This window comes from Neptunomonas qingdaonensis (assembly GCF_900113275.1).
In the GTDB taxonomy this organism is placed as follows: domain Bacteria; phylum Pseudomonadota; class Gammaproteobacteria; order Pseudomonadales; family Balneatricaceae; genus Neptunomonas; species Neptunomonas qingdaonensis.
This window is the reverse complement of sequence record NZ_FOOU01000013.1, coordinates 56,520-114,190: the sequence shown is the minus strand read 5'-3', so window position 1 is coordinate 114,190 and position 57,671 is coordinate 56,520. Positions and strand designations below refer to the sequence as shown.

The following is a 57,671-nucleotide window of genomic DNA, read 5'->3' as shown; positions in this document are numbered from 1 at the left end:
GCTTCCGCTGTGCTGACACCATCGGCAATCATGCCGCATGCCCCTTTGGTGGTGAGTAAATTACCGACCGGCATAAAAAAGCCCAAACAATCCTCATTGCGGGCTTTTCGGCCTGTAATGCTTTGCTGGGCGGTCGACAATCTGATTTCACTGTTAAGGTGCATAGTTATCCCTGTTGCAGAACCTGTATTAAGTGCTATTTCATCAGGTGAACATATAAAGAGAGCCCTGAAGCTCTCTTTTAATACTTTGCTTTACTGAACATCAATAAGCTGGACAGTACCGTCCGGCAGAATTTCGGCCATCTGTCCTGACGGTTCATCCATAAACTGAACAAACAAGAAGGCAATCGCTGCTGATGCTCCAATGACCATAAAGAAAGTGGAGTAGTCTACAAAAGAGAATACTGTCAGGTAGCATACGGCGCCTACGTTACCGTAGGCACCCGCCATACCGGCAATCTGGCCAGTCATCCGGCGCTGGATCAGAGGCACTGCTGCGAATACAGCGCCTTCACCGGCCTGTACAAAGAAAGAACAACCCATGGTCGCTAAGACCGCAACCCAGATGAACCAGTTGCCATCGATCTGGCTCAGCACTAAGTAGCCGACGGCCAAACCGGCAATCAGGAAAGAGAGTGATTTACGACGGCCATATTTATCACTGAAGTGTCCGCCGGTAGGGCGTGATACCAGGTTCATGAAAGCAAAACCAGAAGCCAGCAGTCCTGCCTGAACCGCGCTGAGACCTTCGAACGTATCCAGGAAGAACAGTGGTAGCATAGAAACCACCGCCAACTCTGAACCAAAAGTAACAAAGTAAGCCACATCCAACACAGCCACCTGTTTAAATTTGTAGCGATGAATCTCGGGCACACCGTGTTTCAGGTTCTCTGCATTGACATGGTAGATCGCGCGAACTTGTACCAGGAATAAAATAACCAGAACCGCATAGATGCCATAAGTACCTACATCATCGAGAATGCCTAGGTTTGAGGGCGAAAGCTTCCAGGTAAGAACCGCCAGTGCCAAATACATAGGCACGTTCATTAGCAGATAAAAGTAGAAATCTCCTTTACTGGTAACTTCCAGACCCCCGTGTTTTTTCGGCTTGAAATAGGTGGAACCTTTAGGGGTATCACGTGCGACTTTGCGATAAAAGATACCGTATGCAAAGGCCAGTACACCAGTCGATCCTATCGCATAACGCCAGCCGTCTTCGCCACCAAACATGAGTGCAAGAGTAGGCAGTGTCATTGCCGCCGCTGCAGACCCGAAGTTACCCCAACCACCGTAAATACCTTCAGCAATACCTACCTGCTTAGCCGGGAACCATTCAGATACCATGCGGATACCAATAACAAAGCCTGCACCGATGAAGCCACTCAGAAAACGTAAAATGGCGAGTTGTTCATAGGTTTGAGACGATGCAAAGCCGACACAAATAACCCCACCAATCATCAGTAGCATACTGAAAACAGTACGAGGGCCGTATTTGTCTACTAAAGTGCCGATGACGATACGAGAAGGAATGGTTAGTGCAACGTTGAGAATGAGTAGCGCTTTAACTTCGGGGGTGGTGAGGTCGAACGCTTCTTTAATGATAGCCATTAAGGGCGCATGGCTGAACCAGACCATAAAGGTCAGGAAGAACGCAAACCAAGTGATATGCAGCGTTTTTATTTTGGGATCACTAAAGTTCAGTAATTTGATTTTGTCAGTGGTCATTTACCTACTCCTGAAACGGGTTAAGCCATCGCTGCGTCGGTTGAAAGCATCGAGTCTAAAAATGAGATTAATTCAGCTATCCAAGCCCAAACGAGTCATCAGCAGATAACCAGTTATCCATATGGGGTAAAAATAGAGTAGTTTTGTTGTTGACGTGTTGATATGAGTCAACGCTTACTAACGCAGTTTTGAGTGATTCTTTTGCATATACCACTTAGTGGGTATCTGTTTTCGGTACTTAATTATTTGTTTTATAATGATTTTTATGGATTTTATATTGCCGTTAATCAGTGTGTTGGCGCGAGTGCGATTCATTGGGGGTAGCTGGGTATTAAGGTTAATTAACTTACGGATCTGAGCAATTAAATAGCCAGAGTTGATGATTTTTTTCAGGACGCTGACTTATCTGATGCTGTTTTTATCTGATGGGTATTCAGTCAGGCATAGCCAGGGCGTTTATCGTCGCTCAGGCTATCTAGCTCGGTAAACCCGAGATCCTCGAGAATCGCATAGGAGGCGGGTAGTACCAGCAGCAGTAGCAGCGTAGAAGAGAGCATGCCAAATACGACGCTGGCAACTAAGGGTACTAAGACCTGAGCTTGTAAGCTGGTTTCTGATAATAATGGAATCATTCCCGCCACGGTGGTTATGGATGTCAGGAAAATGGCGCGAAAACGGTCGCGTACCGCTTGCCCTGCCGCATCATGCAGGCTCATTCCCTCCATGCTGCGAGTTTTTACGAACTCAACGAGCAGAATTGAATCGTTTACCACAACGCCAGCCAGTGATACAAAACCGATCATGCTGGGTAAGCTCAAATTCAGGCCCATGGCATAATGGCCCCAAATCACGCCGATTAATGCTAAGGGGATGTTGAGTAAAACAATCATCGGTTCTCTAAAGTTGGAAAACTGCAGACTTAACAGTAAATAGACACCCGCAATCCCGAGGATAAAGCCGGTTAATACTGAGCCGCTGGTTTCCTGGTCATTTTTGACTTCGCCCTCAAGGCTGAAAGTCAGCTCAGGATAACGTGCTTTGAGTTGAGGTAAAAACTGATCGCGAGTGTGCTCTATAATTTCACTGGTATTGGCCAGATGAGTATCGACATCCCCAGTGACGGTTACGGTACGTTGGTGATTTACGCGGACAATACGCGAATACTGTCGGCTCTCTGTGATGTCGGCAATGGCACTTAAGGGGATGTCGGTCCCATTTTTTGAGAACAGGCTCAGGTTTTCGAAATCGCGCAATGCGTTTTTCGGGTCGCTGTCGAGCTTAACGTTGATCTCGTAGGCTTCACTGCCACGGTAGATATCGGCTACTTTAACGCCTTGATAGGCCGCTCTTAGCTGCGATGACAGTCTTTGAACATCCATACCTGAGCTGAGCGCGCCAGCCTGAAGCTGCACGCCTAATTCAGTTTTCCCGGGGCGGATATCGGACATGATATTGCTCGTGCCCGGATAGCCGCGCAGCCAGTTTTGTAACTCCCATGACGCATTATAAAGCGTATCCATATCGCCGCCTTGTAAGCGGATAGAAATAGCCTGGCCAGAGGGGCCGAATTTGGGCTCTTTAAACTGTATCGAAATTGCATCTTTGATCTGCGGTGTGGACTCACGCCAGACCCGTTTCAGTTCTACCAATGAGGTTTGACGTTTTTCTGCATCGAGCAAGTCCAGTCTGATCGTCGCCAGATGTGCTCCCTCTTCGTCAGCATCGTCATTACGGCTGAATAATACGGAGCTATTTTTAATCAGTTTCCCTTCTGTTTCGGCAGGAAGTTTCTCGATCGTTTTTTCCAGGCTGTTTGTCAGAATCGCGACCACTTCTTTGGTACGTTCAAAAGGCGTGCCCTGTGGCATCAATATGCGCACATCAAGCTGATTACCCTCTATATCCGGAAAGCCTTTAAACTTCACATTACCTGAAATGACCATGCTGATGGACAGGATAAATATGACAATGGCGAGACCTACTGTCAGATAGCGATAACGGATAGCCGCATCCGCCATTCTTCCTACCTGCATGCGTAGCCTTTCAAACCGGGCTTCAAAGCCAACGCGCCAAGCGGGTGTTTCGTGCTTGCTCTGATGTGATAAAGAGTGTTGTAAGTGATGCGGCAGAATCAGGAATGCTTCAATCAGACTGATGGATAGCACGGCAAGCAGAACAACCGGAAGAACACCTAATACCTGACCCATATCGCCTTTGAGTAAGAGCAAACTACCAAACAAGATGGTGGATGTGATGAAGGAAGAAAGTACTCCGCGAGCGACTTTTTTAATACCGTCGATGCTGGCTTGAAAGGGGCTTTTACCTTTTCGGTGTTCATGTTCTATGCTTTCGGACAACACAATAGCATCATCCATCAGGATACCGATCGCCATTAACAGAGCAACCATGGAGATCATATTAATACTAACCCCCATCGCAGACATAATCACTAAGCCCCCGAGAAAGGAGATGGGCAGACCCAGTGCCACCCAAAACGTATAGCGCCAGTTAAAAAACATAAATAGCGCAAGGGTTGCCAGTAGCAGACCTTGCCAGCCATTTTTCAGGAGCAGGCTTAGCCTGTCCTGTACGATAGAGGCGGAATCTTGTGTGATGATTAATGCCGTGCCCGTTGGTAAGCGGCTATTTTCATTGTCGATAAAGGTCTTAGCCGCGTTATAGATGGTTAAGGTATCGTCCGTTTTGTTCTTGCTGATCTGTATCAGGGCTGCAGGTTTACCATTGACTTGGGTGTATTGTTCTTCGTTAATAAAATTGTCTTTTATGGTCGCTATATCGCTGAGTCTCAGTTGGCCACCGCGTGCATTATCCAAAATAACCAAATCTTCCAACTCACTGACTGTACGGCGCGCATTTTCAATACGGATCTGATAAGAGTTTTGCTTTCCTTCCAGTATGCCTGCAGGCAGATCAATGGCTTGGGCGGAGATCAGGTTCGCCACATCCTGAATGCTCAGCTGATACTGGCGCATAGCATCAGGTTGGACCTGCACACTTAACTCATGTGTTGAAAAACCGCTGACGGTTACAATGGGGATGTCAGGGAGTGCCAGCAGACGATTACGATAATATTCTGCCAGGGCTTTCAGCTCGGGCATGGTAATATCGGCAGTGACGGCAATACTGAGTACTGTTTCCGTGCGACCGAGCTCTTTAACAACGGGGTCTTCGGCCTTTGCCGGGAAGTCATTGATGGCATCAATGGCGGTTTTTACATCATTAACGAACTGTTTAATATCACCGGCTTCCTGCATATCCAGTGTCAGCGTAGCTAAGCTATCGCGTGCTTCACACATTTGTTCTTCAAGAAAGCTAATGCCGTCAGTAGCGTCTTCCAGACGATTGCACAGCCCCTCTTCAACATCCGCAGGGCTTGCACCAGGGTAGGCAACCGTCACGCTGACTTTATTGAGCTTCACTTCTGGAAATGTTTCTTTGTTTAGCTGAGGCAGGGCAACCAGACCGAGTAGAATTATCACCATCATCAGAATATTGGCCGCTGTCGGATGACCGGCAAAGTAACGGATCATGGTATTGCCCTTTGGATATCAGCCTCTATCTGTACAGAGGTTTCAGCGACTAGCGGTCTTTTGGCCAGTTGTATTAACTGTGCTTCAAAATGGCTGTCTACTTCCGGTAACAGTGGCATGCCTTCAATCACCGGAATAAGATCATTGATGATCAGTTGCTCTTCAGCTTGCAACCCAGATTCAATCACCAGCAGGTTGCCCTGTTGAAAGAGTACTTTAACGGGTCTTATTTCCAGACGTTGCCGGGCATTAACCAGATAGACACGGCCTTCATGTAAGGCACTACGTGGAATGACAATAGCTGGATATTCAGGTGCATAGAGATCAACCGCGGTGTACATGCCTTTAATCAGAGGAGGGCGCTTTCCCGGAATGACTTTTCCATAAGGGTTATCCACTGCGACGACAACGCCGAGTGTCCTGCGAATCGGGTCAATGGATTCGCTGAAACGCAGCAATTCGGCTTCCCAGATAGCGTCAGAACTGCCTCCCACTAAGCTCACTGTTGCGCTTAACTTCAGTCTTTTTAGAATCAGGCTTAAATCGCCACTTTGAGATGCCTGACTGCTGCTTAACAGCCCTGTACTCACCAAAGTACGCATCTGTTGGATTGGAAGCTGGGCGTTGACTTCAATACGATTGATGGCCAGCGATTCAAATAAGTATGTGCCGAGCGTGACATATTCGCCTTCTTCTACCAGGACATCACCGATAAGTGCATCAAAAGGCATATGGATCTCGGTGCGGCTCAAGGTGGTGGTTTGGCCTTTGACCTGCTCAGTGGCGCGTTCAATCTGTGCGTTGATGGAGTCCCTGCGGCTACTGAAGGCATTGAGCTTACCTTGTAAATCAGCAGTACTTTGGCGCAGTAGCAGCACTTTTTGTTCTTCTGCATCTAATGTGGATCGAGAGATGAGCTGCTTTTCCCAAATGCCTCTGATCCTGGCTAACTCTTTTTCACCAACGCGAAGGTTCTCTTTGGCATATTGCAAAGAACGACGTGTGGTTTTTTCCTCTTCATCAAGTTGTGCCAGCGATGACTGGTTAGCGCGCAGATCTGCTTCACTTTGGTTAAGTGATACCTGGGAATCTTCCTGATCGATCCTGATAGCCAAGGTACCGGCTGAAATACTGGAACCGGATTGCAGATTGGGGTGAAGGTAGCTGACTTTGCCGCTAACCTGCGCTTTGATCTTTAATGAAACCGAGGGCTCAACGGTTCCATACGCCGTGACGTGTGGACTCATTGGAATGCTGCGCACAGCAATAACATCGACCGGCTTAGCCGGCATCCCGGAATCTGTATGCTCAATCGCGGGTTTGTTTTTTATCAGAAAAGCAGCGGCCGCAAGGCCCATGAGTAAAACGATGAAGAAGATATAAGGCTTTTGAAAAAAAACTTTCATCAGAGTCCCTGGCGCATAGAGGTTGGTGTATCAAAGGAAGATATCCCGATGTATATTTGCTACACCTAATATATAACAGATCTATGAGCAGAATTGCCAGCTTTGGCTCTCTTTAGTTCTCTTTACTTCTCTTTACCCCAGGCCTTCCTGTACCGCCCATACAGCGACTTCTACACGAGAGCGTAAGCGCAGTTTTTTAAGTAGATGCTTAACGTGAACCTTGACCGTGCCTTCGGTGATGTTGAGTTTACGGGCGATGAGTTTATTCGGCAGCCCGCCGGCAATCAGTTTGATGATCTGCTTTTCACGCGGAGTCAGGCTGCTGATATCTGATTTATTACTGCTACGTCCGGATTGCAGTGCCTGTGCCAGTAACGTGGTCAGTTTGTCGCTGATAACGACCTTGCCCAGCGCTGCCTGACGCAGGCTGGCCAGTAGCTCCTCCGGTTCCATATCTTTTAACAGGTAACCATCTGCTCCGGCCTTTAGTGCGGCAACGACATCTTCTTCATTGTCAGACACGGTAAAGACGATGATGCGCGACGATACGTCTTCATCACGTAACATTTTTAGTGCTTCTATGCCGTTAATATTCGGCATGTTCAGGTCTAGCAGAATCAGATCCGGTTCCGTTTCTTTCGCGGCTTTTATGCCATCAATGGCGTTACTGGCCTCTGCAATTACTCGCAGCTCTTCATCCAGTTCGATCAGCTGTTTAACGCCTTTACGCAGCAGAGGGTGGTCATCAATGAGAAGAATGCTGGCGATGCTGGTTTCACTCATAAAAATTGAGTCCTTGTGGTTATGCTTAGTTATGCTCAATGATGTTTTGTTTTAAATGTTAACAGAACACGGGTGCCGCCGCTCGGTTGGTTTTCAACACTCAACTGGCCATTTATCGTGGCGGCCCGGTCTTGCATAATGACCAACCCGTAATGGTTGGTTTGCTCTTTATTTTCAGGCAGACCGATACCATTATCTTCGATGCAGAGCGATATGTTTTCTTTCTCTGCCCTGATACTCACACTGACTTCAGTCGCCTGTGCATGTTTAACTACATTGGCGAGCGCTTCCCTGAGTAGCTGAAGCAGATGAATCTCTTCATTCGGGGTGAGTGTGATGTGAGGAATACTGTATTGATAGTTTATTTGTAAGCCTAATCGCTCGGAAAATTCATTGATAGTGGTGTCTACAGCGTGCTCTAATCCTGGCTCATCAAGTTTGAGGCGAAAGGTGGTAAGTAGTTCACGAAGTTGCCGATAAGCGTTATTAAGCCCTTCTTTCAGTTCATCAACCACATCGTCAATTTGTCCTGCTGTAGAATCTTTTTTACGTAATATCTGTAATCGAGTGACTTGCATTTTCAGGTATGAAAGAGACTGTGCTAATGAGTCATGCAATTCTCTGGCGATAACTGCCCGCTCTTCATTCAATGATAGCTTTTGTTCCTGCTCTGCTTTTAATTCAAGCGACATCGAAGTTGCCAGATTTTCTACAATGGTTTCTATCAGTTTGATATCAGATGGATTGGGAGGTGAGTGCGGAAGGAATTGTGCTTTGAACTCACCAAAATAAGTTTCGCGTGTTTGGATGGGTAGGGATAGCGTTTTATGCAATCGCGGGTCCAAGTCCTGCACTATGCAGCTATTGCAACTGAGTACCCGACAATCCTCGGGTCTTGAGGTGGCTTGAGTCGAGATCTCTCGATAGCTTTTCTTATTATTGGGCTCGCACAGCGACACGTCTATAGGGCCAAACGGGCTTACTGCTTCTAGCTGCTGCATCACCGGCATAAGGCGACGGCATATATCTTCTTTTCGGTTAAAACAGCGAGTCGTGTCATAAAGTAGCTGCAAAGACTCATTGGATTGTTGCACCAGCGCTGTTTTTCTTTCTACCCGTTGCTCAAGGTCGGTATAGATTTTTGAAAGCTCTTCGGCCATATGGTTGAATGAATCACCCAGCACGCCTAATTCATCCTGGCTTTCATATTCTACCCGCGCGGTCAGGTCTCCACGGCTTGCACGGCGGGCCATCTGTACCAGCGCCTGCAAGGGTCCAACGACATTATTCTTGATATCCAGCATCGCGATAAAGATAATCAGTACCGTCATGAATAAGCTGACGCCCTGAACCAGACTGAGCAGTTTTATTTTTGACTCGGTACTGCGTTCTAGTAGCAATACCATTGCATCGATTCTGTGGACAAACTTTTCTATTAAGTCAATATAATGGGGTGTAGCTGACGTGTTGATCATTACTTTCTGCAGAGAAGGGAGGATCAGTTCATGCCAGTCTTTAATGAGATTATTATGAAGGTTATAGAGTTCATGCGCTCCATCTTGAGGAATGACTGCTACGAGAATGGGGCTATTGATACGCTTTTCGAATTCGGATATGGATAATTGTACTTTACTGAGCTTTTCATCACTTGGGTCTTGGGATAGCTGGCTGGTTTCAGCAATGATTCGGTAAGATTGCATACGCAGAGATCCGGCCACATTGATCCCCGCAGCATCCCCCTGCGTGCTTTCTGCCACGATCACAGAGACGACCATACTGACAACGGCCATAATACTGATCGCCAGCATCGCAGCGCCTAATCGGGCAATGATAGATTGTTTGAAGAAGTGCATGCGTGTATTTCTGCCCCAGATACTGCCGGATACTCACAAAGAGATCGATGTAAACGGCTTTCTATATGTTTTACGTAAACTCGTTGCAAAATACCAGCAAAATCATGCTCTTACAAAGAGCATGAGGAGTACTCATAAAGTGGTATTTTGATAAAAACCGACTTTAATCATAAGGTTAGGCTTTGATTTCGATCAACAAAATATAACGGCTACGGGCTTACCTTTATACCCATTCCTATAACGTTGAACGGGTGTTCGATGATAGCCAACAGTCACCAGCAGCAAATTTCCGCGATTGCGATGGCCACACTGGCCTTTTCTGCATGTTTTGCGGTTTGGACGTTGGTGTCTGTTATTGGCTTACAAATTAAGAACGAATTAGGGCTTTCTGAAACAGAATTCGGAGTGCTGGTAGCGACGCCAATTCTGACGGGCGCTTTGCTGCGATTGCCAATGGGTATTTTGGCTGAACGCTGGGGGAGCCGAAAGCTGATTGTTGCCCTGTTGCTATTCGTCAGTGTTCCGTTATTTCTGTTTTCTTATGCTTCCAGCTTTAATCACTATTTGCTGTTAGGTTTGGGGGTGGGTGCATCCGGAAGTATGTTTAGTGTGGGTATCCACTTCGTCTCTTCGCGTTCCAGTGAGCGTTCTCAAGGTTTGGCAATGGGGATTTTTGGCGCAGGTAATCTGGGTGCTGCTATTACAAACCTGATTGCACCCTTAGTGATTATTGCTTACGGCTGGCGAATGGCTCCGACGGCTTACGGGGTTGTGCTGCTGCTGCTAGCCTTTTTGTTCTGGATGTTAACTGATGAAGATCAGCAAACGGCACGTCAGCCGCGTCGTATTTATAAGTTAGCCGAACAAATGAAGCCTTTGTCAGATGCGCGTGTGTGGCGCTTTGGGCTTTATTATTTCTTTGTATTTGGAGGCTTTATTTCGCTCGCATTGTGGCTGCCGGATTATTATGTCAGCCATTATGGTCTGGATATCCAGACGGCTTCGTTTCTGACATTGATGTTTACCCTCCCGGGTGCGCTGACACGTATTTTGGGAGGCTGGAGTGCAGATCAGTTAGGTGCTCGACATGTTAATTGGAGCGTCTTCTGGGTCTGTCTTGTTTGCCTGTTTTTCCTTTCCTATCCCCCTACCACCATGACGGTTCACGGAATTCGTGAGGACACGACTTTCGTGATTGATATGCCGGTCTGGTTGTTTACTGCTTTAGTGATGGTGATGGGTGTGGCTATGGGCTTTGGGAAGGCCAGCGTGTTTCGACTTGTCTACGACTACTATCCCGAAAGAATGGGTGTGGTGGGTGGCATGGTAGGCATGCTGGGTGCGATTGGCGGTTTTTTACTGCCAATCCTGTTCGGTCTGATGGCCGATACGTTGGGGGTTCGTAGCTCCTGCTTTATGTTGCTCTATGGTGTGTTGGCAGTATGTATGTGCGTAATGTACTACGGCATCTCCATCGAAGAGCGACGTACTCGATTGCAGGAAGCGATCCGCAATAACTTTCTGAAAGAAGATTCTGAGGTTGTAAATGACTGATATCTGCTGCGATAAAGCAGGCAGATATTAGAGTGTTTTTAGTTTATGTAGATCGAATACAAATGGTGTCATTAGGCTACCGCTGTGTTCACTCTGGAGAAAAAATATGTCTGATATAAAAAAATGGGACGTAGAAGATGAACAATTCTGGGAGTCTGAAGGGAAGGCTGTGGCTAGCCGTAACCTCTGGATTTCGATCCCCAGCCTATTGTGTGGCTTCGCCGTCTGGTTGTACTGGGGCATCATTACGGTACAAATGCTTAACCTCGGCTTTCCTTTTGCTAAAGCGGAACTCTTTACCTTAGCGGCGATAGCGGGGTTAACAGGGGCGACCTTGCGAATACCGAGTAGCTTCTTTATCCGAATAGCGGGTGGGCGAAATACCATCTTCTTTACGACAGCGCTCTTGATGATTCCTGCTATCGGTACGGGTTTCGCCTTGCAGGATCAGAATACGCCACTGTGGGTATTCCAGTTGCTGGCGTTCTTGTCGGGTATTGGTGGCGGTAACTTTGCGTCATCCATGTCTAATATCAGCTTCTTTTTTCCTAAGAAGCAGCAGGGTTTAGCGCTGGGTTTGAATGCGGGTCTGGGTAATGCGGGTGTAACCACCATGCAGATACTGGTACCGCTGGTGATGACATTCGGTATTTTCGGTGGTGAGCCGATGATTCTGGAAAATACTTCAGGGACTTTGATCGGTAAAATTCCGGCCGGTACTGAAACATATATCCACAATGCGGGCTTTGTCTGGTTGGTGCTATTAATACCGCTCGCGATAGCGGGCTGGTTTGGCATGAACAACATCCGTACGGATGATGTTTCACCTGATATCGGTTCTCCTGTGGGCGCGATGTCTAAAGTGTTGGGGTTGTTGTTGATCGGCTTCTTTACAGCGGCGGTCGGGCTTTTCATTATTCTGCCTGCGCCTACGGGTTTGGGTGCGCCTGGCTGGGCTAAATGGTTTGTGATTCTGGGAATACTGTTCTTTACTGTTGTCTTGATGAAGATGGTGCCGGGGGATATCAAGCCTAACCTGAAGCGTCAGTTTAAAATCTTTGAGAACAAACATACCTGGGTAATGAGTGTTATCTATACCAGTACTTTCGGTAGTTTTATTGGTTACTCTGCAGGCTTCGCATTGGCAATCAAAGTAGTATTCGGTTATCAGCACATCCTCGTGGATGGCGTAATGACGCACAATGTGATCAATGCTAATGGCCCGTCTGCATTAATGTTTGCCTGGATGGGGCCGTTTATCGGTGCCTTTATTCGTCCTATTGGTGGTTGGATGGCCGATAAAATGGGCGGTGCACGTGTAACACATTATGTATCGATCGTGATGATTGCCAGTGCGCTGGGTGTTGCTTACTTCCTTAAAGACGCTTATCAGTCAGCGACGCCTGAAGATTATTTTGTACCATTCTTAGGTCTTTTCTTAGTGTTGTTTGCTGCCACTGGTATTGGTAACGGCTCTACTTTCCGTACGATTGCGATGGTGTTCCCGAAAGAGCAGGCCGGTCCTGCATTGGGTTGGACTTCTGCGGTGGCTGCTTACGGTGCTTTTGTTATCCCTCAGGTGTTTGGTGAGCAGATCAAGCTGGCTACACCGGAAATGGCGTTATATGGCTTTGCAGTATTTTACTTGCTCTGTTTGGCATTGAACTGGTGGTTTTACCTCGGTCCTAAAGCTGAATTTAAGAACCCATAAGCATGATCAGTTAAGCATGCTGACTTTCCTTCTGAAGAGCCCGTAACGGGCTCTTTTTTTGTTTTGAGTTTCTATAATTTTCTGACTACCCACAAAAACACTGCATTGTGATTTAAGAATAAAAAAGTCAGCTGTTTTACATCTGCTTTCTCTTTTAAAACAATAATTTATTCTCGTAATTCGGTGTATCACCAAAGTGGTATTCAGGGGGTTAGGAGTCGTTATGCTTTTGCCTAGTGTTGATGTAGATCAACAAGTTTTAGCCAATAAAGGGGTTATTGTTGGCCCACAGTAAGCAATAGGACGTGTTTTGCAGGGATGTAAGAACAGTCTTATGACCGGATAAATCGGTATACGCTCAAGACAGCTAACACTGCCGGCGTATTAATAAAACGGCTCGGGGTTCTGCCCCGTCCTGACCTAGCGGTTTCAGGAGAGAATAAAATGAGTCATTTGCTCGATCGACTAAGATTTCTGAAGAAAAAGCAGAGCACCTTTGCTAATGGGCATGGGGAAACTGTTAAAGAAAGCCGTGAATGGGAAGATGGATATCGTCAGCGCTGGCAGCATGACAAAATCGTCCGTTCCACTCACGGAGTTAACTGTACGGGTTCTTGTAGCTGGAAAATCTACGTTAAGAATGGTCTGATTACCTGGGAAACTCAGCAGACAGATTACCCGCGTACACGCCCTGATCTGCCAAACCATGAGCCGCGTGGTTGTCCTCGTGGTGCCAGTTATTCATGGTATATCTATAGTGCCAACCGTCTTAAGTATCCAACCGTACGTAAGCGCCTGATCAAGTTGTGGCGTGAAGCACGTGCCACTAAAGAGCCGGTAGAAGCATGGGCATCTATTGTTGAAGACTCTGCTAAAGCAACATCTTACAAGTCGATGCGTGGCCAGGGTGGTTTTGTACGCTCTAGCTGGGATGAAGTAAACGAAATCATCGCCGCTGCAAATACTTACACCATTAAAGAATACGGTCCAGATCGCGTGATTGGCTTCTCGCCGATTCCTGCGATGTCGATGGTCTCTTATGCCGCGGGTGCGCGTTATCTGTCGTTGATTGGTGGCGTCTGTCTGAGCTTTTATGATTGGTACTGCGATCTGCCGCCTGCGTCTCCTATGACCTGGGGTGAGCAGACAGATGTTCCTGAATCAGCGGACTGGTATAACTCTAACTACATTATTGCCTGGGGATCTAACGTTCCTCAGACACGTACACCGGATGCTCACTTTTTTACCGAAGTACGTTATAAAGGTACGAAAACAGTATCGATTACACCTGATTATGCTGAAGTTTCAAAATTGTGTGATCAGTGGTTGAACCCTAAGCAGGGTACCGATGCTGCACTGGCGATGGCATTCGGCCACGTTATTCTGAAAGAGTTCCACGTTGATAATCCAAGTGCCTACTTTACTGAATACTGCCGTGACTATACGGATATGCCATTCCTGGTACAGTTGGAGCAGCGCGAAGATGGCTCTTACGCTGCGGGTCGCTTTATCCGTGCTTCTGACTTCGATGGCAATATGGGTCAGGACAATAACCCTAAATGGAAAACCGTTGCTTACGATGAAGCAACGGATAGCTATGTAGTGCCTAATGGCTCTATTGGTTTTCGTTGGGGCGAGAAGGGTAAATGGAATATCGAGCAGAAAGAAGGTCTTGAAGGTCGGTCAACGACGCTGAAAATGAGTTTGTTGGATAGCCATGATGAGATTGCGTCTGTCGGCTTCCCTTACTTCGGCGGTGTGGAGCACGAGCATTTCTCGCATAACAGTTTCTCTGACATTATCCACCACAACCTTCCAGCCAAACGTGTCAAATTAGCGGACGGTTCAGAGTCACTACTGGTAACAGTCTATGACTTGATGATGGCTAACTACGGTATCGATCGTGGGCTAGGTGGGGATTTTGTTGCAACCAGCTACGATGATAACGCGCCATATACACCTGCATGGCAGGAGCAGATCACCGGTGTGGATCGTAAAGTTGCGATTCAGATTGCGCGGGAATTTGCCGATACAGCGAATAAAACCAAAGGTCGCTCCATGATCATCGTGGGTGCCGGTATGAACCACTGGTATCACATGGACATGAACTACCGTGGCCTGATGAACATGTTAATCATGTGTGGTTGTGTCGGGCAGTCAGGTGGTGGTTGGGCGCATTACGTCGGTCAGGAAAAACTACGTCCTCAGACAGGTTGGACACCGTTAGCCTTTGGTCTGGATTGGCAGCGTCCACCGCGTCACATGAACGGTACCTCTTTCTTCTATAATCACTCAAGCCAGTGGCGTTATGAGAAGCTGGATGTGACTGAGATTTTATCGCCCTTGGCTGATAAATCGAAGTGGACAGGTAGTTTGATTGATTACAACATTCGTGCAGAACGCATGGGTTGGTTGCCATCAGCTCCGCAGCTGGACCTTAACCCGCTGAGCATTACTAAAGCCGCTGAAGCGGCCGGTAAAACGCCTCAGGACTACACGGTTGATCAACTGAAATCAGGCGCAATCAACTTTGCCTGTGAAGATCCGGATAATCCGAAAAACTTTCCGCGTAACATGTTTATCTGGCGCTCTAACTTACTAGGCTCGTCCGGTAAGGGGCATGAATACCTGCTGAAATACCTGTTAGGTACCACTCATGGTGTGATGAACAAGGACCTGGGCGAAGCGGGCACTAAAAAACCGGAAGATATTGTATGGCATGAAGAAGGAGCTGAAGGCAAAGTTGATCTGCTGGTGACTCTGGACTTCCGTATGTCTACTACGTGTCTGTACTCAGATATCGTGTTACCCACCGCAACCTGGTATGAAAAAGACGACCTGAATACATCGGATATGCATCCGTTCATCCATCCATTGTCTGCAGCAACTGACCCTGCCTGGGAAGCGCGTTCTGACTGGGATATCTACAAAGGCATCGCTGAAAAATTCTCAGAAGTGTGTGTCGGCCATCTGGGTGTAGAGCAGGATCTGGTGACTCTGCCAATGCAGCATGACTCGCCGGGTGAACTGGCTCAGCCTATGGGTGTTATGGATTGGAAAAAAGGTGAATGTGATCCGGTGCCGGGTATCTCCATGCCACATCTGATGGTGGTCGAGCGTGATTATCCGAATACCTATAAGCGTTTTAGTTCGATTGGTCCGTTGCTGGAAAATGTCGGCAATGGCGGTAAAGGCATCGCTTGGGATACCAAAGACGAAGTCAAATTACTCAAAGAACTTAACTGGACGCATACCGAAGAAGGTATTCATAAAGGCAGAGCTAAACTGGATACAGCACTCGATGCCTGCGAGATGATTTTGAGTCTGGCACCGGAAACCAACGGACAGGTAGCAGTCAAAGCCTGGGCCGCGTTGAGTGAAATGACCGGTCTTGACCACACACATTTAGCAAAACCTAAACAGGATGAGAAAATTCGCTTCCGTGATGTGCAGGCGCAGCCACGTAAAATCATCTCCTCACCGACATGGTCGGGCCTGGAAGATGAGCACGTGTCTTACAACGCTTGTTACACCAACGTTCATGAGTTGATTCCTTGGCGCACGGTTACCGGTCGTCAGCAGTTCTATCAGGATCATGAATGGATGCGTGATTTCGGTGAGGGCTTTGTCTCTTATCGTCCGCCGATCAATACTAAATCTGTTGCGCCGTTGTTGAACAAAAAGCCCAACGGTAATCCGGAAATCGCGTTGAACTTTATTACACCTCACCAAAAATGGGGTATCCATTCAACCTACTCCGATAACCTGCTGATGCTGACGTTGTCGCGTGGTGGTCCGATTGTCTGGATGAGTGAAGGTGATGCTGCCAGCGCCGGTATCGAAGATAACGATTGGATAGAAGTGTTTAACGCGAACGGCGCGATTGCCTGCCGTGCGGTGGTGTCGCAGCGTGTGCCACTTGGTATGACAATGATGTATCACGCACAGGAACGTATCGTCAACATACCGGGCTCCGAAACAACCGGAAATCGTGGTGGTATTCATAATTCGGTGACGCGTATATGCCCTAAACCGACACACATGATTGGTGGTTATGCACAGCAAGCGTACGGTTTTAACTACTACGGTACTGTGGGTTCTAACCGTGATGAATTTGTCATCGTGCGTAAGATGAAAAATATCGATTGGTTAGATGGTGAAGACAACGATTACACTCAGGAGGCAGCGAAATGAAGATCCGCTCCCAAGTAGGTATGGTGCTGAACCTTGACAAATGTATTGGTTGTCACACTTGTTCAATTACCTGTAAAAACGTCTGGACCTCACGTGAAGGGACTGAATATGCCTGGTTTAACAACGTAGAAACCAAACCCGGCATCGGTTACCCGAAAGAGTGGGAAAACCAGGAAAAATGGAAAGGCGGCTGGGTTCGTAAAGTTGATGGCAGTATAGAACCGCGTATCGGTGGCAAATGGCGTGTGTTGGCGAACATCTTCGCTAACCCGGATCTGCCAGAGATCGATGATTACTATGAGCCGTTTGACTTTGATTACCAGCACCTGCACAACGCACCGGAAGGTAAACACCAGCCGGTTGCGCGTCCTCGTTCACTGATCACAGGTCAGCGAATGAAGAAAATTGAGTGGGGCCCGAACTGGGAAGAGATTCTGGGTACAGAATTCTCTAAACGCTCCAAAGATAAAAACTTCGACAATGTACAGAAGGAGATCTACGGCCAGTTCGAGAACACCTTCATGATGTACTTGCCACGTTTGTGCGAGCACTGTCTGAACCCTGCGTGTGTAGCCTCTTGCCCAAGTGGCGCGATCTACAAACGTGAAGAAGACGGTATTGTCCTGATCGATCAGGACAAGTGTCGCGGCTGGCGTATGTGCGTTAGCGGCTGCCCGTACAAAAAGATCTACTACAACTGGAAAAGTGGTAAATCAGAGAAGTGTATTTTCTGTTATCCACGAATTGAATCCGGTATGCCGACTGTCTGCTCAGAAACCTGTGTAGGTCGTATCCGTTACCTGGGCGTGCTCTTGTATGACGCTGATCGTATTGAAGAAGTCGCAGCCAGTGGAAGTGAACAGGACTTGTACGAGAAACAGCTCGAGATCTTCCTGGATCCGTTTGACCCTAAAGTGATTGCTCAGGCAAAACTGGATGGTGTTACTGATAACGTGATTACAGCGGCACAAAGATCACCGGTTTACAAAATGGCGGTGGACTGGAAGCTGGCTCTGCCTTTGCATCCTGAATACCGCACATTGCCGATGGTTTGGTACGTACCACCACTAAGCCCGATTCAATCCGCGGCTGATGCCGGCTCTATTGGCATGAATGGTGCGATTCCGGATGTGGATTCACTGCGTATTCCGGTTAAATACCTGGCTAACTTGTTGACTGCCGGCGATGAAAAACCCGTGCGTCTGGCTCTGAAGCGTCTGTTAGCGATGCGTGCTTACAAACGTGATGAGCAGGTGGAAGGTAAAGTTAATCTGCAAGTGCTGGAAGATGTGGATTTGACAGAAGCGCAGGTACAGGAGATGTACCGCTATCTGGCGATTGCCAACTACGAAGACCGTTTTGTCATACCTACCAGTCATCGTGAACTTGCTACGGATGCATTCCCTGAAAGAGGTGGCTGTGGTTTCACCTTCGGTAACGGTTGTGGTGGTGGTGAAGATACCAATATGTTTGGTGCTAAGAAGCAGACCGTCACGATGGTTAAAAAGATCAGTGGTGTACAGCAGGTAGATCCTGCGCTGCTGAACGACGAGGACCGATAAGATGCGTACTCTTAAAGTGATCTCCTTGTTGCTGGATTATCCCAGTGAGGAGCTATTAGGTATAAGGCAGGAGCTGATCGAAGAGATCAGCGCCGACCCAGCGCTGCCCGACGGGCAGCGTGAACCGCTGATTAAATTTGTCGATCAGTTGTGCAGCATGGATCTGCTTGATGCTCAGGACAATTATGTTGGCCTGTTTGATCGTGGTCGCTCACTGTCATTGCTATTGTTTGAACACGTCCACGGTGAATCCCGTGACCGTGGTCAGGCGATGGTGGATCTGATGGCTGTTTATGAAGATAACGGCTTCCAGCTTGATGCCAAAGAACTGCCGGATTATATCCCGTTGTTTTTGGAGTACCTGTCTAAGCGTCCGATGGAGGAAGTGCAACAGTGGTTGACGGATGTTAGTCATATTCTGGCACTACTGGAAACCCGATTAGCGCAGCGAAATAGTATTTATGCGCTGCTCTGTACTGCCTTGATAGAAATTTCTGGTGCCGTTGTTGAGCGCAAGGAGCTAGAAGCAAAAGTTGCTAGTGAAGCCGCCGACGATACACCCGAAGCCCTTGATAAAGTGTGGGAAGAGGAGATGGTTCGCTTTACTGAACCCGCAACTCAGGATTGCGGCAATGATGCAGTGACGCAGCGTCGCCGCGAGTTGGAACAGGTGCAGCCGTTGTATATCAGCGATGCTGTTAAACAGTTCACCCCCACTGGACCATCCGGCTCTTGAGGGGCCGAGGAGAAGAAAAATGTCTTATCTAAATGACTTGCTCTTTGGTATCTACCCATACCTTGCCGGCTCAGTATTTCTGGTCGGCAGTTGGGTGCGCTATGACCGTGAGCAATATACCTGGAAAAGTGGTTCAAGCCAGATGCTGAGTAATGCAGGTATGCGTCGCGCCAGTAACTTGTTCCATGTGGGAATACTCACCATCTTCTTTGGACACTTGGTTGGCTTGTTAATGCCGCATGCATTTTATGCGCCTTTCATGTCTGCAGGTACTAAGCAGGTGATCGCTATCGTGATTGGCGGTATAGCCGGTGTGGCATGCTTGATTGGTGCCGCGTTATTACTTCAGCGTCGTCTGTATAATCCACGTATTCGTGCATCCAGTACTGCAGCCGATATATTGATTTTGGTTATATTAATGGTTCAGGTTGTGCTGGGATTATTCACTATCTTTGCATCGCTAGGGCATCTGGATGGCAGTGTTATGTTGCTGTTGGCTGGCTGGGCGCAGGGTATTGTGACCTTTAACGGTGGAGCAGCAGATTATCTGGTGGGTGTCAGCTTTATCTATAAGCTGCATATCTTCCTGGGTATGACGGTGTTCCTACTGTTCCCGTTCACACGTTTGGTACACGTCTGGAGTGCTCCTGTGAAGTACCTGGCACGTAGTTACCAGATTGTGCGCCAACGTTAATCAGGACAAAAGCTATCGAAAGGGGGCGGCTTGCTGCCCCTGTTTTCAGGAGACTCTTATGGAACTTATCGATTCAATTACGGTGTCAGATATTGTTGATGACTTCGTACCTGTCAGTGTCAATGGCCAAGCGATTGAAGAAGCCGAGATTTTGCAAGAGATGCAATATCACGCTGCTGATTCAATAGAGGCCGCTCATCAAAAAGCCGCCTCGGCTTTAGTAGTAAAAGAGTTACTGTTGCAACGCGCCAAAGAGTTAGAGTTGAGTGCCGAAATACTCACTGGTGAAACTCAGGAAGAAGCGCTAATCAGAACTCTGATCGCTCAGGAAGTGCAGCAGCCCACCCCTGATGATGAAGCGTGCGAACGGTATTTTCTTGCCAACCAGAATAAATTTACAACGCCTGTATTAGTCGCCGCCAGCCATATTTTGTTAGGTGCAGACCCACAAGACCAGCACGCGCGTGAATTCGCTGCTCAGCAGGCTGAGACTCTGATTGCTGAATTAGTGAAAAACCCAGAGCGTTTTGCTGATCTGGCAAAACAGTATTCAGATTGCCCATCTAAAGAGGTCAACGGTGAGTTAGGCCAGTTGGATAAAGGGCAAACTGTCGCGGAATTTGAGCGACAGGTATTTAAGATGGAAGAGGGCTTGGCCCTGCACCCGGTTGAAAGCCGCTACGGATATCATATCGTACGTCTTGATAAACGTGTCGAAGGCAAACCGTTATTATACCATATGGTGGCAGATCGTATCGCAACTTACCTGAAAGATCAGGTGTATCGTCGCGGTATCAATCAGTATATCTCATTGCTGGCTGGGCAGGCTTCTATTGAGGGCGTGGACATCCAGAGCGCAGATTCACCCTTAATGCAATAATGAGTACAACAGATGCTGAGTGATTTGCTGGAAAACAATAAGCAATGGGCACGCTTTATGGAAATACAGTGCCCGGGCTTTTTTAAAGAACTGTCGGAACAACAAAAGCCGGAATATTTGTGGATCGGTTGTTCTGATAGTCGTGTTCCGGCGAATGAGATCGTTGGTATGTTGCCGGGCGAGCTGTTCGTACATCGCAATATTGCTAACTTGGTTCTTCACACCGACCTGAACTGCATGGCGGTACTGCATTACGCCGTTGAAGTCTTAAAAGTGAAGCACATTATTGTTTGTGGGCACTATGGTTGTGGTGGTGTGAAAGCGGCGCTGGGTAATCAGGATTTGGGATTGATCGATAACTGGTTGCGTCACTTGAAAGATATTGGTTTTGAATACCGGGACATATTGAATGCTGAGGCTGATGAAGATCAGCGGGTAGACCGCTTATGTGAATTGAGCGTACAAAAACAAGTCACTAATATTTGTCATAGCAAAGTCGTTCAAAGAGCCTGGAAACATGGTCATGAACTGACAGTTCATGGCTGGATATACAGCATCGAAGACGGCATTATCAAGGAACTCAATGTTGATATCAGTGGGTTGGAGGATATTCCTGAAATTTACTGTATGAATACTTGACGAGTTATATGAGTCGTGAAAATGCCACCTCCATGAGAAGTGGCATTTTGCTGTTAGAGACAGACCTTACAGATGCGAGATTTCAACAACTTAGGCAATCCTAGCCTGGAGAGTAGGCTTTGATGGTAAAGGAGCCAATATGACCGACCACATGCCAGAAGATCTATCCGCCGTAGGCCGTGACTTGCGTGCTTACACCGATGAATTGCGTCCTCAACATCCGGTAGTAAAGAACGAATCGGGCGAATGGGTGTTGCTCAGGCATGCCGATGTGGTTGCTGCCGCTCTGGACCATGAACGGTTTTCCAGTAATGTTTCTCACTATCTCCAGGTGCCTAACGGATTGGATGGTGACGAGCACACACATTACCGAGAAATTATCGAACGGCATTTGAGCCCTGACGCATTGGAACCGTTCATTCCCGTCTTTACGCGCATTGCGACTGATCTGGTAGCACAATTGCCCAGAGGCAAGGTGCTGGATGCTGTGAGTGACATCGGCGCTGTATTCGCCGTGCGAGCTCAGTGTGAATGGTTGGGGTGGCCTGCTGAGTTAGAGCCTCGGCTCCTGGCGTGGATGGCCCGGAACCATTCAGCTACGCGCTCCGGAGACCGTGCCCGGATGGCCAATGTTGCAGAACAGTTTGACGAAATTATTCGCTCGGTTGTTCAGCCTCGACGAGCGCTAGCAGGCAACGCACCAGATGACGTGACTACGCGGTTATGCAAAGAAGAGATATACGGCCGGCTGCTAACCGATGCTGAATTGGTGTCCATCCTGCGTAATTGGACAGGCGGGGACTTGAATTCTATCGCTCTGTGTATCGGCGTTATATTAGCACATATTGCCGAAAATCCGCGGTTGATAGAGCAACTTCGAGAGTCCGGAGACTGCGAAGTAGACGCTTTCATCGATGAAGTGTTACGCCTCGATGATCCTTTCGTTTCTAATCGGCGCATCACTACCTGTCCCGTGCGAATCGGCGATCAGGATATTCCGAGCGGCGCAATGGTTAAACTTAACTGGACTTCAGCTAATCGTGATGAGGCCGTTTTCGAAAAAAATAAATTCGACGCTAAAGAAAATGCGGCAAAAAACCTTGTCTACGGGATAGGAAAACACGTCTGCCCGGGTCGACTGCTGGCCACTTTAGAGTTGCGTATCGCGTTGCAGGCACTGATAGTTGGGGTGCAGGCTGTTGAATTAGCACCTGATCAACAAGCAGAGCGGGAAGTGGCTCCGGTGGGTGGGTTTCATAAGCTGCCGATCGTATTAACCTAGACAGGCTGTTCGAACAGGAAGATATGGCTAACGTTTACGCTATGAATAAATAGTTAATAATGAGTTAGCGCAAAGATTTGTAAAAAATGCCACCTTCGTACGAAGGTGGCATTTTGCATTTTACTGACTAGTCGTTGAATTTTTTGATTTCACCTGATTTCAAGCGTGACATGTATGAATTCAATTCTTTCTTAACGATTGGCATTAAGAAGTAAAGTCCGATGATATTGGCAACTGCCATGGCAAAAATGGCAGCATCAGAGAAGTCGATGACAGGGCCAAGATTGGCTGCTGCACCAATCACCACGAAAACACAGAACATTAGTTTAAATACTAATTCTGTCGTTTTACCCTCACCAAACAGGTAAGTCCAGGCTTTTAAACCATAGTAAGACCAGCTAATCATGGTTGAGAAGGCGAACATTACAACAGCGACAGCAAGCACATAAGGGAACCAGCTGATGGCTGATGAGAATGCTGCCGATGTCAACGCAACGCCGGATGAACCATCTGCTGTGATAATGCGACCACTCTCTCCAACGAGATACAATCCGGTAGCTGGATCTGAGGTTAACTGGCCTGTAATAATGATGACCAGAGCCGTCATAGTACAGATCACAACCGTATCAATAAATGGCTCAAGCAGAGAAACTAATCCCTCTGTAATCGGCTCTTTGGTACGTACGGCCGAATGGGCAATAGCGGCGGAACCCACGCCAGCCTCATTGGAAAATGCGGCGCGTTTAAAGCCTTGAATCAGTGCCCCAACAAACCCTCCGGCAACACCTAATCCAGTGAAAGCACCGAGGAAAATTTGCTCAAAAGCCCAGCCAACTTTATCAGCATTCATCAGAATAATGATTAATGCTGCTGATACATACAAAACACCCATTATTGGCACTATTTTTTCAGTGACACTCGCGATGGATTTAATACCACCGACAATCACTGCAAACACGACAAGCGCAAAAATAATACCGGTGATCCAGCCCGGATAATCACCCACAATACTACTGATCTGAGCATGCGCCTGATTCGCCTGGAACATATTGCCGCCGCCGAGCGCACCAAGGATACAAAATACTGCAAATAAGCCTGCAAGGAATCTTCCGCCAGGGACACCGCGCTCCTTGAAGCCTTTCGAGATGTAATACATAGGGCCGCCGGATACTGTTCCATCAGCATATTCATTGCGGTACTTCACACCCAGTGTACATTCGGTAAATTTAGACGCCATGCCCATTAAGCCGGCCAGAACCATCCAGAAAGTAGCCCCCGGGCCACCAATGCTGACAGCTACGGCAACACCTGCAATGTTACCTAAACCGACGGTACCGGATAGCGCAGTAGCCAGTGCCTGGAAGTGGGATACTTCACCCGCATCGTCAGGGTCAGAATAATCACCCTTAACCAGGTCAATAGAATGTCGGATCGCACGGAATTGAATAAATCCGAAGTAGATTGTAAAAACGGTGGCGCCTGTCACCAACCATAGAACGATCCATGGAAAGCTGGTGCCGGGTAGTGGTGCAAAAATCAGATTGACGAACCAACCTGTTGCTGATGCAAATATTTCATTTACCGTTTCATCTATACTTCCTTCGGCAAACGCGGCGGAACTATGAAAAAACGAAATAATAGATATTATCGCGCAACTTACCATTTGTTTATTTTGCATAATAAACCTCAGTTTACGACGGTAACGGGAACACCGGCACTCATTACAAGTTTTGCAGTGACACTACCAAACAGTTTTGCTGCAAAGCCACTTTCCTTCGATCGAGCTACAATAATTTGCTGAGCTTTCTCTTTGGTGGCTACTTTGTTTAGTAGCTCTGCAGCATCGCCATGTAATACACGTCCGTTTGCTTTGAAGCCTTCAGCTTTTAATGTAGCCAATGCGGGGGATATCACACGTTCTGTTGCAGTTTTTGTTTCTTGCTCGTTGCGCTTATGGCGCATAGCGTTTTCTTCGGGGGTTTGGAAACTGTATGGAGACCACTCAATGATATACACGAGTTCGATTGTGCAATCACCAATGAGTTTTGATAAGTGTTTAGCATGATCGAGAGCCCGTTCTCCTGGCTCCGCACCATCTAAACCGACAATTAATTTTGTTGTCATGTTTTTACTCCTTTTTTATTGTGTAGTTATTTGGTATGTATTTGGATGTTAAGTCAATAGCCGGTTGGATAAAAATGGTGTACGAGTCCCCCAATTACAACTTTTGGTAGCTTTGTTGAAATAATGGATGATCTTCGGTTGTGTATTGAATTGAAAAGTATTCGTTATTACGCGAAGCTTTTTTTTCTTCAGGAGGAAAAAAGCAGCGGGAAGTTGAGTTCGCAGTTTATAGTGTTGCCCGGTAACCGTGGTTGAGGCCGGAACCGGATATTGTCGTTTCCATTCTTCTTGTATCTCTTTTAATCCGCTGAGTTACCACCTGTTAGGTATATTTCAGGGTTGCACGCCGCTGCATAATAAAACAAATCGAAAAGTGCTTGTGTCATCAAAGCAAGTGCAGTCATTCGCGCTATCACTGGCAGGACAAATATGAGCAGTACGACTACCACAGAATTAATGGATGGCTTCGGACGGCGTATTGAGTATCTGCGGATGTCTGTTACCGACCGTTGTGATTTTCGCTGTGTTTATTGCATGTCAGAAGATGTGAAATTTCTTCCCCGCGATCAAGTCTTATCGTTGGAAGAACTGGCGTCAATCGGCCAGGCGTTTAGTGAGTTAGGTGTGAAAAAAATCCGCCTTACGGGTGGTGAGCCACTGGTACGTCATGACATTGTTTCTCTGGTGGAAAAGCTTGCGGCTTTACCCGGGTTAGATGAAGTAACTATGACAACTAACGGCTCTCAGTTGGTGCGTTATGCAGATGCTTTACAAAAAGCGGGTATTAAACGACTCAATATCAGTCTGGATTCTTTAAAGCCATTACGTTTTGCCGCGTTAACCCGTCGTGAAAAGCTAGATCAGGTTCTGGGCGGTATTCGTGCGGCTGCAGCGGCTGGGTTTGAGCGAATCAAGCTGAACGCCGTTGTCCTGAAAGGTCGTAATGATGATGAGGTGGTCGATCTGGTCGAGTTCGCCCGTGATCTGAACATCGATATCAGCTTTATTGAAGAGATGCCTTTGGGTGTGGTCAGCTCTCATGATCGTCAGGAAGCTTTTTGCTCCAGCGATGAAGTGCTTGAGCGCATACAGAAACAGCATGTTTTACAAGCCTCTGCCGAGAAAACCGGCGGTCCTTCGCGGTATTATCGTATGCAGGATAGTGATACCCGCGTAGGATTTATCTCGCCACACAGTCATAATTTTTGTGATAGCTGTAATCGCATTCGTTTAACCGTAGAGGGGCAGTTATTGCTTTGCCTGGGACGCGAGAATGCCGTCGATCTGCGTGCGGTAGTACGTCGCTATCCGGGGGATACCGAGCGTTTGAAGCAAACCATTATTGATGCGATGCAATACAAACCCAAAGAACATACTTTTTATCAGGATGACCAACCGCAGGTTGTGCGGTTTATGAATATGACGGGAGGCTAGCATTAACAATGAATCCGATAATACGAGTCAACGTGCTGGACCGGGTGCGAGTGCATCCATTGTTCTCATCATTAAATGATGATGCATTAGCGCAGTTGTTTGAGCGTGCGCGCCCCATTGATCTAGGGGCGCATGAGAAGCTTTTTTCACAAGGCGAAAAAGCAGATCGTTTTTATATCGTGGTATCTGGCAGCGTTAAATTATTCAGGTTCTCGAAGGATGGTCAGGAGAAGGTTATAGAAGTGGTCGAGGAAGGACACTCTATGGCTGAAGCGATCATGTTTATGGAGGAGCTCAGTTGTTATCCGGTGAACGCTGAGTCTCTGGAAAAATCGACGGTTGTTAGCTTTAACAGCAGTTTATACCTGCAAATTTTAGAATCATCGCCGCAAAGCTGTTTTAAAATTCTCGGCACTTTGTCACGGCGTTTGCACACCCGCCTGAATGAAATAGAAACGCTGACATTAAAAAATGCACGCCACAGAGCATGTCGTTATCTCATTGGTCTTGCAGGAGAAAACCCTGTTAATAATCAGGTTGTTCATCTCCCTGTCGCCAAACAGCTGATAGCCGCTAGGTTAGCGATGCAGCCAGAAACCCTGTCGCGCATTTTACGAGAACTAATTAAAGAAGAAGTCGTGACAGTGGGCGGCAGAGATGTAACCATTAAAAGTTTCGAACGGCTAAAAGCACTCGATTAAAGCCACTATGCGTTATAGGTAGAGCATAGTGAGCGAGTGGCTGGCAGCCGTCATACAGTGGAGAAAACAGATGGGACATGCTAAAGAAGGGGTGGTTTTCCGGCCTCTCAATATTGCAGTATTAACTGTATCTGATACCAGAACCCCTGAAACAGATACCTCAGGCGATACCTTAGAATCTTTGTTAACGGCAACTGGCCATTGCTGTATCGAACGTAAAATTGTTAAAGATGATATTTATCAGCTGCGCGCCGCCGTATCCAACTGGATTGCCTGTGACACCACGCAAATTATCTTAGTGACCGGCGGCACCGGTTTTACCACCCGCGATAGTACCCCCGAAGCGCTCACACCATTATTTGATAAACACGTTGAAGGATACGGTGAGCTGTTTCGCACTTTGTCTTATGAAGAGATCGGTACTTCAACGATTCAGTCGCGTGCGGTGGCTGGTATTGCCAACCGTAAAGTGATTTTTTGTATGCCGGGATCTCCCAAAGCGTGTAAAACAGCCTGGACGCGGATTATTGAAGAACAGTTGGATGCTCGTCATCGCCCGTGTAACTTCGTTGAGATGGTGTTGCCGCATGCACAAACAGCCTGCGGGGAGCGCTCATGAGTTGCTCTTGTGATTCAGGAAAATTACAGCCTTTCGAAAGCGGTTTAGCGCAATTGGTAAATGCGGCCAGCAGCGTACAGGAAACTGAAGTGGTTGAGTTGCAGGATGCGCTTGGCAGAGTGCTTGCCAGAAATGTGCTGTCGACACTGGCTGTACCTCCGGCGGATAACAGCGCAATGGATGGCTATGCGGTTAGTTATAAGGACCTGGCCGAAGGGAAAGTTTTTCAGATATCACAACGGGTGGCCGCGGGTCATCAAGCGACTGCTTTTACGCAGGGCACAGCGGTACGTTTATTTACAGGATCAGAAATTCCTGAGGGTGCTGATACTGTGATCATGCAGGAAGAAGCCCGACTGGAAGGTGAAGGGGTGCGCTTTGTCGGGAAGCCATGCAAAGGTGATCACATTCGCCGGGCGGGGCAGGACATCAGCATTGGTGATCAGGTGATCATGCAAGGTACGGTACTGGCTCCTCAGCATCTGGGTGTACTGGCTTCAGTGGGCGTCGCAGATGTTTCGGTTTATCGTCGCTTACGTGTGGCGGTGTTAAATACCGGTGATGAGCTGGTGATGCTAGGTATGCCGTGTCCTCAGGGAAAAATTTACAACTCTAATTTTTTTACGCTATCGGGATTACTGTCACGACTGGGTTGTGATGTCTGGACACCCGGCATTGTCAAAGATACCCCTGAAGCGACGCAACAGGCGCTGGCAAAAGCGGCAGGTAAAGCCGATCTTATTCTCAGCAGCGGTGGCGTATCAGTCGGCGAAGAAGACCATGTCAAATCGGCAGTCGAGGCATTGGGCTCATTGAGCTTGTGGCGGTTGGCGATCAAACCGGGCAAACCGCTTGCGTTTGGCGAAGTGAAAGGTACGCCGTTTATTGGCTTGCCAGGTAACCCCTCGGCTGTGTTGGTAACCTTTTTGATGCTGGCGCGTCCGTATCTGTTAAAAATGCAAGGTGCTCGCAATCTGCAGCCGCGTCAATATCAGGTACATGCCGGTTTTGATCGTACTAAAGCCATTTCCAGAAAAGAATTTTTACGCGTCACCGTTACCAACGAAGATGGTAAATTATTTGCAGCACCGGCCCATAGCCAAAGTTCAGGAGTTTTGAGTTCAGCGGTTATGGCTGATGGGTTGTTAGTGGTGCCGGAGCAGACCCCGGTAACAAAAGGTGATCTTTTAGACTTTATTCCGTTCGCAGAGCTAGGAGCGGTGTAGCTGAATTTTTTCATAAATAGGGATAACAATGAGCACTTTAACGATGTTAACGGCGGGTGAAGTGATGTCTCCTTCCGTACTGACCGTGCCACAGTACTGGTCATTAAAACAATTAATTGAATTTTTTGATCAGCATAAAATTAACGGTGCGCCAGTGATGGGCGAGAGCGGTAATTTAGTCGGTGTTGTCAGTCTTAGCGATATCTTAAAATTTGATAGCAGTGCCCACTCGATAAATGAAAACCCATCTACGCAGTATTACTACAATAATATGGACGGCGCTTCACCTGAGCAGTTAGGTTTGGTGGGCGGGGATGTACATACGCAGCATCAGGTCAGCGAAATTATGACGCCGCAGGTTGTTTCTGTTGATGCATCTACGCCATTAACAAAAGTGGCAGCGTTGATGTGTAAAAATAAGATCCATCGTGTTTTTGTTACCTCAGATAATGAACTCAATGGTGTATTATCTACTCTTGATATACTGAATCGGGTATAGCAGGGGATACATTGGCGACTCTTTTGGGACGTTTACCATTAAAAAGCCTTAATATCTTTCGTGTGGTAGCGCGGCTTAAAAGCTTTAAGAAAGCGGCAGATGAGTTGTGCGTTACTTCGCAGGCAGTGAGCTTGCAGATACGTTCTTTGGAAGAGGCACTGAGCATCACTTTGTTTCAGCGTTTTCCTGCAGGTGTTGGGCTTACGCCTGCTGGTGAGCGCTTGTATGAATATACTGAGCGTAGTTTGCAACTCTTAGAACAGGGCATTCGTGAAGCGCAGGCGTGCCAGCAACGGCGTCAATTCCGTATTAATGCATCACCCTGGTTTGCTGTGCATCGTTTACTACCTGTACTGGATCAATTTGAACAGTTACATCCTGAAATCGATATAAAGATCACTACAGCCGTGGGTTTTCCTGATTTTTCAGACCAGCGTCTGGATTGTGCTATCCAGTGGGGCTGGGGACAATGGCCGAGCAGTGCTAAACAGTTGTTGCTCAAAGATGATAAACGCTTAGTGTGTGCACCATCGTTATTGAACGATATAAAAACCTTAAACACGTCCCAAGATCTTAAACATCATCGTCTTTTGTGTACTCAGCTATCAGTTTCATTGTGGCAGCAACTTTCCAATACATTAAACCTGGATCTGCTCTTAGATCAGCAAGCGCTCGTACTGGATAGTCAGGCGAGCCAAGTGGAAGCAACAGAAAAAGGATTGGGTGTTGCGCTGATTTCTGATGCATTAGCACTTCAGGCTTGTCATCAAGGACGATTGATAATGCCATTATGGAAAACGCCCGTGAGTGTGCTTAATCCGGCACTATTGCCAGGTTATTGGCTGGTGGTAGGAGAAGAGCGTCAGCAGGATACGCTGACGTTAGCGTTCAAAAAATGGTTATTCAATACACTCAAAGGCGATGAGCGCTTTGCCGGTTTTTGAGCTTTTGACCCCCAGCTGCGTTTCAGCATGCTGCTTCCTTAATGTTCATTTCAGCATGCTGCTTCCTTAATGTTCATTACAGCATGTTGCCACTCATATTTTCTACAACTCCTTGAAGCAGACATTGCTTTAGTTACTTTTAAAGCCACCTGATGAACGGCCAAGTTTAGCTGGTACAAGGTTTATCTGGTAAAAAGTTCAGCTGTTAATAAGCCCAGCCAGGTCTTCAGATCTTTTCAGCCTTCCTTAAAGAAGCAACGCCTTAAGCCGATATGCTTATCATGACGAGTACAGACTAGTCACCTAATTAACACACCCACTATGCCTGGAGTTTTTGTGAATACAGAAAATTTTCAAAAAAGTACCGCATATCTAGACGGTGCCTTGATGTCACTTGATGGCGATAAAGTCATCATTATTAGTTTTGGAAGCCAACAGGAACGCTTTTATGTTTCTGACAGTGGTGAAGTAAACCGTTGCGGTGAACAAGGACCGGTAAACGGCAATGAGAATGACTTTGAGCGTTATCGAATGGCCTTTTTAGAAGCACTGATGGATGGCGGATCACTCATTGTGCGTCAGATAGGGGTTGGTAAATTGCAATTACCAACTGAGCTTGGCGGTGTCATTATTCCCTTGGATTTTCTGAGTTCAGCAAAAGTCGGCCCAAAAGGTATACGCTCAATGAGAGCCGGGGAACTTAAAAAAATCTATAAGGAAGGTGCCGACGGGGCGGTTGAGTATCACGACTTTCCGAGTCAGGATCAGGTTAAAATCGCAATGTTGAAGTTGATAGAAACGGAGAAAGATGAAAGTACAGTTGTCTGACGAGCTCAAGTAAGCTCCATCTGTTATCACAACGCAATCGGTCTTTGCGTTGCTGATAGCTTGCACTTGTATCCTTGAGATTGCGCTGCAGTGTTCCTGCGGTCATAGAAGTGTCTCTGCTACTTGTTGTTACAGTGGTAATGAAAGCTTAATTCTTTTGCTTAAAAAACTTGTTCTTGGTGGTAAGTTTTATTGTTTGCTCTGCGGCCCTTTCAAGGTCAAACTTACGAAAAAATAATCCTGATTTTGGAGCGCACTATGCAAGCTGAAGCCTTTTTTAATGAATTGTGGACCGACTATGTCAGTATCGCTCCGCAGGCTCAGAAAATTCATGATCTGTTTGTTGTCACTGATGGTGAAGTGATTAATGATCATGTGGCTTTTCGTACGTTTGCCAATACGCCGCTACGGCTCGATCTGCTTGAGCCTCTGATTTTAGCGATGGGATATGAGCGCCAAGATAGCTACGAGTTCAATGCCAAGAAATTACGTGCTCACAGCTATATCCATTCGAATCCGCTGCTGCCTAAAATCTTCTGTTCTGAATTGCTGGTGGATCAGCTTAGTGATTCGGCGCAGAAAATTATCGGAAAATACACGGCCGAAATAACAGAGCAATCGCTGCATCAATCTGTGTTTTGGTCTGGTCGGCACTGGGCTATGCCTAGCTGGGACGATTACAGTACGCTAATGGCTGAAAGTGAATATGGCGCCTGGTTGCTGGCTATAGGTGTACGGGTTAATCACTTTACGGTCAGTATTAACCACCTTACCACTACCGATGCTATTCATGAAGTATTGGATCGGGTCAAGGCTGCCGGATATAAAGTGAATACGGTGGGCGGCGAAATTAAAGGCACACCTGAGTCTCTCTTAGAGCAAGCTTCAACCATGGCGGATCGCCAGATTTTTGAGTTTTCTGCTGGTGATCAGCATGAAATCCCCACCTGCTTCTACGAATTTGCTAAGCGCCATGCGGATGCTCAGGGTGTTGTCTATCAGGGTTTTATTGAAGCAAATGCTGACAAAATTTTTGAGTCAACTAATGGTTAGTATCCTTCTCCCTTTCTTGAGGGTCGGCTTCGTTTTTCTTATGCTATGTTGAGAGCAGAGATATGCGTTTAAGGAGATAGATATAACCGTTTAAGCTAAACCGAGGGGCAGGATAACCCAATGAATTGTTGTCATCATTTTCAACTTATGGCGACCTATAATCAGCGCCTGAATGTGCAGGTCTATCGGGCTTCAACCGGTTTAACTGCAGCAGAACTTGAAGAAGATCTGGGTGCGTTTTTTAAGTCTATTCTAGGGTCGCTGAATCATTTGCTCGTCGCAGATTTACTCTGGCTGTCACGGTTTGCAAAGCATTCGCTACGTTACCAATCTTTAACAGGCCTAAATGTATACCCTAAACCATCGGCCTTAGATGAGCAGTTATATGATACTTTAGATGCGTGCTGGATCGTCCGAAAGGATCTGGATGGAATAATTCAGGAGTGGTTGTCGAATGAGGTTTTGCAAGAAGATCTTGATCGTGACCTTACCTATACCAACAGTAAAGGTGTGGTGAGTAGCCGGAATTTTGCCGAGTTGTTATCACATTTTTTTAATCATCAGACACATCATCGTGGTCAGCTTAGTGCTTTACTTTATCGGAAAGGACTCGATATAGGTGTGACAGATTTTTTGATTGATATACCCGATGCTGTCTCAGGCAAATAATGGTTATCGAAAAATCATAGTGTATAAATCACTGTGACAATGGGCTAATCTCAATAGAAATAAACTCTTTACCTTCGCTCTTCACATTATATATAACTCGCTATTAGGCCAATTAGTCCGCCAAATACTCCTCCCCATACGACCAGCCAGCCAAGATGTTTTTTGATCATGTGTTGAATAATATTCTTCACCATGTCCGGTGTTAATTCGTTAAGGCGGGCGTCGACTATTTTCTCAATATGGACACTAATATCAGCGCTCAATTTTTCTGTACTGAGACTTTTGTGAATAGCGGCCTGAAAGCGTTCGCTTTGGGCTATTTCTTGTAATGCAGCTCGCATTTTCTCTGACACGGGCTGGCGTAATGGTTCAAGAGCTTCTGCACCGCCCACCATTTTAAGCATGGCGCCAAGAGAAGAGGCATTAATGGCATCGATCAGCTTTTGAAAGATATTGTCGTAATCGACAGCATCTAAAACGGGCGTGAGGTCTAAGGTCTTTTTGGCAGACTCTTCTTCCGATTGAATGAAGCGTTTAATGTTATCCGTGGTGAAGAATTGCAACATGATGATGTTTTTAATGCCGCTTTTAAAATCTTCGAATTGATTTGGAATAACACCTGATCCATACAGGAGTGGCACTCTCTCAAAGAGCATATGAATCGCCAGCCAATTTGTGATTGCACCAGAGAGTGCAAATAAACCGATGGATAATAATACGTCTGCATAGACTGGCGAGAGGAAACCGGCGATGACGAGAACAATGGCAATAAGGTTGGTGATGAGACTCTTATTCATAATATGAAGCTGATTTCAGTGTCAGGATGTGGGAAGAGGATTTTAGTTCATTATTAGCTTATTGAAGAGAATATTTAATCAGGTTTTGCTGTTTCAATAGGACATACCTCAGTTATTTACGCCGTGTTTATTTAGGCCCTTTATGGTGATCATATCGGGCCTTTCAAGGCTATGCGTAAATTAATTTAGCGCTTCACTTGGGCCGAAAATCTCATAATGCAGCTGCTCATCGGCTACGCCTAACTGGCGTAGAAGCGTGTGTATTGCTTGCATAAAAGGCAGCGGTCCGCAGAAGTAAAACTCGGCATCCAGTGGGCAATTTTCTTTTATGAGCTGCGCCGTCATATAACCTTCATGGTTATAATCAGTATCTTGTGTAGCACCTGCTACGTCATCATAAAAAACCACTTTTGTCAGGTTAGCTAAGTCGTTATCGAGAGCATTGATATGCTCACGAAAGGCGTGTGTCTGGCGATTACGAGTGCCATGAAACCAGGTGATTTTGCGTGGTGAGTGCTGACGAACTAAGTCATTCAGCATGCTAAGCATTGGTGTGACGCCGACACCGCCACTGATGAGAACAACGGGTTTATCTGAATCGTCTAAATAAAAATTGCCCGCCGGTGCATGCACTAAAATTGTATCGTCTACCTTGACGTTATCATGAAGGAAATTAGAAGCGACTCCTGCAGGTATGTCATGTTGTGGTGCGGGTTCACGTTTAACAGATATCCGATAGCTGTCGCTGTTATGTGAATCCGATAAGCTATATTGGCGCAGTTCTGTATTGGCCAGGCTCGCATCATTGATTTTTAAGCTGAGATATTGGCCCGGCTTATAGCTTGGTAAAGGCTGGCCATCTACAGGCTTTAAGTAGAAAGAAGTGATTTCGCTGCTTTGTTGAACCTTATTAACGACACGGAAAGGTTTAAAGCCTGACCAGCCACCAGCAGTATTTTTCATATTCTCATAGAGTGCTTTTTCTGCACCAATGAGAATGTTTGCCAGTTGACCGTACGCTTCTGCCCATGCATTGATCACATCGTCGCTAGCGACCTCGGCTCCTAGTACTTCGCGAATGGCTTTTAACAGGTTTCTGCCAACAATAGGATATTGTTCTGGTTGAATATCTAAACTGAAATGCTTAGTCGCAATGTTGTTGACCGCATCCCCAAGTGCTGCTAAACGATCGATATTGGCGGCATAACCTAAAATAGCGTTAGCAAGGGAGGCTGGCTGGCGGCCGTTGCTTTGGCTTGCCATATTGAATACATCTTTGAGTTCAGGGTTTTCTTCAAAGAGCAGATGGTAGAAATGTTGTGTGATCTCTTCTCCGCGTTCTTGAATGACAGGTACGGTTTGTTTAATGATCTCGATATTTGATGCCAGCATAGAAAGTCTCACTTATAGATGTATTTTTGATGCATTAAAATAGAAAGATATTAAAATGTCAATATAATACATTTTTTAAGACTGCCTGTGTGTTCGAATATTTCCAGGAAGGTTTGAATTTGAAGGCGTTTATCTGTTATTTGAAATATCTTAGCGGAAGCACTTTAATAGCATAAAAATTTAAAACTATGGGAGACCGGGTCTCCCATTCTTGTGTCGATCGCACTTATAACAGTACTTCAGTTGAATTTGCTGGTGCTTCCAGGCCAAAGCTAGCGACTGTGCTATTGGCAATAGATGTTATGTGAGTCGTGTTTGCAAAGTGTGCTTCAGTTGATGCACCTAAGACAGACAGTGGACTAATAGCTGCTGTGAAACCTTGGGCTGGTGTAGTCACTCCTGACGCTAAGTTATGTTCTACCGATTGTGCAGAAAAATCATTTAATCCACCGGCAAAAGCCTGTGAAGCGAAAAGTGCAGAGGTGATCAGGGCCGCGTTAATTAAAGTTTTCATGGTGTGTTACTCCAGTTGTTTAAGTTGATGGGTGTACTATAAAACCCGTTACTGAAACGAAACTGAAATAAGAAAACCTTTTTATATAATGTTTAAGTATTAAAAATCAGTCGTGCTAAACGCTATTCAATAAATAGAGGGGAATGCACTTGTCGTCTCTATGCTGTCAATAGAAACGACAAGTTGAGTTGAGAAAGCCTGTTGGTGGCCGGGTTACGCCTAAGCCGCTTGTTTTGCTTGTGCTTCCAACTCCGCCTTTAATGAAGGATCAAATTTCAGTTGGCGTGCTAGCTCATCCAGATAAGCTTTTTCCATAAAACTGTCTTCATCAACGATCAATAAGCTGGCCAGGTACATCTCTGCGGCCATTTCCGGGCTGCTTGCGTGACGAGCTATTTCCACTGGATTCAAGGGCTTATGTAGTTCCTGATCAAACCAGCGTTGTAACTCCGAGTCGTTTGTCAGACTAGCAATTCCCTGGTCAATTAAACGTCGCTCGTTTTCATCAATATGCCCATCTGCTTTTGCTGCGCCTATCATGGCGCATAATACAGCACGGCTATGTTTTTCTGCTTCTTGTGCGGGCAGGGCACTTAACGGGGTAGCGGCGGGAGCCGCAGCGGCTGCAGTTGAGGAATGGTTTTGCTGCGCTTGCCAGTTGTTATAGGCTTTGTAAGCAACGGTACCTAATGCCGCAAGACTGCCGTAAGTGAGCACTTTGCCACCTACTTTTCGCCCCGTTTTACTGCCGAGTAACAGGCCCAGTACGCCTCCAGCCAGCAATCCACCTTTATTATCGGAGAGCAGGCTGCCTAAGGAGGTGCTTTGTTGAGATGTATCTCCTTGAGTTGAGGCAGTGCTATCGGTATTTTTGTTTTGTAAAAAATCAGTCCCGGATTTTAGCAGTTGATCCAGCAGGCTTCGAGTGTCCATAAAATATCCCGATATTTGATTAAGATAAAAATTCGACATTGCTTATCCGGATAAATTCCAAAGACAGGAAAAGTTTCACACAGCGCAGGGCGGATGGGACAGGTGAACTTTACTCTACAAAAACTCTATTTTGAGATGGGCCCGGAAAGGTTGCATGATGAGCTGCCCTTTGCCCTCGAATACGGAAATAAAGTGCTTCGTTATTGAACTTTATAACTAACGAGATATGATTCTGCACTAGGGATTAATTTATAGGAAATAGAAGTGATACCCAAGAAATATACGTCATATGTTTTCGCATTTTTTATGGCTTTGCTGATGTCATGCTTAATGTCGCTTTTAATTAGCATTTTCAATGTTGGTTTAGTCGATGGCATTATATTAATTTGGCTCAAAGCCTGGTCTTTTGCATTTTCTGTGGCCTTTCCAATGGTAATTATTGTATCTCCAGCGGTAAGAAAGTTGGTAAATTTAGTAGTTGATGACAGTGAATAAAACACAGCAGAAGACAGATTAAACAAAGCAGCAAAAACTAAACGTTCGTTTTAATTTGCACGGGGTTAATCATCGACATTTATTTTTCCTATTTGAAATGATTTTGTTTATATTTCGTTAGCTAGGTGTCTATAATATCAGACAAAATTCTCCTGTTAGCCTGAAAGGTTCAGGCATAAAGGTAAGCGAGAGTTATTTCAATAGGGATGAGTTGTTCTATGGATACTGAACTGCTTCCATGGGTACTGAATACCTTCTGTTTGTAACAAAGTACACGCTTTGATGGAAATGTTTGACCTAAAGGGATTTGAAATGGGACGTTGTACAGAATTACCTTCAATTCCACTACACATCAAGCTTCTCTATTTTGTAAGTCCAATTGCCGCGGTCCTGCTCGCTTTTTTGATTGAGTTTAACGGGTTAGCACAGTCATTCGAGGACGAGGTAGATACCGCTGTTTATCAAATAGAAACCAAAGTAAATTCTTTTGAGGTGGCATTAGAAGGGTTTGCTAACTTTATCGCCATCTCTCATGATATCCAAGATGATCAGATTCGTGCGTATGCTCAAGGTATTCGAAGGCTATACCCTGATCTGTATATGTTTGAAATTGCCAGTAAAGTGCCATATTCTGCTCGAGACTCTTTTGAACGTTTAATGCGAATAAAAGGTTATCCTGACTTCAGAATACATGGATTTGATTATACTGGCACCCGACAGGTAACGACTGTTGCGGAAAAACAATTTTACTATCCCATTCGTTTTATCGAGCCTGAGTCTCCAGAGGTAATGGAGGTACTTGGATTAGATCTTGCGAGCTCATCAAGTATTTTAATTGACACCCTGGTTGGGTCTTTAAAAGCCCTAAGACCTCTTGCCTCAAGGCCGTTTGAGCTTCTTGAAGGGGGCAAAGGGTACGTTATATATCGGCCAGCCGTGGCTATGCCAAATGTCCAGCTTGATGATGCAAAGATGCCGTTTTTAAATTTTGCTATGTTGGCAATAAGAGGGAAGGATTTGCTTCCCAACTGGTTAATGGAGCAAAGTGGCTACCGTTCCACTCTCTCTTTTTCTAGGGTAAATACTGAAGATGTAGCAGAGGTGTTGGTCGAACCGATCAAGACTGATGCATCTGCCTACCCACTGTATACATACACAAAAACAGTGCAGGTGGAGAATGAGTCCCAACCTTTCAGACTAACGCTGGAAAAAGACATTAGTTGGAAGGCTTTCAACTGGTTACAGATTCTGGGCATTACATTGGCAGGTGTTCTGTTTTTCTATTATTTAACCAGCAGACTATCAAAAGCCCACAGCAGAGATATTTTGGCTAAATATGAAAGAGACAAACTTTACAGTCAGGCAAACTTTGATCTACTAACGGGGTTGCCTAATACCAACCTGTTAATGGACCGGGCGGAACAAGCTATTCGAATGGCAGAGCGCTCCGGTAGTATTGTCGCAATCTGCTATCTGGATTTAAATAAATTTAAAGTGGTTAATGATACATGGGGGCATGATGCAGGTAATGAACTGCTCATTCAAATAGCACTGAGATTAAAGCAGGCGTTAAGGGCTGAAGACACTGTAGCTCGCATTCATGGCGACGAGTTTGTCATCCTGCTCCCAGAGGTCAACAAGTTATCTGCATGGGACTACAACATTCCAGATAAATTGCTTTCTATTTTTGATCAGCCCTTTGATATTGCAGGCCAGTCTCTGGATATTACAGGTAGCTTCGGTGTTTCCTCCTATCCGAAAGATGGGCGCGATCTCGAAACATTAGTGGGTGTAAGTGATAAACGAATGTATATACATAAACACGAGCTCAACGCCCTCATGGGTTAGAGTAATTGGGGTCAGAGCAACAATTCTCAATTCAAGACCAACGCACCTGCTATTTTGCTACCTTAATTCCGTTTCGCTCGAGTATTTTCAATGCTTTCCCGATATCAGGGTTGGCTGGGTCGATCTCAGCATCCACTTCGGTGAACATTTCTGCCGATCGACTTTCCCGACTTGTTAACTCCAGCATCGAGCCGCCCCCCGCACCATAGGTGAATGCATGGACCGTATTCCCCGGAACATGGACTAACGTACCAGGTGCGCATAAGTACTTTTCCTCACCGCATTGAAACGAAATTTCGCCCGACAACACAAAAAACGCCTCGTCCCATCCGTGACTGTGAGGTGGCGGGCCGCTTCCTTCTTCACCCTGCTGATGTGTTATCCCGTAAGCGCCTATCTGTGAGGCGGCAGCCAGTACAGTGACGTCGGTTCCAAATACCTTGAGTGAAGCTGGTCGGTCATTAGGAGTTACTACGATGTACTTGTCCATAGTTCGGTCTCCAGGAGTTAATTGGGGTCAGAGCAACAATCCTTTAATTCAGGCAATTGGGGTCAGAATAACAATTCTTTATGTCTGTTTATAGTCTTCGATCAACCGCTTGATCTGAATGGATTCACAGCGAATTAGGTCGCTCAACGATTCAAAGCGGTCAAACGAAGGCCACAACCACTCTGATTATTAAACCAAGCTGACACGAAATGTCGGCGATAAACATAGGCGCAGATATCGTGCTAAACAGGCTTAACTTAGTGTAATTCTAGTCTGACCCCAACTATACTGAAGACTCGTAGTCGAGACTCAAAAGGATCAATTGATTTTTTAAACGTACTTTTCGTGCGCTCATTACACCTCCACTCAAAAAGCTGAGATATTAACTATGCTTGAGCAGTTTCAGACATTTATTACACCCATTTTAGAATCATTCGGCGACAGTCCGATGATACAAGCGACAATGGTGGTATTAATTTCCTTCGTTATAGCCTCTATTTTCAAATATATCGTTATTGCCGGCTTAAAAAGAATAATAGCGCGCTCGAAAATAAATCTCGCCAATGGCTTTTGGGCGCTACTACATGGGCCTATTTACTATACGGTTCTTCTCATCGGTCTATCTAGCGCAATATCGATTTTACAGCCAAAATATTTATTTATATGGCTGTCGATCCTAACGTCTATTGGCATGCTTATATGGACATTGTTTTTGTTAAGAGGCAATAGAGTTTTACTTCAAAGCCTTGCTTTAAACCCGGCTCGCTTCCTAAGCGTTAATCATAAAACCTTGCCGCTCTTTCAGAATATTCTGAATATCGTAATTATTATCCTTTCTGTATATTTAATTTTCTCTATCTGGAATGTAGATATGACGGCATGGCTCGCATCTGCGGGTATCGTCGGTATTGCCGTTGGTTTTGCTGCCAAAGACACCTTGGCCAATTTGTTTTCGGGGGTGTTTATTATGGCAGACGCGCCCTATAAAGTGGGCGATTATGTTGTCTTAGATTCCGGAGAGCGGGGTGAAATTACGCATATAGGGCTGCGCAGCACGCGAATGCTAACAAGAGACGATATTGAAATTACCATTCCGAATTCAGTCATAGGCAATACTAAAATTGTCAATGAGTCTGGCGGACCACATGAAAAGTCGCGCTGCCGCTTACCTATTGGCGTGTCTTATGATGCAGATATCGACTTGGTTCGCAGCGTGTTAATGGCAGTAGCCAACAATGATAAATCGATTTGCATGGACCCTGAACCTCGGGTGAGGTTTCGTCGATTTAGCGGCTCATCGCTCGATTTTGAATTACTAGTATGGATAGACAGACCCGCAATTAAGGGGCGTATCATCGATATTCTCAATTGTTCAATATTGAAGGAATTCAGGGCGAATAATATTGAAATCCCTTACGCCAAACAAGATTTGTATATTAAAGAAATGCCATCTCAAAAGTAAGATTGAAAATTTGTTTAGGATATCCGCATGCTAGCGCCAATTGGCGCTAGCATGGTCATTCTCTTCAGTTTTGTAGTCCGGTCGAAAGTCCGGTTGAAAGCCCGATCGAAAGTCCGGCCGAAGTTCCGGCTTACAACAACACGACAGCATAATCGCGTGGGCCGCTGGTGTTTTGTAAAATAAGGTGCTTTTGTTATTTAATGATATATGTTGCAAACAGACCCACACCCAGCGCAATGGTCACGCTGCTGAACGTCCCCAGCATGATGTACTCGGTAAGTTTCATATCTTTGCTTTTTGACAGGTCGTTGAAACGGAATACGCTTTTTGCAGCGAGTAAAAATCCAATACCACTCAACAGATCAAGCAGTACGAAACTAAGTACCAACCAGCGTTCCAGATAACCTATGGTTTCACCGGCAGACTTAAGGCTACCGACGCTAGCACCCTCTGTGAATACGCTACTTGCATCGGTAGTGATATCAGTACCTGCATTGGCTCTGTCCAGATGAGGCGTCCATTTTTTAAGAATCAGGCTGATGATGATAGAGGCCGGTTTCGCGCAAATAATGTAAGCCATCGCTATTATCAGCGATTTTTCGTTGATTATATTGATTAGCCCAGATGTTACTGTGCCCAGGTTCCAGCCATCAAGCCATCCCCAAACAGCGATCAGGCAAAGAATATGCAGTGCCTGATCGAGCAGAAACCATCTCAAATTAGGTTGAAGGTAGGATTTTAGCAGGTCGATGCTCAGGTGGCAGATAAGGATGAAAGCTGCCAGCGCCACACAGGTGAGTAAACTGATGGGACTGAACAGTATTAAAATTAAAAAAGTCAGAATCCCATGGACGCCCGCATGTTTGTAGAGTGAAGGTGATTTAAAATGTTTGCGGTAGCGGCATATGACCCACGGGTTTGGTTGCAGGTAAAAATCACCGATGACGTGAGCGATGATCAGTAACAGAAGTAAGCTGATGTCATTCATTGAATATTATCCGCCAATGTCTTTTCAAAGCAGAGTACATAATCACGAATCAAAATGGCACCACTGCGGCGTAACAGTTTACTGGCATTTGACCGGCTTCCGCCTATCTGTTTGGCGACTTGTTGGTGGTCGCCAAAGTCACAGCGAATATAGGCTAAAACAGCCTCTGCCTGTTTTGGGGTGATGCTTGAAAGTTGAAAGTTTAAGAATTGAGTCGCTAATTGCAGTTGGTTATTCAGTGGAGTGATGTTGCTGAGGAGTGCAATATCACTGTTTTTCAGCGCCTCTAAACCCATTCCGGAGAGTTCGAATGCTTCGCCGCTGGACGTGCCGCTGTTGTTTCTCAAATCGCGGTATCCGCCTACCCCTAATGCCAAGCGAACCTCTACTGGGGCATTAGGTGAAGAGGCGATCAGTGCCATTTTCAATAACAGTGCGCAGCGCATAGCAGGGATAGGGTCTTTAAATGTCACCTGAAAACTATCACCGCGAAATATTTCATACACGCCGGCGTAGTGTTCTTTTATTTCGGTAAGTGTTTGCTGCAAACTGTACAGCATCGTGTCGTAATGTTTCGCATCAATGTTCCGCGAGTTGACAATATCGCCTGTTAATACTGAGAGGGTGGACATTAGCTTTCTCTGATTGCAGCGTAGCTCAAATAAAACCATTAATGGTTCCTTAAGTCAAATTGAACCGAAAATGGTCCCATTGATAGAAAGGTCCGTTTTTGGTTCCAGTTGAAAGCACTGAGTCAGTGGGCAGGCGTTACAAAAAATATGAAGTGAAGCGGCAAAAGAGATGACAGGGAAGAAGGCAGGAGGAATATATCGCTCCTGCCTGAGGGGATTAGCCGCGCTTGCTTAGTTTCTTTTCCATGGCCAACTGGTCTGCCAGATACTCTTCATAGGTACCCTGGAAATCGATCAGTTTTTTACCTTTGATCTCGATGACACGGGTGGCCAATGAGGAGACGAACTCACGGTCGTGGCTGACGAAAATCAGAGTGCCTGGGTAATGTTCCAGTGCCATGTTTAACGCTTCTATCGCTTCCATATCCAGATGGTTGGTCGGTTCGTCCATAATCAGAACGTTGGGATCAGACATCATCAACTTGCCGAACAGCAGACGGTTCTTTTCACCACCGGAGCAGACTTTGGCTTTTTTGTTGTAGTCATCAGCCGAAAACAACAGCCGTCCGAGTGTTGAGCGCACAATCTGATCGCCATGGTTGGGTTTACGCCACTGGCTCATCCAATCGAACAGATTAAGATCCGAGTTAAAGTCAGCGCTGCTGTCCTGTGGGCAGTAGCCGAAATTGACGTTTTCTGACCACTTAACAACACCTTGCTTAGGGCTTAACTGGCCTAGCAAACAACGTAACAGGGTCGTTTTGCCTGCACCATTTTCACCGATGATAGCTAAGCGGCTACCCGCATCCAGGATGATGTTGCCACCTGTGAATAGCGGCTCTCCATCAAACGCATGTCCCAGGTCTTCCAAAACAAGTGCCTGACGAAACAGTTTCTTATCTTGATTGAAGCGGATAAAAGGGTTAATACGGCTGGAAGGTTTTACTTCATCCAACTGGATTTTATCGATCTTTTTCGCACGTGATGTTGCTTGTTTAGCTTTAGAAGCATTAGCAGAAAAACGGCTGACAAATTGCTGCAAGTCGGCTATTTGTGCGCTCTTTTTAGCGTTCTCAGAGAGCAGACGCTCCTGTACCTGAGTTGCCGCCATCATAAAGTCGTCATAGTTGCCTGGATAAACACGCAGCTCGCGATAGTCGATATCAGCCATATGAGTACAAACCGCATTCAGGAAATGGCGATCATGCGAGATGATGACCATGGTACTCTTGCGCTCGTTAAGTAGCGCTTCCAACCAGCGAATGGAGTTGATATCCAGGTTGTTGGTTGGCTCATCCAACAGCAAAATATCCGGGTCTGAAAACAGCGCTTGAGCGAGTAGCACGCGTAATTTCCAACCGGGTGCAACACTGCTCATCGGACCATAAAACAGGGACTGATCAATACCGGCACCCAGCAATATTTCTTCTGCACGGCTTTCTGCACTGTAGCCATCCATCTCGGCAAAGATGACTTCGAGTTCTGCAACTTTCATCCCTTCCTCTTCAGACATCTCCGGCAGGGAGTAGATACGCTCGCGTTCCTGTTTGATCTCCCATAGCTCTTTGTGGCCCATGATGACCGTATTAACCACACTGAACTGTTCAAAGGCGAACTGGTCCTGATGCAGTTTACCGACACGTTGGTTCGCGGAGATCGAGACATTACCGGAAGTAGGCGCAAGGCTACCGTCCAGAATCTTCATAAAGGTGGTTTTTCCGCAGCCATTTGCGCCAATCAGGCCGTAACGATTACCGTTGCCAAATTTTACTGAGATATTTTCGAACAATGGCGTGGTGCCAAATTGCATGGTGATGTTTGCGGTGGAGATCAATGAATTATTCCTGAATCTGGGAAGCGTTTAAAAATGCTGCATAAGCGGTACGGTACTATAAAGGATTGCGGAGTGATTCAAAGGGGTAATGTGCAAATAATTGGATGATTTTTGTTCAAATGAGAGTAAAAGCGCCTCTCGACATCCTGTTTGGGATTGAGTGTGTGAAATTTGAGAATGAATGCGCTTAAACGTAGAAAAAAGGATAGACAGAATACGAGCATACGACGCTAGAATAGACGGCTTGATGTTGTCTGTTGGTGATCGTCCATTCAGAGTATTTTAATAAGGCAGGTTGGCCAGAGATCTCTTTTGAGATAGTAGAGTGACAGAGACCGTTATACAGAATCGATATACAGAGCGGTTATACAGAACCGATTTACAGCAGCTTATAGAGAAGCATTACAGAGAAGGCTACGTGAAGACCAGTCAGCGTTTGCAGCAAATTGATAAGATGATTGCCCAACCCTACGAACATATCTGGGATTGCTGTTGCGATCATGGCTTGTTGGGTTATTTATTATTGCGTCGCGATGCTGCTCGGACAGTGCATTTTGTTGATGTGATTGAGCCACTGATAGCAGAGGTGCGAGGTAAATTACAGCGTTACTTTACGGAGGGTTTTCCTGAGCATGCCTGGCAGGTGCATTGTACAGATGTGGCAAAACTACAGTTGTCTGAGGCCGCGTTGGCGAACGCTGATAGCATACATCTGATTATTATTGCCGGTGTGGGCGGGGATCTGTTAATTGAGTTGGTAGAGGGCTTGGTTAACGCCAACCCTACACAAAAAATGGAATTTCTGTTGTGCCCTGTACTGCATAACTACAAAGTGCGGGCAGCGCTTGTCGACATGAACTTTGGGCTGATCAATGAGCACCTGATCTGTGAAAATAATCGTTTCTATGAAATTTTGCATGTAGCGATGGGCGTTGAGCAGCCTATTTCACTGACGGGGTCGCTTATGTGGGATCTGTCCCGGGAAGAGGATCTGACGTATTTAGAGCGCACTATCAGCCATTATCAACGCATGGCGCAAAACCCGAACCGGGATGTAGAGCAAATTCTTTTCGATTATAAGGCGTTGCGCCCTGAGTGCAGCGCCCGGTTGGTTGAGTCTTAATCTGCGAAAACTACTGTCCTGTCGCCATTTAAAAAGACCCGTTGTTCGACATGATAGCGGACAGCCCGAGATAAGGTCAGACGTTCGATATCGCGGCCTTTGGCAATCAGGTCTTGCGGGTAGTAAGTGTGGTCAACGGGTTCAATACCCTGCGCAATGATGGGGCCCTCATCCAGATCATCGTTGATATAGTGTGCGGTAGCGCCAACGGTTTTAACACCCTTTTCATAGGCTTGATGATACGGTTTAGCACCTTTGAAGCCAGGCAGCAGTGAGTGGTGAATGTTGATTGCCCAGCCTTCTAACTGCTGACACATATTTGACGATAACACCTGCATATAACGTGCAAGCACGACTAATTCTGCATCCGAGTCCTTGATGATTTTCATCACCTTGGCTTCTTGCTCCGCTTTAGAGGCTGCGGTGACAGGTAGGTGATAGTAAGGAATGCCATGCCACTCAGCTAACGATGCCAAATCAGGATGGTTGGAGATAATAGCGGGAATTTCGATGGATAGCTGACCAATCCGGTGTTTATAAAGAAGATCGTTCAGGCAGTGATCAAACTTAGAAACCATAATCACTACTTTGGGTTTGTCAGCGGTAGAGCGCAGCCGCCATTGCATGCCAAACTTCCCGGCCCTCACTGCAAACTGACGTCGGAAATCCGCTTCATCAAAAGCCTCTTCAACTCTGAACTGCGCGCGGATAAAAAATTGGTTGCTATGGCAATCATCGAAAGAGTTCAACTCAGTGACGTAATGCTGATGCTGATATAAAAGCCCCGTGACGGCATCAATCGTACCTAAACGACTTGGGCATTGAGCGGTAAGAATCCAGTTACTCGTGGTCATCACTCTATCTCCGGGGAAATAACGAAACTCATTGAGTGTATTAAGTATAAAGGTATCACACTCACATACTAATTATGCCGCTTTAGCATGCGCTTTATGCGCTGATGATTGATTCATAGTAATAAAGCGCACCCGTCCGCCAACAGCCAGTTGTAATGTCTGGAATGTGGCTTGGTCGATAATGATATCGCCGTTTTCGTTGAGGTTTCCCGGGGCTAATGCAACACGATAGTTATCCAGATCTTCATTGCTGATCAGGTACATTTGCGATGAAGCGGGTAGGCTGTCGGTTACCTGAAAGTGGCTGCTATTACTGTCTTTGACACTGCGTATCTCTTTGATATCTGCCTGTACCGAAGGGCCTCCGTCAAACAGATCGACATAACCTGTGAATTGAAACCCTTCTTTTTTCAGCATATATAAAGCGGGCGCAGAAGAGTCGTGAGGTTTGCCAATCACGTCTTGTGCTTCCTGCGGTAGCAAGTTGATATAGATGGGGTACTTGGGCATCAGATCAGAGATAAACTGCGAACCCTTCAGTGCAGCGGTATTTACGGCATCCTGAAACTCAATACCAAAGAAAGGTTTGCCTAAGTTATCCCACAACGGAGACCGTCCATTTTCATCCTGCCAGCCACGTAGCTCGGCCATAACCTGATCGCCGAAACGTTGTGGGAAATCAGCCATTGCGAGAAAACGTGCACGTGAAAGAAACTGCCCGACGCCGGGTTTACGGTATTCCGGTAACAGATAGATAGAGCCGACCTCAGTAGAGCCGGTGTAATCATTGACGATATTAAGGACTTGGGTTTTACGAATAATATCCAGGTCGCTGCTGCTACTCACCAGTGTGGATATTTTGTAAGAATAAAAAGGGCGCTTAAGCCCTACACCGGTGTATATAGCAGTGGTGCCGGCAAGGTGTCCGGTAGCCGTATCTTCCAGTACCATGAAATAGGTGTTGCTATCCGCTGCCGGAAGGGCAGAGTTAAAGGCTTGAGCCGATGCAGTAATTTTTTCCTGCCATGCGGCTTCATCAGCAGGCATTGACGTCATCCCTTTGCCGACAGCACGAGAGATATTCATCAGATCATCCAGATCACTTTCTTTGCAGGGGCGAATAATCAGCATGTTGGGCTCGCTTATATCTCATTGTTATTTTTGTATTTTACGCGCGGGCTGACAAAATGAGCTGTTTAAATAGGCGCTTGGTGAGCAATAAAATACGGAAATAATAGTCCATGCCAAATTTAATTCGGATAGAAAGCAAAAGTTATAGGTGTGTGATTTTGTAGTTATTTAATTTGATAACATATATTTACGAGTAGTGAAGGAGTGATTAAATAGCAGTGCAGAAATAGCGAAGTGGTATGTGGAGTATGGGGCGAAATATTATTTCGTGACTGGTGCGAAGCTATCAGCTACTTATCTTACACAGCAGTCACTCTAAAAGCGTGAGGCAACAGAGATAGGGAACGGCTTAGGGTAAAGCGTTAAACAGCGCTGTAAGCGAGTTCATCAACTTCCTTTGCAGATCTGTGCTGTTTGATGATCTCTCGTGCAGTGCGTGTGCACTTACCACAGCAGCTACCCAGCGATAACGATTTGTTCAGATCAGAGACGCTCGTAGCGCCTTCATCGAGGGCATTTTTAATTTGTGAATCAGTTACTGCGTTACAAATACAAATATACATGATGATAGAACCTGATATGCTAAAACCTATATGTTATTAAGATTGATAATAATTCTCATGTAGATTTAAAGCAAGCTTTGGTCGAATTTTAATCCTAACGTATGACTTTTGCCGCGCATCGTTTTAAGCTTCATGTGTTTTATAAACTTAAGTAAAGTCTGCCGGAGGGTCTTATGCAGGGTGATAAGCAGGTGATAAGTATGCTCAACAAGGTTTTGACGGCTGAGCTGACATCTATTAATCAGTTTTTTTTGCATGCTCGTATGTATAAGCACTGGGGACTGGATGAGTTGAATGAAAAGTCCTATAAAAAATCTATCAAAGATATGAAGCAGGCTGATGCCCTGATCGAGCGAATTTTGTTCCTTGAAGGATTGCCTAATCTTCAGCATCTTGAGCGGTTACGGATTGGCGAGCATACCGCTGAGATGCTGCAATGCGATCTGGATTTTGAGATGGAGCAATTGGCGCTGCTTCGTCAAGCCATTGCGTTGTGTGAAACCCAATCTGACTATGTTAGCCGTTATATGCTGGAAGAGATTCTTGAAGCCGAAGAAGGGCATCTCGATTGGATTGAGGCGCAGCAGCATCTGATTAGCCAGATGAGTATCGCAAATTATCTACAGAGCAAGCTTTAACCGGGCGGAGAGAAGATATGAAAGGTAATCAACGTGTTATTGACGGCTTGAACTCGTTGCTGGCAATGGAACTGGCGGCCATGGATCAGTACTTTATCCACTCACGCATGTACGATGACTGGGGGTTAAGCAAACTGTTTGTGCGTATCGATCATGAAGTCGAAGATGAAAAGGGGCATGCCGCGTTACTGATTGAGCGTATGCTTTTTCTCGAAGGCATACCTGATATGGTGACGCGAGAAGGTTTAAAAATCGGTTCTGATGTTGCCGAGATGATAGAAAGCGATCTGCGTATTGAATATACCGTGGCCGATCAGCTCAAAGCAGTGATTAAAATCTGTGAAGAAGAGCAGGATTATCAGTCTCGGGAGATTCTTGAGAAGCTGTTGGAAGATACAGAGGTTGATCATGCCTATTGGCTTGAGCAGCAATTGGGCCTTATTAAGATGATTGGGCTGGAAAACTACCTGCAGTCGCAGATGTAACTTATTCTTTGTCAGATGATCGATAAAAGCGGCCATTTCTCGGAAAGGGAGCCGCTTTTTAGTTAGCTTCTTTTGTGCATGAGTATAGAGGTAGCTCGAGTAGAGGAGTGCCTCTGGTATCCATGAGTGCTGAGGCTTTTTGTCGATGCTTTACGTAATCTGGTGAATAATTGGTACCCTATGCAGATTGAAAATAGTAAGAATTGGATTGTTTTATGACGCTGGACCGTATCAATCGAAAGATTCTTGCAGTGCTTCAAAAAGAAGCACGCATCACTAATCAGGATCTGGCGGAAAGGGTAAGCCTCTCCCCGAGTTCCTGTTTACATCGGGTGAAAAAATTAGAAGAAGAAGGATTGATCGGTCCGTATCTGACTGTGCTAAATCTGCCAAAATTATGTCGCAGTGTCACGGTGATTGCGACCGTCAGTTTAAAGGATCAGAGCACTGAGGCGTTTCGTCTGTTTCGTCAGGCAGCCCAAGGTATTCCTGAAGTCGTTGAGTGTGATACGGTGAGTGGTGTCTTTGATTTTTTTCTTAAAATAGTGGCACCAGACATGCTGAGATATAACGCCATTAATGACCGATTACTCGATCTGATACCCGGGCAAATTAATATTAGCAGTCATGTTGTCCTTGAAAGCGGCAAGCCCTTTCGTGGTTACCCGCTGGATCAGTTGTTGGATGATTAGTAAATCAAGCCTATCAGGTGACAGGCTTGATGGGTGTTAAATAGGCTATCCGATTCAGCTGTTAATTAACGGCAGCAATGACAGAGATTTCTACCAGCAGCTCAGGAGAAGCCATCTTCGCCTCTACACAAGCGCGGGCAGGGGCTTTGCCTTCCTCAACCCATGCATCCCAAACACTGTTCATCTCGGCAAACAGGCTCATATCTTTCAGGTAGATAGTGGCTGACAGGATACTTTCTTTTGAACTGCCGACAGACTCCAGCAGAGAAACAACTTTTGCCAGCATGGTCTGTGTTTGTTGTGTAATACCCGCGGTGCGATCTTCTGCTACCTGGCCACAAAGATAAACGGTTTTGTTATGTACCACTGCGCGGCTCATGCGGACGCCGGTTTCATAGCGAGTGATCGACATTGTTTGTATACCTTTAGTTAGTTAAAAGTGAGTTAAAGAAGATTCAAAAGTTCGTTCAAAGCGCTCATGAAAAAGCAGCTTTTGATAAATCGTATCTGATAGACAATAGTAATATATGTCTATCAGGAGATTTTCATTTTTTTTGAGTTTATTCAGCCAAATCCGCTTTTTCGTCAAGGCTCAGCAACCCAAGTGACCAAGTTGCACTTGTAGATATTTTCCCATTGATGGTCAATTTTGAAGATAAGAATCAGCGCTGGGTTTTGCATGTCGCAAACACGTTGCTTCCTATATTAATGAATTTCTACAAGTTAACGGGCAGTGGGCTTATCTGCTTCATCCAACGATTTTTCAAGTTAAGGCAGACTGTATTTTAATCATAGTCTAATCATATATGATTGTATATTTATCATATATGATTTATTGTTTGGTTTTTATGCGGAGATACTTATGAATAAGTCTATAGAAATATCAGCAACTACTTACTCACGATTAGAAGCGCTGGCTGAGGGGTTTGATACTCCGGAATCAGTGATTATTCGCTTGCTGGATAAAATGGATGGAAATACAGATACAAAACCAACGCTAGCGTTTTATCCTAGCGATGAGCAGCAGTTTAAGCTCAGGCTGATTGAAACCAAAGAAGCTGAAGTTGTGATTTACAAGGTTGATGGGAGCAGAGAGATCAGCAGATGGAAAGCCAATCGCTTAAGTGAATCTTCTAATTTAAGAGGAAACCTTTGGTCTGGATTTTTAAGAGGATGGAGAGGCAAAGGAATAAAGAGTGTCGAGCTTACTATTTTGCCAAAAGCTTTAAATGTACCCAATGATGATATCGCGCAAAGAAAGGCTTTAGCGTTGTCACTTGGCTTAACATACGATGAGATCTGCGGCTTGGATTATGAAGTATCGGAGAATACTGGTGATGATGGCCTTTTATATAACTACATCATTCAGTTCAGTGAAGATTGTAATAGAGACACACTGGCAAAAATAGATGGGTTAGATGAGAACTTATCGATCAGTGTTGATAGCGCCACTTTTCAAAATTGAGTAAATGCCGTCAGGTAGTAAATAATAAGGCTGCGTGTAAATTATATGCTTGTGCAATCAAGCTGTCGGTTTCGATGATAGAGTAAAAAATAAAAAAACCGGGCTTTCACCCGGTGACAGAAGAGCGACAACTAATCAAGAGATTTCCTGCAAGTCAGGTTTGTTGGAAGGGATAAACAGAGCCTAGATCTAAGATCTGTGTAAGTTCATCCAGTGCACGCCGAGATTCCAGCAGTAGTTGTGGATCGGCTAGGTCTGCTTCTGTGATACGGTCGCGGTAATGTTGCTCAACCCATTGAATCAGATGAGAATAAAGTGCTGCACTCATCAGGGTGTTCGGGTTACACGCAGCTTGTTCCTGTTCATTAAGTACCACGCGTAAGCGCAGGCATGCAGGCCCGCCGCCGTTGCTCATGCTCTGTTTCAGATCGAAGACTTTCAACTCGTTAATCGGTGAATCACCGTCGCGTAGTTCAGTTAGGTAATCCCAGACAGCGGGTATTTGCTGGCATTCTTCAGGAATAGCAATCACGGTTTTGCCTTTGATAGAAAGTAGCTGGCTGTTGAACAGATAGCTTTTTACGGCATTTTCAACAGAGACGCGTGCACTGGGCACTTCAATCACAGTGAACTGATTGTTCATGGCAGCAGTGAGCTGTTTCAGCACTTTGGCTTGATTTAAAAAGGCTTCCTGATGGCAGAACATCAGGTCACGGTTACCCACCGCAATAACATCGTTATGGAATACGCCTTTATCGATCACATCCGGGTTCTGTTGAGCATAAACGACCCCTTTATCCTGCAAACCATGTAAACGCGCTACGGCTGCAGATGCCTCGTAAGTATGACGGGCAGGGTAGCGAACCGGTGCAGGCTTGCTGCTATCAAATGCATAACGGCCATAGACGAAGAATTCAACACCGGCGTGGCCATACTCATGGCAGAAACGCGTATGGTTTGCTGCACCTTCATCACCAAAGTGTTCTACACCCGGTAGTGCCTGGTGATGAGAGAAATAGCGCTCATCACTGAAGGTCGCTTTAAGAATACGGCCGGTTACTTCATGCTCAATGGAACGATGAAATTTATTGGTCAGGTTTGCTGGCGTAAAATGGACTTTGCCATCGGTCGTGTCAGCACTGGGTGATACGGTGGCGGCATTGGCTGTCCACATGCTGGAAGCCGAGCAGCAGGCTGCCAGGATTTTAGGTGCTTGCTGTCTGGCGGCTTGAAGAACGTCAGCATCCGTGCCGGTAAAACCAAGGCGGCGCAGCGTATTGAGGTCAGGGCGTTCTTGTGGCGCAAGGACTCCCTGCGTCATACCGGCATCGTGCAGGACTTTCATTTTAGCTAAGCCCTGTAGTGCTGCTTGTTTCGGGTTTGATGCCTGGGCAGAGTGGCTCTGTGAAGCAACGTTGCCAAATGATAGGCCAGCGTAGTTGTGTGTTGGTCCGACCAGCCCATCAAAATTGGCTTCTACCGCATTTATAGTGGATGTCATCTCAATCTCCATTGGGCTTAGTTGAGTGTCAGGCCTGGGGATAGCGTGTCTGGCAATGAAAGATGATCTGCTTCAATGCCGGCAACAGGATAAGCGCAGTAGTCTGCGGCATAATAGGCGCTGGCGCGGTGGTTACCACTGGCACCAATGCCGCCAAATGGTGCCGCGCTGCTGGCACCTGTTAGTTGCTTGTTCCAGTTGACGATGCCGGCACGGATATGGCGATAAAAGTGATCGAAGTGTTGGGCATTATCGCTGAACAGACCGGCAGATAAGCCAAACTGCGTAGCATTCGCCTGACGGATAGCGTCATCGAAATCAGTGTAACGGATCACTTTTAACAGCGGGCCAAAGTGTTCGTCATCGGGCATGTTTTTAACGGCTGTTACGTCGATCAAGCCCGGTGACAGCAGTCCGGTGCCTGCTTTTATTTTTTCCAGTTTGAGTAGCGAAGTAGCCCCCATGTCCAGTAGTTGTTGCTGTACGGCGACCATGCCATCGGCGGCCGCTTCAGAGATAAGGCTACCCATGAAAGGAGCCGGTTCATCAAACTGACCACCTACCCTAATCTGGCTGACGGCTGTTTTGAGCTGCTCAAGGAACTGATCGCCGCTTGCGTTTAACGGTACAAATAAGCGACGAGCACAGGTGCAGCGTTGGCCTGAGGTGATATAAGCAGATTGAATGGTTTCGTGTACGGCCGCTTTAATGTCACTGATCTCATCGATGATCAGTGGGTTGTTACCGCCCATTTCCAGTGCGAGAATTTTTCCCGGATGACCCGCAAATTGTTCGTGGAGCAGATGGCCGGTGCGCGAGCTGCCGGTGAAGAAAAGTCCATCAATATCCGGGGTCGATGCCAGGGCTATTCCGGTCTCTTTTTCGCCTTGAACCAGGTTGATCACACCGGCAGGTAAACCTGATTTTTCCCACAGTGAGGTCATCAGTTCAGCTACTTTAGGCGTGAGTTCACTTGGCTTGAAAATAACCGTATTGCCTGCCAGTAAAGCCGGAACGATGTGGCCATTAGGTAAGTGAGCCGGGAAGTTGTAAGGGCCGAAAATAGCCACAACACCGTGAGGCTTATGACGCAGCACAGCCGTTGCTCCGGCCATATCACTGCTGCGCTCGCCAGTACGTTCGATGGACGCTTTGATTGAGATCTCGATTTTACCAATAACGGCAGCGGCTTCGGTTTGTGTCTCCCAGAAAGGCTTGCCGGTTTCTTCTGCGATGGTGCGCGCCAATAGCATCTTATTTTCGCTTAGCTGTTCAGCATAACGGCGAACCTGTTCGCAACGTTGTTCGAAACTTAGATTTGCCCATCCGGCACTGGCAGTCCTCGCTGCAGAGACTGCAGAGGATACCTGTTCTGCACTGGCTGCCTGGCCTGTCCAGATGACTTCGCCGGTTGTTGGGTTAACGGAGTTAAAGACTTTGCCCTGGCCTGCCAGCCACTGGCCGTTAATGAAGAGTGATGCCGTCATATTAAAATCTCCTTCCTGAGGACAGTCGAACGATGCGAACAGTCGTGCCCTCAATAATGTTCAGTGCAGAGGCCACGTCTGGCGTTATATTAATTAAGTTATTACCCGCTCGTGTCAGCATCGACATGCAGCAACGAAATTGGCAAAGCTCGGTGGTGCTGATGAGATAAAGCTCACCTTCAGCTTCACCCTTAGCGGGTGTGTCAGTGATATGTACTTTGACATACCGACTTTCCTGAATAGCACGTATATCGTTAACGCGTGCTTCCAGGGTCGGGCCTCCATCAAAAATATCGACATAGCCGGTATAGCGCATCCCTTCGTTCTCTAACAAACGGCGCGCAGGCGTGGTCGCCTCATGGGTTTTGCCAATTGACCCCTGCGCTTCCTTAGATAACAGATTGGTATAGATGGTGTTTTTGGGCATCAGCTCGGCAATAAATACTTTGCCCATTGACGAAATTTTATCGGCTTCCGCAAAGTCCAAAGAGAAGAAGTGTCGGCCCAGACCTTCCCAGAATGGGGAGACACCTTTGTCGTCTGAATAACCACGCATCTCCGCAATCAGGTGTTCATTAAATCGTTGTGGAAACTCAGCCATAAACATGAAGCGAGATTTCGACAGCAGCGAGCCTTGCTTGCTGTGGCGTGCTTCGGGTGTTAAAAACAGCGTGCAGAGTTCGGAGTACCCGGTATGGTCATTGGTGATCGTCAGGGTACTGATTTGGTTATAGACCTTTAATTCGCGAGAAGCATGAACCAGTGTGCCTACCCGGTAGTTATACCAGGGATCGGTTAAACCAACCGCTGATTCGATTCCACATATGCCCACCACTTCATGTGTGTCTGTATCTTCCATGACAAACAGGTAGAGGGCCTCTTCTGGGGGGGGGGTGGCAGTAAAAGGGATGAGAGCTGCTTCAAGTTTAGCGGCGACCTGCTCATCATTGTCTTGCAATGAAGTGAATCCAGGCCCGGTTTTGCGTGCCAGTTCCCGCAGGGCTTTGTAATCATTTGCCTGAATAGGGCGAACTACCATCATAATTGTACTTTCTCCTGTATGTGGTTAAAGGCGAATGATACGAACCTTATCGCCACTGCTAAGGAGTAACGCTTCGGCTACCTCTGAGGTAATGACGGGGTGTTGAGGATCAAGTGAGGTTATCAGACAACGGAAGTTTTCGCGTCCCAGATTACTGATCAGCACATCGACTGGTTGCTCAGTTGCATCTGTGTTGCCAATTTTCACTTCGGTTAGTCGATTCTGTGCGACCGTGTGAATATCCCGGGTGCGTGCTTCGAGCGTAGGCCCCGCATCAAAAATATCGACATAGCGGCGATAGCTGAAGCCCTCTGCTTCGAGCAGGGTTTTAACCTCTGCCATATCAGGGCGGGGTTGGCCCAATGCTGCCTGGGCTTCCGCACTTAAGAGCGGCACATAAACCGGATAGTGGGGCATCAGATCGGCAATAAAACCTTTTGAATTAATGCCGGTTAAATAGTTAGCTTTGTTGAAGTCCATATTGAAAAAGTGCCGTCCCAGACATTCCCAAAAAGGAGAACGATTTTCGCTGTCGGCGACACCTTGTAGCTCGGCAATTAATTTGTTTGCAAAGCGCTCCGGATATTGGGCGATGAATAGCATCCGGCAGCGAGACAGGAGGTTCAGATTTGCTGTCGTGCGATGTGCTTTATCCAGAAACAGCGTACATAACCGCGCTGAACCGGTGTAATCCTGGCATAAATGTAATGCAGGAATACGGTTGTGGATCTGCAGTTCATTGGACGCATGCACGACATCATCAACCCGATAGCTATAAAAGGGTGTATTCATGCCGACACTTGCATCAACACCGCAGACACCGACTATTTCACCATTGGTTTGATCTTCTAAGGCAAAATGGTAGCTCTCATCAGAATATTGCGTCACCTCCTTGCGTAACGACTGTCGAGTACGGTTAATCAACTCATTCAGATGATCACGGTTGGCAGGCAATGTGGTCATGCGGCCACCAGAGATAACCGCCAAACGTTCCAGGCCTTGCAGGTCGGCAAATGTAAGAGGGCGAATTAACAGCATCTATTATTGCTCCTTTAGCCAGCTAAGGTCATCGGCGCTAGCCAGTTTCATGAGCAGTAAAGCGCTTAAGCGAGCACGCTCTGATAAACTACTGACAAACATATATTCATCACTGGAATGGATCTTTCCACCCTGTACGCCCAACGTGTCGATATTAGGAATACCCGCTGCTGCCAGATTGTTGCCATCACAGCAGCCGCCAGTAGCAACCCAATTGATGCTCATTCCAAGATCTGCGCCGCATTCTTTTGCCAGTTCAAATAGCTTTTGGTTAGCACCACTGAGTACTTTGGGTTTGCGCCCAAAACCGCCGTGCAATGTGGCATTGATACCATCACGTTGGTTGAGTTCTGCTATCAATTCTTCGATGTTTTGCGTGCACCATGCTTCATCTTCCGGGCGCTCTAAACGGATGTTGAAACGTGACAAACACAGATCAGGAACGACATTGACGGCACCGCCACCCTCGATAAAACCAGGGTTGATCGTAACGCCCCCGCGCTGTCCGTTGAGATCATCTAAAGCTGAAATGAAATCACACATGGCACGGATCGCATTGCGTCCAAGGTGATGCTCACGGCCTGCATGAGCTGCTTTGCCTCGCACCACAATGCTGAAGTTACCGCTACCTTTGCGAGCGCCGGCAAGCGTGCCATCGGGCATACAAGGCTCGTAAATCATACCCAGATCAACGCGGGTCGCTGCATCTGCAATTAAGGGTGCTGAGCCGGGAGAGCCGATCTCTTCATCGGGATTGAACAGAATCTCCCAACCAATGTTATTTGCCCAAGGGCTGCGTTCTAAGGCTTCAATGGCTTTAAGCATGACCATTAATCCTCCTTTCAAGTCGGCAACACCGGGGCCGTTTAAGGTATTGTCGTCCAGCCAGGTGATATCCTGAAAAGAGGAGTCTGCAGGAAATACGGTATCCATATGACCGCAGAAAAATATCTGTAGTGGTGCTTCAGGGCGTTTGCGAATGCGCAGTGCATCCCCTAAGGGGGCATGGGACACGACTCCTGAAGCATTGACAAATTCGAAGGGCGCGACAGGAATCACCTCTGGGATACCGCCAAGAGCTTCGCAGTACTGCGCTAGCTTTTGACGAACACGATTCACGCCGGCTGTATTAAGCGAGCCTGAGTTTATCAAAGCAAGTTGAATGGTTTTCTCCAGCATCTCATCTTGTTGCGAATCCAGCCAGTTCAGCCATGGTGTGTAGTCGTGAGCCATACTTGAGTCCTTTTGTCTGATTTGACCATTATTGGTGAAAACATTAAAAGAATCTGTTGAGTATGCGACCTGATTTTCAGATTTCTAAATTATTTATCGTGTCATCACCACGGTGGTGATGCAAAGCGCTCAACCAGAAAGTCCAGTAAAGCGCGTACGGCGGGCGATAAATGCCGGCGAAAGACTTGAGAGAATAATACAGTCTGTGTGCGAAGAGGCCGCCTGGGTAGAACGTGTATTCACGCGTCTTCTGGTTAGGAGGGATTACCGTACAACGCGTTTTTTATCTATCAGAGCTCGAAAAAGAGGCCTTCCTGTTTCAGCATTGCCTGAATAGAACTGCGATTGAGTAAGGTTCTCAGCAA

At 46.4% G+C, this 57,671-nt stretch carries 52 protein-coding genes (2 of these 52 cut by a window edge); 26 read left to right on the top strand and 26 right to left on the bottom strand.

Annotated elements, in window-relative coordinates; translation table 11 throughout:
- The 6 genes from BM099_RS16405 to BM099_RS16380 form a co-directional block, all read right to left on the bottom strand.
- A protein-coding gene (locus tag BM099_RS16405) for a bifunctional protein-serine/threonine kinase/phosphatase (protein ID WP_090729493.1) crosses the window boundary here: on the bottom strand, positions 1-164 show its 5' portion. 1,564 nt of this gene lie to the left of the window's left edge; the window shows 164 of its 1,728 coding nt (coding positions 1-164); it begins with the start codon at positions 162-164; its stop codon lies beyond the left edge, outside the window.
- A 90-nt stretch (positions 165-254) separates the two neighbouring features.
- Positions 255-1,727: a NarK family nitrate/nitrite MFS transporter gene (locus BM099_RS16400; RefSeq protein ID WP_090729491.1), complete on the bottom strand. Its 1,473-nt coding sequence runs from the start codon at positions 1,725-1,727 to the stop codon at positions 255-257.
- Between the two features lie 437 nt (positions 1,728-2,164).
- Positions 2,165-5,278: an efflux RND transporter permease subunit gene (locus BM099_RS16395; RefSeq protein ID WP_090729490.1), complete on the bottom strand. Its 3,114-nt coding sequence runs from the start codon at positions 5,276-5,278 to the stop codon at positions 2,165-2,167.
- Complete coding sequence (locus tag BM099_RS16390; protein WP_090729488.1) at positions 5,275-6,684, bottom strand: efflux RND transporter periplasmic adaptor subunit; 1,410 nt, start codon at positions 6,682-6,684, stop codon at positions 5,275-5,277. Before BM099_RS16390 ends, BM099_RS16395 begins: the two co-directional genes overlap by 4 nt.
- A gap of 132 nt (positions 6,685-6,816) precedes the next feature.
- The gene (gene narL / locus BM099_RS16385; protein WP_090729486.1) at positions 6,817-7,467 is read right to left on the bottom strand and encodes a two-component system response regulator NarL; all 651 of its coding nucleotides are present in this window, start codon (positions 7,465-7,467) and stop codon (positions 6,817-6,819) included.
- A 35-nt stretch (positions 7,468-7,502) separates the two neighbouring features.
- Positions 7,503-9,320, bottom strand: coding sequence for an ATP-binding protein (locus BM099_RS16380; protein WP_090729485.1), 1,818 nt, complete (start codon positions 9,318-9,320; stop codon positions 7,503-7,505).
- 258 nt (positions 9,321-9,578) lie between these two features.
- Between BM099_RS16380 and BM099_RS16375 the strand changes: the two genes are divergently transcribed.
- From BM099_RS16375 to BM099_RS16335, 9 genes are all read left to right on the top strand, one after another.
- On the top strand, positions 9,579-10,874 hold the full coding sequence (locus BM099_RS16375; protein WP_090729483.1) for a nitrate/nitrite transporter: 1,296 nt from the start codon (positions 9,579-9,581) through the stop codon (positions 10,872-10,874).
- A gap of 106 nt (positions 10,875-10,980) precedes the next feature.
- Positions 10,981-12,585: an MFS transporter gene (locus BM099_RS16370; RefSeq protein ID WP_090729482.1), complete on the top strand. Its 1,605-nt coding sequence runs from the start codon at positions 10,981-10,983 to the stop codon at positions 12,583-12,585.
- 444 nt (positions 12,586-13,029) lie between these two features.
- On the top strand, positions 13,030-16,779 hold the full coding sequence (locus BM099_RS16365; RefSeq protein ID WP_090729480.1) for a nitrate reductase subunit alpha: 3,750 nt from the start codon (positions 13,030-13,032) through the stop codon (positions 16,777-16,779).
- A complete protein-coding gene (gene narH / locus BM099_RS16360) occupies positions 16,776-18,341 on the top strand; it encodes a nitrate reductase subunit beta (protein WP_090729477.1) in 1,566 nt (521 codons plus the stop codon). The genes BM099_RS16365 and narH overlap by 4 nt, the downstream gene beginning before the upstream one ends.
- 1 nt (position 18,342) lies before the next feature.
- Positions 18,343-19,077 carry a nitrate reductase molybdenum cofactor assembly chaperone gene (gene narJ / locus BM099_RS16355; RefSeq protein WP_090729475.1) on the top strand — a complete coding sequence of 245 codons (735 nt, stop codon included), beginning with the start codon at positions 18,343-18,345 and terminating at the stop codon, positions 19,075-19,077.
- 19 nt (positions 19,078-19,096) lie between these two features.
- A complete protein-coding gene (gene narI / locus BM099_RS16350) occupies positions 19,097-19,771 on the top strand; it encodes a respiratory nitrate reductase subunit gamma (protein WP_090729473.1) in 675 nt (224 codons plus the stop codon).
- A gap of 58 nt (positions 19,772-19,829) precedes the next feature.
- Positions 19,830-20,651 carry a peptidylprolyl isomerase gene (locus BM099_RS16345; protein ID WP_090729471.1) on the top strand — a complete coding sequence of 274 codons (822 nt, stop codon included), beginning with the start codon at positions 19,830-19,832 and terminating at the stop codon, positions 20,649-20,651.
- Between the two features lie 12 nt (positions 20,652-20,663).
- A complete protein-coding gene (gene can, locus BM099_RS16340; protein WP_090729469.1) occupies positions 20,664-21,290 on the top strand; it encodes a carbonate dehydratase in 627 nt (208 codons plus the stop codon).
- Positions 21,291-21,429: 139 nt separating this feature from the next.
- On the top strand, positions 21,430-22,572 hold the full coding sequence (locus BM099_RS16335; RefSeq protein WP_090729467.1) for a cytochrome P450: 1,143 nt from the start codon (positions 21,430-21,432) through the stop codon (positions 22,570-22,572).
- Positions 22,573-22,699: 127 nt separating this feature from the next.
- On the opposite strand, the gene BM099_RS16330 is transcribed toward BM099_RS16335, so the two are convergent.
- The gene (locus tag BM099_RS16330; protein WP_232348994.1) at positions 22,700-24,250 is read right to left on the bottom strand and encodes an alanine/glycine:cation symporter family protein; all 1,551 of its coding nucleotides are present in this window, start codon (positions 24,248-24,250) and stop codon (positions 22,700-22,702) included.
- Between the two features lie 8 nt (positions 24,251-24,258).
- On the bottom strand, positions 24,259-24,696 hold the full coding sequence (locus tag BM099_RS16325) for a universal stress protein (protein WP_090729466.1): 438 nt from the start codon (positions 24,694-24,696) through the stop codon (positions 24,259-24,261).
- 429 nt (positions 24,697-25,125) lie between these two features.
- On the opposite strand from BM099_RS16325, the gene moaA reads away from it, so the two are divergent.
- The 9 genes from moaA (at position 25,126) to BM099_RS16280 (ending at position 32,669) form a co-directional block, all read left to right on the top strand.
- Positions 25,126-26,130, top strand: coding sequence for a GTP 3',8-cyclase MoaA (gene moaA / locus BM099_RS16320; protein ID WP_090729463.1), 1,005 nt, complete (start codon positions 25,126-25,128; stop codon positions 26,128-26,130).
- Between the two features lie 8 nt (positions 26,131-26,138).
- On the top strand, positions 26,139-26,831 hold the full coding sequence (locus BM099_RS16315) for a Crp/Fnr family transcriptional regulator (protein WP_090729462.1): 693 nt from the start codon (positions 26,139-26,141) through the stop codon (positions 26,829-26,831).
- A 70-nt stretch (positions 26,832-26,901) separates the two neighbouring features.
- Positions 26,902-27,450: a molybdenum cofactor biosynthesis protein B gene (moaB, locus tag BM099_RS16310; RefSeq protein WP_090729460.1), complete on the top strand. Its 549-nt coding sequence runs from the start codon at positions 26,902-26,904 to the stop codon at positions 27,448-27,450.
- The gene (locus tag BM099_RS16305; RefSeq protein WP_090729459.1) at positions 27,447-28,676 is read left to right on the top strand and encodes a molybdopterin molybdotransferase MoeA; all 1,230 of its coding nucleotides are present in this window, start codon (positions 27,447-27,449) and stop codon (positions 28,674-28,676) included. Before moaB ends, BM099_RS16305 begins: the two co-directional genes overlap by 4 nt.
- 28 nt (positions 28,677-28,704) lie before the next feature.
- On the top strand, positions 28,705-29,175 hold the full coding sequence (locus tag BM099_RS16300; RefSeq protein WP_090729457.1) for a CBS domain-containing protein: 471 nt from the start codon (positions 28,705-28,707) through the stop codon (positions 29,173-29,175).
- A gap of 11 nt (positions 29,176-29,186) precedes the next feature.
- Positions 29,187-30,119 carry a LysR substrate-binding domain-containing protein gene (locus BM099_RS16295; RefSeq protein ID WP_090729455.1) on the top strand — a complete coding sequence of 311 codons (933 nt, stop codon included), beginning with the start codon at positions 29,187-29,189 and terminating at the stop codon, positions 30,117-30,119.
- A gap of 336 nt (positions 30,120-30,455) precedes the next feature.
- On the top strand, positions 30,456-30,947 hold the full coding sequence (locus BM099_RS16290; protein ID WP_090729453.1) for a hypothetical protein: 492 nt from the start codon (positions 30,456-30,458) through the stop codon (positions 30,945-30,947).
- Between the two features lie 258 nt (positions 30,948-31,205).
- Positions 31,206-32,000 (top strand): DUF1338 domain-containing protein, encoded by a 795-nt coding sequence (locus BM099_RS16285; protein ID WP_090729451.1) that lies wholly within the window; start codon positions 31,206-31,208, stop codon positions 31,998-32,000.
- A 120-nt stretch (positions 32,001-32,120) separates the two neighbouring features.
- Complete coding sequence (locus BM099_RS16280) at positions 32,121-32,669, top strand: DinB family protein (RefSeq protein ID WP_090729449.1); 549 nt, start codon at positions 32,121-32,123, stop codon at positions 32,667-32,669.
- An 86-nt stretch (positions 32,670-32,755) separates the two neighbouring features.
- Here the strand turns inward: BM099_RS16280 and BM099_RS16275 are convergent, their stop codons facing one another.
- The 4 genes from BM099_RS16275 to BM099_RS16260 all read right to left on the bottom strand — a co-directional run bounded on the left by BM099_RS16275 (position 32,756) and on the right by BM099_RS16260 (position 36,305).
- On the bottom strand, positions 32,756-33,466 hold the full coding sequence (locus tag BM099_RS16275) for a DUF445 family protein (protein ID WP_090729446.1): 711 nt from the start codon (positions 33,464-33,466) through the stop codon (positions 32,756-32,758).
- Between the two features lie 180 nt (positions 33,467-33,646).
- Positions 33,647-34,858, bottom strand: a complete 1,212-nt coding sequence (hmpA, locus tag BM099_RS16270; RefSeq protein WP_090729444.1) for an NO-inducible flavohemoprotein — start codon at positions 34,856-34,858, stop codon at positions 33,647-33,649.
- A 226-nt stretch (positions 34,859-35,084) separates the two neighbouring features.
- Positions 35,085-35,372 (bottom strand): hypothetical protein, encoded by a 288-nt coding sequence (locus tag BM099_RS16265; RefSeq protein WP_090729443.1) that lies wholly within the window; start codon positions 35,370-35,372, stop codon positions 35,085-35,087.
- Positions 35,373-35,591: 219 nt separating this feature from the next.
- Positions 35,592-36,305 (bottom strand): tellurite resistance TerB family protein, encoded by a 714-nt coding sequence (locus tag BM099_RS16260; protein ID WP_090729442.1) that lies wholly within the window; start codon positions 36,303-36,305, stop codon positions 35,592-35,594.
- Between the two features lie 264 nt (positions 36,306-36,569).
- Here BM099_RS16260 and BM099_RS16255 point away from each other — a divergent pair, with 264 nt between their 5' ends.
- Together BM099_RS16255 and BM099_RS16250 are read left to right on the top strand one after the other, a co-directional pair.
- A complete protein-coding gene (locus BM099_RS16255) occupies positions 36,570-36,800 on the top strand; it encodes a DUF2798 domain-containing protein (RefSeq protein ID WP_090729440.1) in 231 nt (76 codons plus the stop codon).
- Positions 36,801-37,082: 282 nt separating this feature from the next.
- Positions 37,083-38,648: a sensor domain-containing diguanylate cyclase gene (locus tag BM099_RS16250; protein ID WP_090729438.1), complete on the top strand. Its 1,566-nt coding sequence runs from the start codon at positions 37,083-37,085 to the stop codon at positions 38,646-38,648.
- A gap of 49 nt (positions 38,649-38,697) precedes the next feature.
- Here the strand turns inward: BM099_RS16250 and BM099_RS16245 are convergent, their stop codons facing one another.
- Positions 38,698-39,138 (bottom strand): cupin domain-containing protein, encoded by a 441-nt coding sequence (locus BM099_RS16245; protein WP_090729436.1) that lies wholly within the window; start codon positions 39,136-39,138, stop codon positions 38,698-38,700.
- A 388-nt stretch (positions 39,139-39,526) separates the two neighbouring features.
- Between BM099_RS16245 and BM099_RS16240 the strand changes: the two genes are divergently transcribed.
- The gene (locus tag BM099_RS16240) at positions 39,527-40,600 is read left to right on the top strand and encodes a mechanosensitive ion channel family protein (protein ID WP_090729434.1); all 1,074 of its coding nucleotides are present in this window, start codon (positions 39,527-39,529) and stop codon (positions 40,598-40,600) included.
- A gap of 193 nt (positions 40,601-40,793) precedes the next feature.
- Here BM099_RS16240 and BM099_RS16235 read toward each other — a convergent pair whose 3' ends face one another.
- From BM099_RS16235 to BM099_RS16225, 3 genes are all read right to left on the bottom strand, one after another.
- A complete protein-coding gene (locus BM099_RS16235; RefSeq protein WP_090729432.1) occupies positions 40,794-41,588 on the bottom strand; it encodes a DUF3307 domain-containing protein in 795 nt (264 codons plus the stop codon).
- A complete protein-coding gene (locus BM099_RS16230; protein ID WP_143083791.1) occupies positions 41,585-42,220 on the bottom strand; it encodes a nucleotidyl cyclase domain-containing protein in 636 nt (211 codons plus the stop codon). The genes BM099_RS16235 and BM099_RS16230 overlap by 4 nt, the downstream gene beginning before the upstream one ends.
- Positions 42,221-42,437: 217 nt before the next feature.
- Positions 42,438-44,054 carry an ABC-F family ATPase gene (locus tag BM099_RS16225; protein ID WP_090729429.1) on the bottom strand — a complete coding sequence of 539 codons (1,617 nt, stop codon included), beginning with the start codon at positions 44,052-44,054 and terminating at the stop codon, positions 42,438-42,440.
- Positions 44,055-44,472: 418 nt separating this feature from the next.
- Between BM099_RS16225 and BM099_RS16220 the strand changes: the two genes are divergently transcribed.
- Positions 44,473-45,177, top strand: coding sequence for a tRNA (adenine(22)-N(1))-methyltransferase TrmK (locus BM099_RS16220; protein ID WP_090729428.1), 705 nt, complete (start codon positions 44,473-44,475; stop codon positions 45,175-45,177).
- Here BM099_RS16220 and purU read toward each other — a convergent pair.
- The 3 genes from purU to BM099_RS16205 form a co-directional block, all read right to left on the bottom strand.
- Positions 45,174-46,031, bottom strand: coding sequence for a formyltetrahydrofolate deformylase (gene purU, locus BM099_RS16215; RefSeq protein WP_090729426.1), 858 nt, complete (start codon positions 46,029-46,031; stop codon positions 45,174-45,176). The genes BM099_RS16220 and purU overlap by 4 nt on opposite strands.
- A gap of 72 nt (positions 46,032-46,103) precedes the next feature.
- Positions 46,104-47,162, bottom strand: coding sequence for an arginine N-succinyltransferase (locus tag BM099_RS16210; RefSeq protein WP_090729425.1), 1,059 nt, complete (start codon positions 47,160-47,162; stop codon positions 46,104-46,106).
- A gap of 362 nt (positions 47,163-47,524) precedes the next feature.
- Positions 47,525-47,725 (bottom strand): bacterioferritin-associated ferredoxin, encoded by a 201-nt coding sequence (locus BM099_RS16205; RefSeq protein ID WP_090729423.1) that lies wholly within the window; start codon positions 47,723-47,725, stop codon positions 47,525-47,527.
- 173 nt (positions 47,726-47,898) lie between these two features.
- On the opposite strand from BM099_RS16205, the gene bfr (BM099_RS16200) reads away from it, so the two are divergent.
- The 3 genes from bfr (BM099_RS16200) (at position 47,899) to BM099_RS16190 (ending at position 49,540) form a co-directional block, all read left to right on the top strand.
- Positions 47,899-48,363, top strand: a complete 465-nt coding sequence (gene bfr, locus BM099_RS16200) for a bacterioferritin (RefSeq protein ID WP_090729421.1) — start codon at positions 47,899-47,901, stop codon at positions 48,361-48,363.
- A gap of 17 nt (positions 48,364-48,380) precedes the next feature.
- Positions 48,381-48,848 (top strand): bacterioferritin, encoded by a 468-nt coding sequence (gene bfr / locus BM099_RS16195; RefSeq protein WP_090729420.1) that lies wholly within the window; start codon positions 48,381-48,383, stop codon positions 48,846-48,848.
- A gap of 215 nt (positions 48,849-49,063) precedes the next feature.
- Complete coding sequence (locus tag BM099_RS16190) at positions 49,064-49,540, top strand: Lrp/AsnC family transcriptional regulator (protein ID WP_090729418.1); 477 nt, start codon at positions 49,064-49,066, stop codon at positions 49,538-49,540.
- Positions 49,541-49,601: 61 nt separating this feature from the next.
- Here BM099_RS16190 and BM099_RS16185 read toward each other — a convergent pair whose 3' ends face one another.
- Complete coding sequence (locus tag BM099_RS16185) at positions 49,602-49,952, bottom strand: RidA family protein (RefSeq protein WP_090729416.1); 351 nt, start codon at positions 49,950-49,952, stop codon at positions 49,602-49,604.
- Positions 49,953-50,402: 450 nt separating this feature from the next.
- On the opposite strand from BM099_RS16185, the gene BM099_RS16180 reads away from it, so the two are divergent.
- On the top strand, positions 50,403-51,005 hold the full coding sequence (locus tag BM099_RS16180; protein WP_090729414.1) for a hypothetical protein: 603 nt from the start codon (positions 50,403-50,405) through the stop codon (positions 51,003-51,005).
- Positions 51,006-51,159: 154 nt separating this feature from the next.
- On the opposite strand, the gene astB is transcribed toward BM099_RS16180, so the two are convergent.
- The 6 genes from astB to BM099_RS16150 form a co-directional block, all read right to left on the bottom strand.
- Positions 51,160-52,494, bottom strand: coding sequence for an N-succinylarginine dihydrolase (gene astB / locus BM099_RS16175; RefSeq protein WP_090729513.1), 1,335 nt, complete (start codon positions 52,492-52,494; stop codon positions 51,160-51,162).
- 29 nt (positions 52,495-52,523) lie between these two features.
- Positions 52,524-53,993: a succinylglutamate-semialdehyde dehydrogenase gene (gene astD / locus BM099_RS16170; protein ID WP_090729413.1), complete on the bottom strand. Its 1,470-nt coding sequence runs from the start codon at positions 53,991-53,993 to the stop codon at positions 52,524-52,526.
- Between the two features lies 1 nt (position 53,994).
- The gene (astA, locus tag BM099_RS16165) at positions 53,995-55,035 is read right to left on the bottom strand and encodes an arginine N-succinyltransferase (protein WP_090729411.1); all 1,041 of its coding nucleotides are present in this window, start codon (positions 55,033-55,035) and stop codon (positions 53,995-53,997) included.
- A 24-nt stretch (positions 55,036-55,059) separates the two neighbouring features.
- Positions 55,060-56,073: an arginine N-succinyltransferase gene (astA, locus tag BM099_RS16160; protein ID WP_090729410.1), complete on the bottom strand. Its 1,014-nt coding sequence runs from the start codon at positions 56,071-56,073 to the stop codon at positions 55,060-55,062.
- Positions 56,074-56,076: 3 nt separating this feature from the next.
- Positions 56,077-57,306: a hydrolase gene (locus tag BM099_RS16155; RefSeq protein ID WP_090729409.1), complete on the bottom strand. Its 1,230-nt coding sequence runs from the start codon at positions 57,304-57,306 to the stop codon at positions 56,077-56,079.
- Positions 57,307-57,596: 290 nt separating this feature from the next.
- On the bottom strand, positions 57,597-57,671 hold the final stretch of the coding sequence (locus tag BM099_RS16150; RefSeq protein WP_090729407.1) for a glutathione S-transferase family protein. The gene runs 561 nt beyond the window's last position; the window shows 75 of its 636 coding nt (coding positions 562-636); the start codon falls outside the window, past its right edge; its stop codon occupies positions 57,597-57,599.

Excerpts from the sequence above, each read along its gene's own strand:
- BM099_RS16365 (WP_090729480.1), top strand. The coding sequence starts at position 13,030 with ATGAGTCATTTGCTCGATCGACTAAGATTTCTGAAGAAAAAGCAGAGC.
- BM099_RS16260 (WP_090729442.1), bottom strand. The coding sequence starts at position 36,305 with ATGGACACTCGAAGCCTGCTGGATCAACTGCTAAAATCCGGGACTGAT.
- hmpA (WP_090729444.1), bottom strand. The coding sequence starts at position 34,858 with ATGCTGGCATCAAATATCGAGATCATTAAACAAACCGTACCTGTCATT.
- BM099_RS16400 (WP_090729491.1), bottom strand. The coding sequence starts at position 1,727 with ATGACCACTGACAAAATCAAATTACTGAACTTTAGTGATCCCAAAATA.
- narI (WP_090729473.1), top strand. The coding sequence starts at position 19,097 with ATGTCTTATCTAAATGACTTGCTCTTTGGTATCTACCCATACCTTGCC.
- BM099_RS16330 (WP_232348994.1), bottom strand. The coding sequence starts at position 24,250 with ATGCAAAATAAACAAATGGTAAGTTGCGCGATAATATCTATTATTTCG.
- BM099_RS16250 (WP_090729438.1), top strand. The coding sequence starts at position 37,083 with ATGGAAATGTTTGACCTAAAGGGATTTGAAATGGGACGTTGTACAGAA.
- BM099_RS16210 (WP_090729425.1), bottom strand. The coding sequence starts at position 47,162 with ATGCTGATTATTCGCCCCTGCAAAGAAAGTGATCTGGATGATCTGATG.
- BM099_RS16185 (WP_090729416.1), bottom strand. The coding sequence starts at position 49,952 with ATGTCGATCACTCGCTATGAAACCGGCGTCCGCATGAGCCGCGCAGTG.
- BM099_RS16205 (WP_090729423.1), bottom strand. The coding sequence starts at position 47,725 with ATGTATATTTGTATTTGTAACGCAGTAACTGATTCACAAATTAAAAAT.
- BM099_RS16390 (WP_090729488.1), bottom strand. The coding sequence starts at position 6,684 with ATGAAAGTTTTTTTTCAAAAGCCTTATATCTTCTTCATCGTTTTACTC.
- BM099_RS16240 (WP_090729434.1), top strand. The coding sequence starts at position 39,527 with ATGCTTGAGCAGTTTCAGACATTTATTACACCCATTTTAGAATCATTC.
- BM099_RS16300 (WP_090729457.1), top strand. The coding sequence starts at position 28,705 with ATGAGCACTTTAACGATGTTAACGGCGGGTGAAGTGATGTCTCCTTCC.
- bfr (WP_090729421.1), top strand. The coding sequence starts at position 47,899 with ATGCAGGGTGATAAGCAGGTGATAAGTATGCTCAACAAGGTTTTGACG.
- narL (WP_090729486.1), bottom strand. The coding sequence starts at position 7,467 with ATGAGTGAAACCAGCATCGCCAGCATTCTTCTCATTGATGACCACCCT.
- astA (WP_090729411.1), bottom strand. The coding sequence starts at position 55,035 with ATGATGGTAGTTCGCCCTATTCAGGCAAATGATTACAAAGCCCTGCGG.
- BM099_RS16275 (WP_090729446.1), bottom strand. The coding sequence starts at position 33,466 with ATGAATAAGAGTCTCATCACCAACCTTATTGCCATTGTTCTCGTCATC.
- narH (WP_090729477.1), top strand. The coding sequence starts at position 16,776 with ATGAAGATCCGCTCCCAAGTAGGTATGGTGCTGAACCTTGACAAATGT.
- BM099_RS16315 (WP_090729462.1), top strand. The coding sequence starts at position 26,139 with ATGAATCCGATAATACGAGTCAACGTGCTGGACCGGGTGCGAGTGCAT.
- narJ (WP_090729475.1), top strand. The coding sequence starts at position 18,343 with ATGCGTACTCTTAAAGTGATCTCCTTGTTGCTGGATTATCCCAGTGAG.
- BM099_RS16370 (WP_090729482.1), top strand. The coding sequence starts at position 10,981 with ATGTCTGATATAAAAAAATGGGACGTAGAAGATGAACAATTCTGGGAG.
- BM099_RS16335 (WP_090729467.1), top strand. The coding sequence starts at position 21,430 with ATGACCGACCACATGCCAGAAGATCTATCCGCCGTAGGCCGTGACTTG.
- BM099_RS16265 (WP_090729443.1), bottom strand. The coding sequence starts at position 35,372 with ATGAAAACTTTAATTAACGCGGCCCTGATCACCTCTGCACTTTTCGCT.
- astD (WP_090729413.1), bottom strand. The coding sequence starts at position 53,993 with ATGACGGCATCACTCTTCATTAACGGCCAGTGGCTGGCAGGCCAGGGC.
- BM099_RS16180 (WP_090729414.1), top strand. The coding sequence starts at position 50,403 with ATGAATAAGTCTATAGAAATATCAGCAACTACTTACTCACGATTAGAA.
- moaA (WP_090729463.1), top strand. The coding sequence starts at position 25,126 with ATGAGCAGTACGACTACCACAGAATTAATGGATGGCTTCGGACGGCGT.
- BM099_RS16380 (WP_090729485.1), bottom strand. The coding sequence starts at position 9,320 with ATGCACTTCTTCAAACAATCTATCATTGCCCGATTAGGCGCTGCGATG.
- purU (WP_090729426.1), bottom strand. The coding sequence starts at position 46,031 with ATGACCACGAGTAACTGGATTCTTACCGCTCAATGCCCAAGTCGTTTA.
- BM099_RS16375 (WP_090729483.1), top strand. The coding sequence starts at position 9,579 with ATGATAGCCAACAGTCACCAGCAGCAAATTTCCGCGATTGCGATGGCC.
- BM099_RS16230 (WP_143083791.1), bottom strand. The coding sequence starts at position 42,220 with ATGTCCACCCTCTCAGTATTAACAGGCGATATTGTCAACTCGCGGAAC.
- BM099_RS16235 (WP_090729432.1), bottom strand. The coding sequence starts at position 41,588 with ATGAATGACATCAGCTTACTTCTGTTACTGATCATCGCTCACGTCATC.
- moaB (WP_090729460.1), top strand. The coding sequence starts at position 26,902 with ATGGGACATGCTAAAGAAGGGGTGGTTTTCCGGCCTCTCAATATTGCA.
- BM099_RS16190 (WP_090729418.1), top strand. The coding sequence starts at position 49,064 with ATGACGCTGGACCGTATCAATCGAAAGATTCTTGCAGTGCTTCAAAAA.
- BM099_RS16155 (WP_090729409.1), bottom strand. The coding sequence starts at position 57,306 with ATGGCTCACGACTACACACCATGGCTGAACTGGCTGGATTCGCAACAA.
- BM099_RS16305 (WP_090729459.1), top strand. The coding sequence starts at position 27,447 with ATGAGTTGCTCTTGTGATTCAGGAAAATTACAGCCTTTCGAAAGCGGT.
- BM099_RS16325 (WP_090729466.1), bottom strand. The coding sequence starts at position 24,696 with ATGACAACAAAATTAATTGTCGGTTTAGATGGTGCGGAGCCAGGAGAA.
- bfr (WP_090729420.1), top strand. The coding sequence starts at position 48,381 with ATGAAAGGTAATCAACGTGTTATTGACGGCTTGAACTCGTTGCTGGCA.
- BM099_RS16345 (WP_090729471.1), top strand. The coding sequence starts at position 19,830 with ATGGAACTTATCGATTCAATTACGGTGTCAGATATTGTTGATGACTTC.
- BM099_RS16395 (WP_090729490.1), bottom strand. The coding sequence starts at position 5,278 with ATGATCCGTTACTTTGCCGGTCATCCGACAGCGGCCAATATTCTGATG.
- BM099_RS16245 (WP_090729436.1), bottom strand. The coding sequence starts at position 39,138 with ATGGACAAGTACATCGTAGTAACTCCTAATGACCGACCAGCTTCACTC.
- astA (WP_090729410.1), bottom strand. The coding sequence starts at position 56,073 with ATGCTGTTAATTCGCCCTCTTACATTTGCCGACCTGCAAGGCCTGGAA.
- can (WP_090729469.1), top strand. The coding sequence starts at position 20,664 with ATGCTGAGTGATTTGCTGGAAAACAATAAGCAATGGGCACGCTTTATG.
- BM099_RS16285 (WP_090729451.1), top strand. The coding sequence starts at position 31,206 with ATGCAAGCTGAAGCCTTTTTTAATGAATTGTGGACCGACTATGTCAGT.
- BM099_RS16280 (WP_090729449.1), top strand. The coding sequence starts at position 32,121 with ATGAATTGTTGTCATCATTTTCAACTTATGGCGACCTATAATCAGCGC.